This is a genomic window from Candidatus Binatia bacterium, assembly GCA_029243485.1.
In the GTDB taxonomy this organism is placed as follows: Bacteria; Desulfobacterota; Binatia; order UBA12015; family UBA12015; genus VGTG01.
Genome location: JAQWRY010000003.1, coordinates 115,343 through 172,216, shown reverse-complemented (window position 1 = coordinate 172,216; position 56,874 = coordinate 115,343). Strand labels below are relative to the sequence as shown.

Below are 56,874 nucleotides of genomic sequence, written 5' to 3'. Positions count from 1 at the left end.
GCCTGGAACTCGCGTCGGACCATGCTCGCGATGAATGTTCGGTAACGCCAAAGGCCGTCCAGCATGAGGTCCTTGGCGCGCTAGCAAATCCCCCGGCTCAGGGGAAACGAACCGGCTCAGCGAGTGAGCGCGTCCAGGTCCCGACGCGCCTGCGCGCCGTACGCCGACGCGGCGCTCCCGGCCGATGCGGTGGCCGCCTGGCCCGACAGCGCCTCTATCTTCCGATTCGTCTCGTCGACGCGCTCCCGAGTCTGGTCGACCGTCTTCGCCAGCCCGTGGATGGGGGCCGTGAGGCTTCCGGCGGACTCCCGACCCGACGCGAGGAGCTCGTTTACCCGGTCTCCGCCGAGCCACAACAGGCCCGCGATGACCGCCATTCCAATGATCCACTTCATGATGACCTCCCCGCTGGAGGGAGGATCGGCAGGACCGGGGGCCGGGCTTGAGCGGCGGCCGGGCCGGCACAGCAGACCCGACCGCGTCTGCCCAGGCGCTTCGGAAGTGGTCGCACAGGGATTTGAACCCCGGACCTCCCGCATGTGAAGCGGGCGCTCTAACCAACTGAGCTATGCGACCCCGAAGTGGAGACCTATGGCTAACAGGGGCCGACGCCCCACAAAAGGGGGCGGCTCAAGCCCCCCGCGCGCGGGCGAATTGCGCGGGAATCTCGACAGTGAAGTCGGACCCGCGCCCGGGCTCGCTCACGACCGCGACCGAGCCCCCCAAGCGCTCGACCAGTCGGTGAACGATGTGGAGGCCGAGACCGACCCCGCCAAACTCGCGCGAGTCGGTCGCATCGATCTGGTGGAATTCCTGGAAGATCGACTCCACGTCCTCCGGTGCGATGCCGATCCCCGAGTCACTGACTATCAGGACGAGCGAGGCCGCCGATTGCGCGATCTCGACCCGAACCTCTCCGCGCGGGGCGAACTTCACCGCGTTCCTCACGAGGTGGCGGAGAATCGTCTTCAAGCAACGCTCTTCCGTGAGGATACGTCGGCCGTCCAGAAGGTTCTGCCATTCTAGATGCACGGCCGCTTCCTCAGCCTCGGCAGCGAACTCTTCTTCGAGATCGGCGAGGAAGGAATCGAGCTCGACCCAATCGAGCTTCACGCGTTCGGCGCTCGACTCGAGCTTGCTCAGGTCGAGAATCGCGTCGACGAGTTCACCGAGCCGAAGGCCACTGCGGCGAATGCGCCGGACGATGTCGCGCTGCTCGCCCGAGAGTTCCCCCGCGTCGCCCTCCTCCAACACGCGCGCGAAGCCGAGCATAACGTTCACCGGCGTACGCAGCTCGTGCGACATCGTCGAAACGAAATCGCTCTTCACGCGGTTCGCGCGCGTCAGATCGTTAAAGAGACGTTGATTCTCGACCGCGATCGCCGTCGCCTGTGCGATCCCGGCCGTAATGCGTCGATGCCTGCGGCTGAAAGGCCCACGCTGCTCGGCGTAACCGTTCGTCACCACGCCTACGACCTCCCCGCCGAGCACGATCGGAGCCGCGAGTGCTGCGGACACGCGAAACTTCTCGAAGAAGGCGGCCGGCACCAGGCCGTTCGCCGAGGCGTCCTGAACCTCGACCATGCCGCCGTCTTCGAGCTTCCGGAGCAATGGGAAGCTCTCCTCAGGAAACTCCATCGATTCGGCCTGCTCCCGAATCTCTGCAGACACACCGTGCAAGCCGACGACCCGATACACCCGGCGTTCCGGATCCAGGGTCACGGTCCCACTCCAGTCACAACCGAGCAGCTCCGCGATGAGACGATTCACGCGGTCGAAGACATCGGGATTTCCGACGACGGCGGCGAGAGTGTGGCCGACCTCGACCAGGGCCGCCGCGATGTCCGCCTCCTCGCGATTGGCGCGGGAGACCCGCTCGAGACCCGCCGCACGCTGGAAAGCCGCAAAGCGGTAGCGGCCGACCAGCAGGGCACCCGCGACCGTCGCGGCGGCGACCGTCATCAGGCCCGCATATGCATGCGCTCCCACCGGCTCCACCAACCCCAGCACCTCGACGCCGACGAGCCCGAGCACGCAGACCCCACTGACCACGCATTGCGCCCGCCATCCCCACGGGAAGAGCGCCGCCGTGCACGACAGGATCGAAACCAGACCGATGGTGATCACTTCCGGCGACAACCCGAGGAGCACGTCCTCCACAAAAACCGTCCCCACGATTGCCGACGCGAGGAGCGCGCCGATCGCCGGAAGCCTCTCCCGCACGCGCTGCCATCTGGCAAGAGACAGCGCCGCGACGCAGATCAGGACCTGCCCCGCGAAAATCAGCCCGACCGACTCGGCCTGCTCCTGGTAGGCCGCCCACTCCTGGAACAGCAGTGCGAACCCGGTCAGCGAGAAGAGGGCCACGCCCATGTCGATCCGCTGGCGCAGCAGGTCGGCATTCGCCGCTCGGTAGGCCGCGCGGATCGCCCGCGGGCCGACGGGGTCGGCGGGCAACTGGGCGTTGTGTCCGGGATCTGGAGTGCTCATCGGAAGGGGGGGGGCCGTCCCACCGCCAGACTAGCCAGATCCGGTGGCCGCGTTCCAGTATCTCATGATACTTCCCGAGCCGGAGATGGATCCGACTCGGGAGACCGGATGAGCGCCGACGCCTGGCTGCTCGTCCTCTATGTGGGGACGGCGCTCACCGTGTCGTTCCTGGCCTCGCTGCTGGAAGCCACCCTGCTCTCGGTTCGGATCTCGGACATCGAGTCCCGGGCAAATTCGGGTAGCCAGGGGGCGATTCTGCTCCTGGACCTGAAGCGCCACCGAATCGACGACGCGATTTCGGCCGTTCTCACCATGAACACGATTGCGCAGACCCTCGGCGCGGCACTAGCGGGTGCGCAGGCCGCCCGGGTCTTCGGCAGCGCCCGGGTCGGGATCTTCTCGGGTGTCCTCACGATCCTCGTCCTGATCTGCACCGAGATCATCCCGAAGACCCTTGGGACCGTCTACGCCGCGCACCTTGTCAACTTCGTCGGCCGAACCATCGGGATTCTCACCTTTGCCCTCGCCCCCATCCTGTATCTGACCCGCTTCCTCACCCGGCTGATCGCTCCGGGCGGCACACCGCCGATCTCACGCAGCGAGCTCACCGCGCTGGTCGGGATGGCGGCGCGCGAGGGCGCGATCGAAATGCAGGAATCCCAGGTCTTCGAGAACGTACTCGAGCTCGAGCAGATCAAAGTCGAAGACGTGATGACTCCGCGCACCGTGGTCATCATGCTCCCGACCACGTCGACCCTCGGCGAACTCGTCGAGCACACTGAGACGAGCTCCGTCTCGCGTATTCCGTTGTTCGCAGAGGATCGCGACCGCGTGAAGGGGTACTGCGTTCAGCGAGAAGCTCTGCTGGCCGCGGCCCGCGGGGCGGCACCCGAGACACCGCTGACCGAGTTCATGCGCGACGTCACATTCATCCCGGACAGCGCGACACTCGCACGCGCCTTGCGGCACTTCCTGGACGAGGGTGAACACGTCGCCATGGCCGTCGACGAGTTCGGGGGCATGAGCGGGCTCGTCACCCTCGAGGACCTCGTGGAGACGATCCTCGGCGTCGAGATCGTAGACGAATCCGATCGCGTCGCCGACCTGCGACACCTCGCGACCGAGCTCCGGGACCGCCGCCTCGCGCGACGACAGGCGAGACGAGCGGGGCAACCTGTACCGAAACGAGCAACCTGACCGATGACCGTTTGACACTCAGCACGGGCCCGTCGATATTTTCGAATATCCGCCGAACCAATGCGGACCGGAGGCGAAGCAATGCTGGCAACCCAGGTCAGGCAAAAGGACAGTGTCTTGTACTTCGTCCACAAGAAACTCGCGCGAATCGCCGGGGTCGAAACGGGCAAGCCGAATACCCACGCAAAGGCGGCGTCCTGATCGCGCGCGCCGGAACTCGGCGAACAGAAGGGAACGGAACACGCACGGTCGCGCTGGCCGTTCTCTTCGTGTTCGCAACCCAGCTCCCACCGCCGGCGGACGCCGCGGACGATCCGAGGCCGGCAATCACTCGAGCGGCGGTCTTCAGGCAGGGCCGCATCGACATGGACGCCGGACGCACCACGGCCGCGCGCCGGGCCTTCGAGCGGACTGTCGTCGTGGTGCCCGAACTCGCGGACCACGGACTTTACTGGGCCGGCCATCTCGCGGCTCAGAACGGCGACACCGCCGGCGCGGTCCGCAACCTCGACACGCTCCTGCGCGACCACCACCGAAGCGTGTGGGTCAGTTCCGCGGCCACCGAGCGCGGCGAGATCGAGCTGAAACGACGGAACCCGAAGCAGGCTCTGCGCTATTTCGACACCGCCATACGCGCCTGGGAGAGCAAGAGCCGGAGTCGCGCGATGCTGGGTAAGGCCCGCGCCCTGGAAGCCCTCGGCCGCCCGCGCGAAGCGTACTCCCTCACCCTGGAACTCGCCGGCCGACCGGGCGACGTCGGCCGCGCCGCGACCGTCGTCCGCGAAGGCCTGGAGGCCAAGGGCCCGAAAGTGCTCGGCATGAGCTCCGCTCAGTTCTCGGAGAAGGTCGCGTCCGCTCGCCTGAAGGAGGGCCGTCCGGACGCGGCCCTCGCCGCGCTCGGCAAGGCCTCCTCCGGGAAGGCACTTCTCCTCAGGGCACGGATCCTGAAGAGCGCGGGCCGGTCGCGTGAAGCGACCGCCGCGTACGGGAAGGCCGCCGCCTCGGGCGATCCGGATGCCGCCGCTCAAGCGCTCGCCGAGCGGGCCCGGATCGAGTGGAACGCGGATCGGAACGAGGCCGCCGCGCGCGACTTCCGACGACTCGCCGAACGCTTCCCCAGGCACGCGCAAGCACCAGAGGCGCTCTATGCACTCGGTCGGATCGACGAGGCACGTGGGGCCGCGTCCGAGGCCGCGCGGCACTACGAGACGATTGCCGGCCGCTACCCGAACTCCAAGGTCGCCGAAGAAAGCGCCTGGCGCGCCGGCTTCGTTCGGTACCGAAACGGCGACGCCGCCGGCGCGGCCGCTGCCTGGCGGCGGATCAGCGGGCGCGACGATGCGCTGTATTGGTCGGGGCGCGCTCTCGCGGCCGCCGGACGGTCGGACGACGCAAAGGCTGCGTACGCGCGACTCGGAGCGCGATCACCGCGCAGCTACTACACCTGGTGGCTCGGCGTACCAGAGCGATTCGACAACGGGGCCGGGCCCTCTCCTCGCCCCGTCTCCGCAGCGACAGTGCCCACCGCGGCGCGCAACCATCTGGAGCGTGCCCGACTCCTACGCGACCTCGGATTTCGCGACGACGCGATGCGGGAGTTGGCAGGTGCGCGGAACGCGGCCGGACCTAGCGCGCTTCTCCTGCGCGAGTACGAGTCCCTCGGCGCACACCGGCAGGTGATCCGTCTCGCCGCCCGGCTGCGGAGCCAAGGCGTCTCCGGCCTCGACCAGAAGCTACGACCTCTCGCGCATTGGCCCGCCTTCCAGAAAGCCGGCCGAAAGTACGGCATCGACCCCCTGCTTCTCGCGTCGATCGCTCGCCAGGAGAGCATGTTCGACGAGCGCATCGCCTCACCGGCGGACGCTCAGGGTGTGATGCAGCTCCTCCCCAGCACCGCGAGTGCGATGACCGGGCGCACGATGAAGAGATGGGAGCTCTGGGATCCCGAGGTCAACATCGACTTGGGGGCCCGCTACTTCCGCAAAATGCTCGACCGTTTCGACGGACGCGCGATCCCGGCAATCGCGGCGTATAACGCCGGCCCGCGCCCCGCGAATCGCTGGCTCGACCAGAACGGCCGCTTGCGTGGAGACGAGTTCGTGGAGCTGATCTCGTACCGCGAAACCCGCGGCTACGTGAAGAAGGTCCTGGAGAACTACCGGATCTACCGAGGCCTCTACGGGAAGCCCGGCGTCACGCCGGTCCGGTTGTTCTGAGAACGAGCTGCGCCGTCAGGCGTGCGCGACCGACGGCACGACTTGAAGGGCCTCGGACGAATCTCGCGTCGTTCCTGCTTTAGGTACTCGCCGTCGTACTCCAGGAATCCGTCTTCCAGCCCACGGAGCAGCATCTCCGCGTACTCGACGAAGCGCGTGCGACTCGTGTTCATGTCGACACCGAACCCTTCGAACTCCACGCGACCCAGACCCCGACCCAGTCCGAGAATCAGCCTTCCGCCCGACATGTTGTCGAGCATGGCGTCCAACAGAGGCCCGAATCGGTCAACGCCCGGCCGGCGCGAGCGGAGTCGATCAGGCGCGGGCCGCGCACAGGAAGAACTCGATGCCCTCGGCGAGGCGCTCCTTGAGCGAGAAGGTGGCTTTCTCCTCCTCCTCGCCCCACTGAAGACAGGCGAGGCCCTGGATCGCCTCGAGGTTCTTGCGGAGGCTGTCGAACACGCGGCCTCGACCGGTCAGAGCGAACTGCCGACGGACCAGATCCTGATACTCGTGCTAGGTGCCCGTAGCCGCGTCCGTCCAGACACGGGCGATCGTGAACGCCTCCTCGGTGTCGAAATTCTCCTGCGACGTGCGCAGGCCGCAGAAGAACGAGGGTACATGAACCGCAGGTCGCCGGCCGCCGTCACGCGCCACCGCAGAGCCGGCTGCAACACGAAGCGCTCGTCGCCGCCGGCGTAAGCGACCGCGAGTGCGCTGCGCGCCTCTGCCGCGCGATCCGCATCCGTTCCCAGGAGAAGCCCGACCTCATCGAAGTACGCGCGCGCCAGAGCGAACTCTTCCAGCTGCCTCTCGGCGAGCCCCTCGGCGATGCTGGCGAGCCAGGTAACCTTCCCCTCGGATGAATCCTCCGCCAATCAGGGGTGGCCGTGTTTCTTTTCGAACGATTCGCACGGAGCGCCGGCCCCCAGAACGGCCAGGACCGGTGCGGAAGCGAGGATGCCCCGTGCTGCGACTGCCGCGGATCCGAAGAAATGCATGGTGGTCTCTCCTGTGAGCTATCTCCCAGGGCATTTTGTAGACCACTATTCTTTGTAATATAAATCTTTTTTGTTCTACAAAATCTATAGCGTCAAAACTTCTTCTCGAGGCCGGTCCGGATCTTCTCGAGAACCCCTCCGAACGCGCCGTTGGATAGAACCGCTACGACGTCGCCCGGGCGTGCGCCGGAAAGCACTCGCTGCGCAAGGTCGTCGTGGTCCACCGCGGCATCCGCGGTTCGACCTTTCCCCGCGATCCGAGCGCATGCTTCCGGCGGAGAGAACCGATCGTCCTCGTCGAGCAGTTCGGCGCGATGCACGGGTCCGAAGACCACGACGTCGGCTTGCGCCAACGCATCGGCGATCTGATCCTGGAAGATGCGGCGTCGCGTCGTATTCGAGCGAGGATCGAAGAGCGCCCACACGCGACGACCGGGGTAACGATCACGCACGGCGGTGAGCGTACCCTCGATCGCAGTCGGATGGTGCGCGAAGTCGTCGATCAACGTGACCTCGCCATCGAGAACGAGTTGTTGACGACGACGGACCCCGTGGAACGTCTTCGTCGCGCGCTGAATCGCCTCCACCGGCACGCCGAACTTCCGAGCGAGAACCGCCACGCCGAGGATGTTGCGCGCATTCATCCGACCGAGGAGCGGACTGGTGAGCGCGAACTCTTCATCCGGTCCGCGCGCGAGGAATTGCAGACCGCCGGGCCCATCGGAAAGATCGACCGCACTCCAGTCCGCCTCGCCTGGTGCGGCGAACGTGAGAAACTCTCGCCCCGAATCTCGAGCGACCGCGAGTGCGTGCGGAAACTCCGCGGACACGGCGAGCGGCGCGCCGTCGGGTAGGAGCGCCAACAGTCGCGCAAAGCTCGACTTCACATGGTCGAGATCGCGGTAGATGTCCGCGTGGTCGAACTCGACCGATGTCAGCACGACGCCCGCCGGTCGGTAGTGGAGGAATTTCGGCCCCTTGTCGAAGTAGGCCGAATCATACTCGTCCCCTTCGAGAACGAACGCCGCCCCCTCCCCGAGGCGATACCCCGCAGGGAGATCCAGCGGCGCGCCACCGATGAACCAACCGGGATTGCGGCCCGCGGTCTCGAGCACCCACGCAAGGAAGCTCGACGTCGTCGTCTTCCCATGAGTACCGGCGATGACGAGCGGTGTCCGCGACGGGAGCAGGAGGGTTTCCAGCGCCTCCGGCATCGAAAGCGTGGGGATGCCGCGCCGGCGCGCCTCGACCGCCTCGGGATTGTCGGCGCGAATCGCATTGCCCATCACGAGAAGATCCGGGCGCGGAGAGAGGTTTTTCGCCGCGTACCCCTTGGCAACCGGCACGCCGAGGGCCGCGAGTTGGTCGCTCGCCGGCGGGTAGACCTCCAAGTCGGAACCGCGCACGCGATGCCCGAGAGCGACCAGGAGACCCGCCAACGAAGTCATCCCGACACCCCCGATGGCCGTCATGTGGATCGATCGGCTGCTCATCCGAACGTTTCTAGCACCGCATCGTGGATTCGCGGACGGAACTCACGGATCCGATCGTTGTCGCGCGACGGGTGAACGCGATTGGTGAGCAACGTGATCGACAAGCGTCGAGGCCGATCGATCCACAGCGACGTCCCGGTGAACCCTAGATGTCCCACCGTCTGTTCCGAGACCTTCGTTCCCGCCGACGAGCCTTCCGGCGACGGCGTGTCCCAACCCAGAGTGCGCGTGGAACCCGGCACCGCCGTATCGATCTCCCACATCTGCCGCGCGAGCTCCTGCGGCAGGAAGTCGTTTTCGCCGAGCGATGCATCGAGCGTGAGACGTGCCAACGAATCCACGTCGCGCGCGGCGCCGAACAAACCGGCGTGCCCCGCGACGCCTCCCATCGCCCAGCAGTTCTCGTCGTCGACTTCGCCGCAGAGCACCCGCTTGCGCCACGGACACTTCTGCGTGGGCGCGATGAGCTCCGCCACGGGCGCCAGGCGTTGCCCCCGCACCTGCGACAGGTCGATGAACGACATCGCCCGAAGCCCGGCCGGACCGAAGAGATAACGCTGGCAGAATCGGTCGAGCGGCAGACCGCTGATCGTCTCGATCGCCTGCCCGAGCAACATGAAGCCGAGATCGCTGTACACCGCCTTCTCGCCGGGCGGCTGCTGAAGCTTGTCGCGGTGGATCTGTTCGAAGACCCACTCCTTGGCCTCGCGGCTGCCTATGAAGTTGAGGCGGGCCCGCGCGAGCTTCGACGCCTCTTTGTAGAACAGCCGATGCGCGACGAGGCCCGAGGAGTGCGTGAGCAGGTGGCGGAACGTGACGTGGGTCTTCTGGTGCACCCCGAAGTTGTGGAAGAAGCGCGTGAACCGGTCATCGAAGGACAACCGGCCCTGCTTCACGAGCACGAGGAAGGCGAGCGTCGTCGCGAGCGGCTTGGTCAGGGAGGCCAGGTCGAAGACGGTCTCGGCCTGAATCGGCTCGGAGCCCGCCTCGCCGGTCCGCGTCCCGACGGCCGTCTCCATCTCGACCCTGCCGGCCCGGCTCACCACCAGGACCGCCCCCGGATAGGCGCCCTGGTCCACGCCTTCCGCCAACACCTGCTCGACCCGGCCCACGCCTATCCCCTCCCCGCTCGGAGCCCGGGACCCGGACAGAAGCGTCCCACGAGGGCTCTGCGGGCCGGCAGGCCGGCGAAGAACAGGCGAAACTGTGCTCTGTGCGGCGCGCCGGCGGCGCCGCCCCACCAGGCCTCGGGCACTGCCGCGGCCCCAGCCGAGAACTCCTCCTCCATGACTCCCATCCCCTCTTGCGAATGTCCCGATTTCCCGACGCCTTGCAAACGGAACACCCGGTTTGGTAGCTCGCAGTTGGATTACCGAAGCTTCCGGTGGGGATCTCCCAATCACAGCTCCAGGCAGTGGCGAGAGCGGTCGTCGACGAGCTCGTTCGAGCCGACGCGATCGAACTCGGTACGAGTCACGAAGCGGCAGAGAAAGCTCTGGTCGTCGAGTTCGAGGCTTATTTCAAAGCCGCGGACGAACTCGAGCGGGACGCGGAGCGAACGGCAGATCAACACTTGAAGGCGGCAGGACGTGAAGGACTCGGCCTCGACCGACGAATGATCGTCCGGAAAATCAAGGAGAAGCTCGCCGAAGAACGCGGCTTCCCGGCCTGAATCAGCGATGACACTGAGCGAAGCAGCATCCTCCCATCTTGCCCACCGGGCCCTCGACGTCCTCAAAAAGGACGGGGGGAAGGTGCGCAACGAACGCATCGCACTCGCACAGGTCAAGAAGTCGCTGGCGAGGCACCTCGACCGGGGGGTCGAGCAGGACCAACGGCGCATGCGCTGACGGAACCGACGATTCCCGCGAGTTCCGCCTTGACAGTTCGGAACCCGTGATTAAATCGCTGGCCGATTCCATCGACGTGGTGGGTGTCCATCTCCACGTCGCCAAAACAAAGACAATTCGATCGAGTAGTTCAGGGATTCCCTAGGTTGGGGAGCGAAAGGAGAGGGACGTACAAATGAAAATCCGACCGTTGCAGGACCGCGTCATCGTGAAGCGCGTCGACGAAGAAACGACATCCGCTGGTGGCATCATCATCCCCGATACGGCGAAGGAAAAGCCGCAAGAGGGCAAAGTCGTCGCCGTCGGTAAGGGCAAAGTGGGCGATGACGGCAAGGTCAACCCGCTGGACGTGAAGAGCGGCGACAAGATCCTGTTCGGCAAGTACGCCGGAACCGAGATCAAGATCGAAGGCGAAGAGCACCTGATCCTGCGCGAGGACGACATCCTCGGCGTGATCGAGTAGCCGAGAAACCGAGCAGGGAGATATCAAGATGAGTGCAAAAATCGTCAAATTCGGAAGCGACGCCCGCGAGAAGGTCCTGAACGGGGTCAACACGCTGGCGGACGCTGTCACGGTCACCCTCGGCCCCAAGGGCCGCAACGTCGTTCTCGAGAAGTCTTTCGGCGCGCCGAACATCACCAAGGACGGCGTCACCGTCGCCAAGGAGATCGAGCTCGAGGACAAATTCGAGAACATGGGCGCTCAGATGGTGAAGGAAGTCGCTTCGAAGACTTCCGATCTCGCCGGTGACGGCACCACCACGGCGACCGTCCTCGCCCGCGCGATCTTCAACGAAGGCTCTAAGATGGTCGCCGCCGGCCACGACCCGATGTCCCTGAAGCGCGGCATCGACAAGGCTGTCGAAGCCATCATCAATGAGCTCCGCGTCCTTTCGAAGCCGACCAAGGACCAGAAGGAAATTGCTCAGGTCGGCACGATCTCGGCCAACAACGACCCCACCATCGGCGGCATCATCGCCGAGGCGATGGACAAGGTCGGTAAGGACGGCGTGATCACGGTCGAAGAGGCCAAGGGCCTCGAGACCACCCTCGAAGTCGTCGAGGGCATGCAGTTCGACCGCGGCTACCTCTCGCCGTACTTCGTCACCGATCCCGATCGGATGGAGTGCGTCGTGGAAGACGCCTACCTTCTCATCCACGAGAAGAAGATCAGCAACATGAAGGATATCCTTCCGATCCTCGAGCAGATTGCGAAGACCGGTAAGCCCTTCATCCTGCTGGCCGAGGACGTCGACGGCGAGGCTCTCGCCACGTTGGTCGTCAACAAGATCCGCGGCACGCTCAACTGCGCCGCGGTGAAGGCACCTGGCTTCGGCGATCGCCGCAAGGCCATGCTCGAAGACATCGCGACCCTCTCCGGCGGTAAGGTCATCGCCGAGGAGCTCGGCCTCAAGCTCGAGAACATGACTCTCAATGATCTCGGCAAGGCCAAGCGCGTCGTCATCGACAAGGACAACACGACGATCATCGATGGTGCCGGCAAGAAGGGCGACATCCAGGGTCGCGTGGGTCAGATTCGTAACCAGATCGAAGAGACCACGTCCGACTACGACCGCGAGAAGCTCCAAGAGCGCCTCGCCAAGCTGATCGGTGGCGTTGCCGTCGTTCAGGTCGGTGCTGCCACCGAGGTCGAGATGAAGGAGAAGAAGGCCCGCGTCGAGGATGCTCTGCACGCGACGCGCGCCGCGGTCGAAGAGGGTATCGTCCCTGGAGGCGGTGTTGCGCTGATTCGCAGCTCGCCCGTTCTCGACAAGATCAAGGCTGCCGCCGAAGAGAAGATCGGTGTGGACATCGTTCGCCGTGCGATCGAGGCTCCGCTTCGCTGGATCTCCTCGAACGCCGGACAGGAGCCGTCGATCGTCGTGGACCGAGTCCGTAACGCCAAGGGCTCCATTGGCTTCAACGCCGCCAAGGATGAGTACGAAGACCTCCTGAAGGCCGGCATCATCGACCCGACCAAGGTCGTGCGTACCGCGCTGCAGAATGCCGCGTCGGTCGCCGGTCTCCTCCTCACCACGGAGGCCATGGTCGCCGAGAAGCCTGAAGAAGCAGGCGCGGGCGGCGGTATGCCTGCGATGCCTCCGGGTGGCATGGGCGGCATGGGTGGCATGGGCGGCATGATGTAAGCCGTCCTTCACTTCGCAGTGAAGTACGAAGGGGCGCGAGGAAAAATCCTCGCGCCCCTTTTTCGTTCCGGGGCTCCAGGAGATCGAGCTCGCAGCCACGGGAATCTCGATGCTCGTGCTTCTCCCACCATCGACCGCACTCAGCGCGATACGTCCCGCGCATAAGCCCCCTCGTTTGGTCGAGATCCAAGCCAACGCGTTCGAACCGGGCGACGGCTCGGGCCAAGGCGAAGCCGCCGTCGCCTCGACGCTTTCTCAGTATCTCGTCGCCTGGCTGGATGCCCCCGGTTCGCCGAGCCGACTCCAGGTCGCGCGGGTCGGCATGGACGGCGAAGTCCTCGACCCAGGGGGCGTGGTTCTGTTGGACGAGCACGCAAACCGCGCGGATCTCGTCGTGGCCGCGAACGACGAGCAGTACCTGATCGCCTGGACGGACGATGCCGGAGACGGCACGCGCGACCTCCTCGGAATCGTTGTCGACACCCAGGCCGCCCCGAGCGACCCGGAACCCGTCACGTTCGCCAAGGACGTGACCGGCCCCTACCCCCTCGCCGAGGATCGCACCGACCCGACAGCGACTCCCCCGGCCCGGCCGAAATCAGCAGAAGCTCCTCCGCCCAGGGGAGATCAAGACGAACCAACGAAGATCCCCCGACAAAATCGCCACCGAAGTGACGATAAAAGAAACCCCCGAGATTAAGGAACGTCCCTAGCTCCGAGCCCCTCGGATTGGCTCGAACGCCCGTACGACGGATGTCGGGCAAGGCACAAGATGTTGAATTGACAACGTTTCGGGCCGCCAGTACCGTTTACTCGTCGCTGGAGGAGGTGCGGGTTGGGTGCGACCCTCGCTTCGACCTAAATGTTCGATTCCCTTTCCGACAAGCTCGAGGGCGTGTTCCGCAAGATTCGCGGAACAGGAAAACTCACCGAAGCGAATATCGAAGAGGCCCTTCGCGATGTCCGCATGGCGCTTCTCGAAGCGGACGTTCACTTCCAGGTCGCCAAATCCTTCCTCGACAAGGTGCGCGAGCGCGCCATCGGCCAGGAAGTTCTCCAGAGCCTCTCGCCCGATCAGCAACTCATCAAGATCGTGCACGAAGAGCTCATGGCGCTCATGGGCGGCGCCGCCGGCAAGCTCGATCTCTCAGGCGACGGCATCGCAACGATCATGCTCGTCGGCCTACAGGGCTCCGGTAAGACGACGACGTCGGCGAAGCTCGCAACGCACCTCATCAAGACCCGTCAGGCGCGGCCGTTCCTCGTGCCGCTCGACCTCTCGCGCCCCGCTGCGATCCAGCAGCTGAAGACCCTCGCCGGCCAGGTCGGCTCGCCCGCGGGCGTCTACGACACCCCCGAAGAAGGTGGCGTTCCAGCGAAAATCGCCGCCGCAGCGATCGAAGAGGCCAAGAAGGGCGGCTTCGACACCGTCATCTTCGACACCGCCGGCCGACTCGCCATCGACGAAGAACTCATGGGCGAGCTCCGGGCCGTCCGCGAGGCGGTGCGTCCCCGGCAGACCCTGCTGGTCGCCGACGCCATGACCGGTCAGGACGCGGTCGCCGTCGCCACCGGTTTCCGCGACGGCATCGGCCTCGACGGCGTCGTCCTCTCGAAGATGGAAGGCGATGCCCGCGGCGGCGCGGCGCTCTCGATCCACCACGTCACCGAGCGCCCCATCCTGTTCGTGGGTATGGGCGAAAAGCTCGATACCCTGGAGGTTTTTCACCCCGACCGGGTCGCCTCGCGCATCCTGGGCATGGGCGACGTCCTCTCGCTGATCGAGAAGGCCGAGGAAGCCTACGACGAGAAGCAGGCCCTCGAGCTCCAGCGCAAGCTCAAGAAAGACGAGTTCACGCTCGAAGATTTCCGCGATCAGCTGCGGGCCGTAAAAAAAATGGGCTCGATCGGGGATCTCCTCAAGATGATCCCCGGCATGAAGAAGCTCGCCAAGGGCGGCGAGCTTGACGGGGCCCAGGGCGAGCTCACCCGGATCGAAGCCATCATCGACTCGATGACCAACCAGGAGCGCAGAAACCACCTGATTCTCAACGGCAGCCGCCGTAAGCGGATCGCCAAGGGGTCGGGGACCAGCGTTTCCGAGGTCAACAAGTTCCTGAAGCAGTACCAGCAGACCCGAAAAATGATGAAAAAGCTGAGTTCCGGAGCCGGTCGAGGCCTCCTTGCTCAGCTCCAGGGCGGGCGCTAACAATTACGGATTCTACGAGAACCCCAAGCCCTGTAGGCACAGGAACAAATAGGCACGGAGAAAACTAGAGATGGCCGCAGTAATTCGACTTTCGAGACATGGGACCAAGAAGCGTCCCTTCTACCGCATCGTTGCGGCCTCCAAAGAGAAGCCCCGGGATGGGCGCTTCCTCGAGCAGCTCGGCTACTACGACCCGACCCGGACCCCCGCCGACATCAACATCAAGATGGAGCAGCTCGAGGCATGGATTCGGAAGGGCGCGAACCCTTCCCCCACCGTATTACGACTCATGAAACGAGCCGGATGGAAGGGTCTCCAGAAGGACACGGAACCTGCCCCGGCGTCCGCCGAGGGCTGAAAATATGAAGGAACTCGTCGAACTCCTCGCAAAGCACCTGGTCAACCACCCCGACAAGGTAGAGGTGAAAGAGACGGTGGGCGATACCGCATCGGTCATCGAGCTTCGCGTCGCGGTCGAAGACCTGGGCCGTATCATCGGCAAGCAGGGTCGTACCGCAAAGTCCATCCGCACGCTGGTGAACGCGGCCGCGTCGCGAATAAACCGCAAGGTCGTCCTCGAGATCATCGAGGACAAGTAAAAACGCATCACCGAGTCGGACCCCAGCGCGACGGCGTCGCCACCGGAGTTGCTTCTGGTTGGAACGCTAGTCGCCGGGCACGGTGTACGCGGGCTCGCCCGCGTGAAGCCGTACAACCCCGACTCGCCGGCGCTCGCCGGCTGTGTGGCCGTCTGGCTGAAGCCGCGCGCGGCGGATCATGCGACTCGCTTCGACGTCAAGCGGGTGCAGGCCTACAAGCAGCTCTTCCTCGTCGGCCTCGACGGGATCGACAGCTTGAACGATCTCGAGCCGTGGTTTCGAAGTGAGGTCTCGGTCGAGATGTCGACGGTACCCGAAGCCAAGGACGGCGAGGTCTACCACTTCGAGGTGATCGGGCTCACCGTGAGAACGGTGGACGGCGAAGCCGTCGGCAAGATCACGGAGGTCATGGCGCTCCCCAACAACGACCTGTGGGTGCTCGAGTCCCTCGGTGCCGGACCACTGCGCGAGATCCTCATCCCCGTCGTGGGTGAGATCGTGAAGGAGATCGATCTCACTGAAGGCTTCGCGGTAATTGACCCACCGCTCGGCCTGCTCGACGAAGACTGACGGCCATGCGCATCGATGTCCTCACCCTCTTCCCCGGGTTCTTTACCGGCTTTCTCGAATCGAGCCTCCTGGGCAAGGCGATCGAGAAGGGCCTCCTGGAGGTCGAGCTCCATCAGATCCGGGAATGGGCGACGAACAAGCATCACACCGTCGACGATACGCCCTACGGCGGTGGCCACGGGATGGTGATGAAGGTCGAACCCCTAGTGGCTGCGCTGGAAGCCGTCGCCAAGCCCGGCGCCCGACGACTCCTTCTCTCTGCTCGCGGACCGCGCCTCACCCACGCGCGCGCCCAGGAACTCGCCGCCCTCCCCCATCTCGTCCTGCTGTGCGGTCGGTACGAAGGCGTCGACGAGCGCGTCGACGACTACATCGACGAGGAAGTGTGCATCGGAGACTACGTCCTCTCCGGTGGCGAGGCCGGGGCGCTGGTCCTGATCGACGCCGTCTCCCGACTGATCCCCGGCGTCTTGGGCAACCCCGGGTCGCTCACGAGCGAGTCCTTCGCCGAAGACCTTCTCGAGTATCCACAATACACGCGGCCCGAGACCTTCCGCGGCCAGGCCGTCCCGGAAATCCTTCTCTCGGGCAACCACGCCGCAATCGAGAAGTGGCGGCGAGAACAGTCGATCGAGAGGACCGAGCGGATTCGACCGGACCTCACGAAGGATCCGGGCGGGAAGAAGACCTCGTGAGTGCGCCGCTCTACCTGGCGCTCCTCCACCACCCCGTCGTGAATCGCGATGACGCGATCGTGACGACGTCGGTGACGAACCTCGACATCCACGACATCGCCCGGTCCGCACGCACGTACGACATCGCCGGCTACTTCGTCGCACACCCCAGCACGGGACTTCGCGCACTCTGTGACCGCGTCGCCTGGCACTGGCAGGAGGGCTACGGCGCGAAGTCGAACGAGTCGCGCCGACTCGCAATGGAGCTCGTTCAAATCGTCCCGGACCTGGACCACATCATCGCCCACATCGAGGAGGCGACGACGCAGCGCCCGATCCTCGTGGCGACGTCGGCCCGCACGCACGACCGGGCCACGAACTCGTTCCCCGAAATACGCAGCCGCATCGAGACCGGCGACACGCCGGTCCTCCTCCTCCTCGGGACGGGCTACGGACTCTCCCCGGGGATCGTCGCTGACTGCGAGCTGCTTCTCGAGCCCCTGCGCGGACCCGGCAGCTACAACCACCTCGCGGTGCGGGCCGCCGCGGCAATCCTTCTGGACCGACTACGCGGCGTGCACGAAGCACCTACCTAGCTAGCGGCCTGACCCAAGCCCTCGCTCACGGACAGGAGGGCGGGATCGCACAATTACTGATGGCGCTCTCACCACGAAGCCTCCGCTGCGCCCAATCGATCATCTCCGTCGTGGCTGCCGTGACCACACCCGAGTGGGTCTGCCCCGGGTACGCCGTAAACTCCACCGTCTCGCCTGCCGGGCACAGGACGTCGTTGAAGTAGGTGAAGTTCGTCGAGATGGGGATGGTGGTGTCCTTACAACCCTGAACGATGAGCATGGGCGTATCGACCGACTCGGTTCCGAGCGAGTTGAGGTTGATCGCATCGAGCCAGGGCTGCGGGTAGTCATTGAAGTCGATGAAGAAATCCATCACGTTGAACGGCAGGCGGGGTGAATGACCGAGCGCATCCAGAAGCTGGTTCACGCCGATCGCCGCTCCGCCGGTCATCGCGCAGACGTTCTGAAAGACCGGGAGCCCTTCCGTCCCGTACGGTTCGGTGACAATGTCGTTGGCCTCGAGCTCGGCGTACGAGTCCTGGTACGAGAGCAGCGCAAGGTAGAGGAACACCACCGCCTCGGTGGGCAGGGTCGCGCCCGGACCGCCCCGATACGCAAGTTCGAGAAGATCGTAAAGGCTCGCTGCTGGTGCCCCGAGGATCACACCGCTGGATTTCAGCTCGGGAGCGTAGTCCGCAGCGATCTCCGCGGCCCAGCCGGCGGAGCTTCCACCCTGGGAGTGCCCGTAGAGGATCAGCTGATCGCTGATTAGACCCCCGCCGATCCGCTGTGCCGCACGCACCGAGTCCAACACATTCTGACCCTCGACCTGGCCGACAAGGAAGCTGTACGGCCCCGGAGCGCCCTGTCCCTGATAGTCGGCACCGACAACGGCAAAGCCCGCATCGACCCAGCTCTTGTAGAAGAAGTCGTAGAACGAGTCGCTCGAAGCGATCTTCACGGCCGAGAACGGACGGATCGACGGAGCGCAGATCCGAGCGATTCCGGTCGTGCCGTGTGCCGCCGCGACGAGCGGAAAGCCACCCGGCGGAGGATCGCCGCCGGGCATCACGAGCAATCCGGTCGTCGCGATGTCGACGCCCTCGTTCGTTCGCGAGTGGTACATGATCCGCTGCGCGCGAATGCCGGACGGAGCGTTCGGCACACCGCCGGTTCGGATCACCGATCCAGGCGCCGCCTCCGGCAACGGGCTCGGTGGGTCATAGAAATTCGGGACGGGCTTCCCCGCGTCGGGGTTCGAGCTGCCCCCACACGCCGCGAGGAAAAGAAGGGCCCCCGACAAGATCGAACGCAGGTTCATCGTGTGCTCTCCTCTCAAAACGGCAGATCCTGCCAAGGCAGGTTCTTCCAGTTGTAAGTGAACTGCGCGCCGAAGACGTCCGCGGACGTCTCTATTGTCGCGACGATCTGACTTTGGTCGACGGTCTGGTTCGTCTCGTCGATCGTTCCGTCGGACAGGAAGAAGTGACTCCAGCCGAAGTCGAAGAACATGTTGTCCAACAGCTCGTACCCGAAGCCGAACGACAGCAGGACGCGATTCCCGTCGGGCAAACGCAGGGTGCGGTTATTGTTGTTCACCGGAGAACCGTCGAATCCGCTCCCCATACGCACCGTCCACCCGTCGGCGGGTCGAATCTGCGCGCCGATCGTACCGCGGTACCCATCCCGGAAGCCCTCATAGACGGCATCGTTGATGGTCGACCCACCGACCAACTGCGAAAGGCTCGGGGGAAGATCGGGCACCTTGAGCTGCGTCGAGAGCTGCTGAAAGATCGACCACTGCGTCCACTGAAAATCCGCCATGACGTCGATCCACTCGAACGGCGTCCAGAAGCCGGACGCGATCAGGCTACCTGGCGCGCTGATTCCCATGCGTGACGTCCCGGAGATGGTCTCGCCCTGCGTCAGGCCCGGAGCCTCGGGAAGGTCGAGATCGACCGAGCCTGTCAGCGTGTGATGGATCGCCGATCGGTACGCGACGCCGACACGCGCCTCCTTCGTGATCTCGTAGAGTATTCCGACGTTCCAACCGAAGGCCCAGTCGTCGGCGAAAATGCGGGAATTGATGTCGTAAGCCTGCATGATGGGGAGCGTCGGCACGGCGAGCTTCTGATTGATCCGTGCGCGAACGACCTGCGCGTTGAACCCGGCCGCGACCGAGAGACCTTCGATGGGCTCCCAAGCGATGGCTGGGTTGATACTGATGCTGCGCAGAGCCGAAAGAGTGCCGACGTATCGGGTCACGCCGTCGTCCGGATAGTTCGTGTCGTTGCCGAACGGAACCGTCACCCCCAGATAGCCGACCCACTCGTCCGAGATCCGCTGCGCGAAGTGGAACTGCGGCACCGCGACGACCGACCCACCATCGACGACGTTGGATTCGCTCGGGATGTTCTGTCCCCAGGTGGTCGCCTTCGAGGCGGTGAGTTCGAGGTCCAGGTCGATGATGTAGCCCGATGCGACGAAGCTCCCGCCCTCCAGGAGCGTCAAGCCCGCGGGATTGAAGTACGCCATCGACGCATCCGCTCCCCACGCTGCGGTTCCGGAGTACGCGGTACCGGTGAGTCGCGGGCTCACCTCGAGCAACTGCAACCCAGCTCCGTTCGCCGGAGTAGCTCCGGCCAAGATCATAATCGTGAGCGCGCTACCGGCACCGACCCTTCTCCCAATCCACACGAACAACCTCGCCATGCCCCCCCCTTTCGGGCCATCCACATTCAACCCGGTCCCTTTGGCGGCTATCGCGTGCAGCACGCTACGTCAAACCCGGACGGGCGTAAGAACAAGCGTATCCCGCCGACTCGGGCGCGGCTCGTCCGTGCTCAGTCGCGCGACGTGCCGCGGGGCCTCCGCACCTGCCGGCAAAGCTCCGCAGGAAGGATGGACTTCGTCATGAGCGCGGCGTCCGACAGCTCGCTTGCAAGCGCCTCGGCCCGTTCGGGATGGCCCGGCAGGACCAGGTCAATGTGTCCCTCACGCGAAGGCGACGCACCGAGGCCGTCCACACCGGCCAAGGCGACGAATAGGCTATACCCCACGCCTTCCAGAGCTTCGCGAACGAGCTCTCGCGCGAGGGAAGATACGACGTACAGACCGAGACCCGCACCCTGCTGGCGGCTCCGTCTACCAGAGACACCATCGGACTGAACGGCGTGAGTTCCGAGGAGTCCATCACCATCGGAGCGACCACGAACGGCCAGATTCCCAACAATGGAATGAACATCGAGGTTCACGGTTGCGGTCCCGAGCAATGCGACGGCGGGGACCTGGGCGGCCAGACGTGCGCGGGCCTCGGCTTCAGCGGCGAGATCCTGAGATGCAGCCAACAATGCCAGTTCGATACGGGACTCTGCACCAACTCAGAGCCTGGCTGTCGAGACGGTTTCCTCACCGAGCGCGTGATCGCGGGCCAGAACACCTAAGGCGTGACGAACGTGGCGATCCCCCCGGGTACGACTCGGGGGCACTGCCTCCCGGTCGGCTCCCCGCTGATCCCAACCAGCCAGGACATCAACCGAATCTACCTGTCCTGGGATGACGCAACGGGCTACGTCTGCGGCGTCCTTGATGCCCGGACGGCGCAGTTGTTCCCATTTTTCAGAACGCCCGGACCATCGACCGGCACCAGCGGCAGCCTGCGCTTCAGTCGCAAGGTCTTCCGCCAGCCTGATAGCCCCTAGTGTGTCGCGCGCGGTCGCTACATCGTGGAAGTGAAGGGCGTGCGGCTCTACAACCCCGCCGATCCGGACTCCCAACGCTTCACGATCACGTGGGGCGTGAACTAGCCCGCATTTCTCGCCGGACGGGGGCGTCACCCCCGCTACCGCTGCTCGGCGATTCGCGCTCAGTAGTGCGCCGACCAGGTCGCGAACATCTCGGCGTAGCGTCCACCCTTCGCGACGAGTTCTTCGTGCGTTCCGACCTCGACGATCTCTCCGTCGTGGACGGTCGCGATCCGGTCCGCCCGTCGTGCCGTTGCGAGGCGATGGGCGATGATGAGCGCCGTCCTTCCCTCGAGCACGACGTCGAGCGCGTGCTCGATCAAGGCCTCGGACCGCAGGTCCAGGTTCGAGGTCGCCTCGTCGAGGACGAGAACCCGAGGCTCGGCCAGGAAGGCGCGGGCGAGCGCCAGGAGCTGCCGCTCGCCGGCGGATAAGGTGACGCCGCGTTCGTGCACCAGGGTGTGAATCCCGTGCGGTAGGCGAGCGACCAGATCCTGTATCCCAACCGCCTGGCAGGCGGAGACGACTTCCTCGTCGCTCGCGTCCGGCCGCGCGAACGCAACGTTGTCTCGCAGCGAGCCTGCGAAGAGGAAGGCCTCCTGGGGCACCACGCCCAGCTGCGTGCGAAGCGACTCGAACGTCACCTCGCGAAGGTCGCGCCCGTCGATCCGCACCGCGCCCGAGTCCGGGTCGTAGAAACGCGCAACCAGCTTGGCGATCGTCGACTTCCCGGAGCCCGTCGCACCCACGAGTGCGAACGTCTCGCCGGGATGGATGCGCAGATCGATCTCCCGAAGCACCGGCGTACCCGGCTGGTAGGAGAACCAAACGTTCTCGAGAGTGATCTCTCCTTGGATCGTCGGCAGAACCCCCGCACCCACGGTCTCGGCAACTGACGGCTCCTCCGCCAGAAGCTCGCGGAGCTTCACCACGGCCGCGGTCCCCTGCTGGTAGATCGTGTAGAGCTGGACGAGCTGCTGGATCGGCGCAAAAAACGCGGTGAGGTACAGGATGAACGCCGCCAAATCGCCGACGGTCAGCTGCCCCTGCAGCACCATGCGACCACCGATGAGGAAGAGCAGGGCCTGACCGAGGATGCCAACCATCTCGGTCCCCGGCCCGTAGATCGCGTTCACCTGTGCCGTCGCGTCGTTCGCCTCGCGGTACGCACCGACTACGTTTCGATGCTCGATCACGTTGTGCCGCCGGCGGTTGAACGCCGTCACGATGCGAACCCCGGCGAGGCTCTCTTGGAGATGCGCCAGGACGTCCGCGATGCGATCGCGAACGGTAAGATAGCGATGCCCTGACGCGCCCCGGAACCAGAGCGTCATTCCCAGCATCGCCGGCACGACCGCGAAAAGCATCACCATCGCCAGCCACGGGTTCAGGGCGATGAGAAGCGCCGTCACGATCGTGAGCGTCAGCGCCTGGACCGCCAGCTGCACGAGCCCCTCCTGGAAGAGCGCGGCAAGCGAAACCGGGTCGCTGGTCTGTCGGCTGAACAAAACGCCGCTCTTCTCTTCGGTGAAGAAACCGAGCGAGAGCCTCTGAAGATGCGCGAAGATCCGCACGCGAAGCCGGACCATGAGATCGGCGCCGACGCGCGCCGTGACCACGATCCGAACGCGGCTGACCACAATCGAAAGACCGATCGTCACGAGGTACAGGGCCGCCACGCCCAGAAGGACTCGCGTGCTCGCCCCCCTAATTCCCGAGTCGATTGCGACCTTGGTCAGCAGCGGGCCCGACTGGAGAGCCAGCGTCTCGAGCACGACCAGTCCCAGGGCACCGAGGAGGGCGATCCAGTGAGGAGCGAGGAATCTGCCCAACGTGAAGGGGCGTCGATCGTACTCTCCGTGACGGAACTCCACCTCCTCGTGCACGAGCTCCGGCTCGCCCGCGAGGATCTCGTCCACCCGCTCCTGAAGCTCGGTCGGAACGCCGGCGAACGGCAGGTTCTGTCCACCCTGCCCGCCGAGGCCCCCGAAGAGGGGCCCCGCGAACCCACCGCCGCCGAACGTCACGGCGCCACCTCTGCGTCTTCGCTCGCCGCCTCGGCATCACCGAAGTGCGCGAGGACCTCGGCGTACCGGGGTTCCGTCCGCATCAGATCCGCGTGCGTACCGTCGGCCACGATCCGGCCCTCCTCGAGAAGAACGACGCGATCGGCGAGCGCAATCGTCGAGAGGCGATGGGCGATCACGATCGTCGTTCGACCCTCGAGGAGCGCCTCGAGCGCATCGTGAATCGTCTGTTCGACATGCACGTCGACTGCGCTCGTCGCGTCGTCCAGGATCAAGACCCGCGGGTTCGCGAGTAGGGATCGCGCTATCGAGATGCGCTGTCGCTGGCCACCCGAAAGGTCGTAGCCTCGCTCGCCGATGACGGTCTCGTAGGCGTCAGGCAACTTCTCGATGAACTCGGCGGCGTCGGCCGCGACGGCCGCGGCGATGACGTCCTTTTCGGCGGCATCGGGCCGCGCGTACGCGATGTTGTCGCGGATCGAACTCGTAAAGAGAAAGGGCTCATCCGGAATGATGCCGACATGTGCCCGCACACTCGCGAGCCGCAGGTCGCGGACGTCGTGCCCGTCGATACGAACGGCGCCGCCGTCGACGTCGTAGTAGCGCGCGAGGAGCCGCGCGACCGTGGACTTCCCACACCCGGTTCGACCCACGACGGCGACGGTCTGTCCCGGCGGCACCGCGAGATCGAAGCCCGACAGCACCGAAGCGTTCTCTCCGTATCCGAACGTGACGTTCTGGAAGAGCACCTCGCCCTGCGGATCGACCAGATCTTCCGCGTCGGCCCGCTCCTCGATCTCCGGCTTCTCGTCGAGAACCTCGTAGATGCGCAGGGCCGAAGCGGCCGCTCGCTGCACCATCATCAGGAAGAAGCCGAACATGCGGAACGGCGCCTGCAACATGACGACGTAGGTCGTGAACGCGACTATCGCCCCGATTGTGAGGCGCCCCTCGATCGTGAGCCACCCGCCGACGAGCAAAACCATTGCCATGCCGACGCGTGGCATAGCTTCGATGACCGGCGCATGCGCCGCCTGAACCTCCGCCTGCCGCACGCTGATCCACTGAAGCTTCCGAGCGGCCGTCGAAATCGCTTCGATCTGCCCGCGTTCGCCGGAAAACGCCTTCACGACCCGGACACCCGAGAGGTTCTCTTCAACGGTGGTCGCGATGTCCGCCATTCGCGCCTGTACGATCCAGGAGATCGGAAAGGTGAGCCGTCCGAGACGCGCGCCGAGCAGGCCGACGAACGGGAGCGGAAGAATCGCAACGATCGTGAGAGGCAGGCTGATCGACGCCATCAGGCCGATCGCCGCGACGAAGGAGAAGATCGTCAGGCAGATGAGCGGCCCGAACGTCAGAAACATCTGAACCGTTCGGATGTCTGAGTTCGCGCGCGAGATGATCTGTCCCGACTGAACCCGATCGTAGAAGGAGAACGAGAGCCGGCTCAGGTGCTCGTACAGCGTCACCCGCAAATCGTTCTCGATCGCGTACGCGACGCGGAACAGCCAGAAGCGACTGATGAACCCCGCGCCCCCACGGGCGAGCCCGAGAAGCGCGATCGCGAGCACGAAGCCCTCGAGAGGCATCGTCCGTGACGTCAGGGCCTGATCGATCGCCGCCATCATCACGCGCGGGACCGCGACCCCGCACATCAGGCTCACGACCGACGATCCGAGAGCGATCAGGAAGATCCCGCGATGCCCGGCAACGACGGGCCAGAGGCGCCGCAACCAGCCGAGCTCGGAGTCGGGATGGATCGACGAACGAGGGGCCTCATAGAGGGACTCGATGCCGATGGGCTCGAGGGGATGGGGCGGGTCCGCGGGGAGGGATCCAAGGTCCTGCAAAGTTCGCTCGAGCCCGCTTCGCACCGCCTTGGTGAATAACGAACCCGGCCCCCGCGGACACCCGGAATAGTCTATAGGTTTAAGATAGCTGAACTAATAGTAGTTGTTTGAGAACCAACGGCGCCCCTTGGGTGGGGCCGCACCGCGGGCCCGAGACGCCTGCGCGAGGAAGGAAGCACTCATGGCCGCCTACCTGAGGAACGACGGGCGCCGCTCCCTTCGGATCGAGGGGGACGGCGCCCGTCGCCAAAGTCCGACCGAATCGATACGCTCGAATCGATGAGCGCCAGCACTCTAGCGAGCGATCCGCTATTCGGCCCCGTCACGCTCCTCGAGGGCCCCGCAAAGGGCCGCTACCCGGAAGGCAACAGCCTTCTCGTCGAGGGCAATCGCGAGACCGTAATCATCGATCCGAGCCTCGGCCTCCTCGGCCGTGAGGGGCCGCTTCCCCGCGTCGCTCGGGTCCTGAACAGCCACTGCCACGAAGACCACGTGGCCGGGAATCACCTCTTCCCCGACGTCCCGTGGCACTTCCACGAACTCGACGCGCCCGGCATCAAATCGCTCGACGCGATGCTCGCGATCTACGGGTTTCCCGCGTGGATCGAGGCGCCGTTTCGAGGAGTGCTCGTCGACCAGTTCCACTTCGTCACGCGCGACGACCCACAGACGTATGTCGAGGGAGACACCTTCGACCTCGGCGGCGTGACGATCCGCGTCCTGCATACCCCCGGTCACACCCGCGGCCACTGCTGCTTCGAGATCGAGTGGACCGACGCCGGCAGGCCGCGCCGACTGATCTATCTCGCCGACATCGAACTCACGAGCTTCGGCCCCTACTACGGTGATGCCTGGTCGAACCTCGTCGACTTCGAGAACTCCCTCGCGCGCGTTCGCGAGATCGAGGCCGATTGGTACGCGACGTTCCATCACATCGGCGTCCTCAAAGGCCGGGACGCGTTCCTGGCCCGACTCGACAAGTTCGAGGCGATGATCGCCGACCGCGAAGGCCGGCTCCTCGACTACCTCGCCGAGCCACACGACATGGACGACATCGTTAAGCACCGATTCGTGTACCGGCCGGTCGACGCCGTCTCATTCGCCGACTCGGTGGAGAAACGATCCGCCGAACAACACCTCGAGCGACTCGTCGCCTCGGGACGCGTTCGGGAGCTCCCCGAAGGGCGCTGGCAGCGGGCGTAGGGCGGGGAGCGACGTTCGCGTCTCTCGACGAGCCACGCCCGTCCGTGTCCGCGGACGACTCGCGCGTTCGTGCTTTCCTGCCCTCCAGCGCCGACGTTCGCCTGCCGGAGCTTTCCGTTGAGCTTCGCTTCCGACTGGCATAGTGGGCACTGCCAACTGGCGACACCCGCCGCGGTGGAACGCGGGGCGAGGAGCCTAGGAACCCATGCCACGATACTTCGACGACCTCGTTGCCGACCAGAGCATTCTGGTCGGCTGCTACACCCCGCCCCGCAGCGAGGCAGTCGGACTCGCGACGCGTTGGGAGCCGCAGGGCTATCACGTCGACGAGGGCGCGGCGGCCACGTCGCTCTACGGTCGACTCACCCTTTGCTCACTGCACCTCTTCGCGATCTGCACCCGGCTCTTCTTCGACATGACCGACCCCATTGCGGTCCTCGGCATGCTCGGGAAGGACGAGCTCCGGCTACCCGCTCCGGCCTACCCCGACGAGCCACTGCGCTACGTCACAACGTGCGTAGAGAAGCGCGCCTCCAAGACCAAACCGGATCGCGGCATCGTCGTCCTCGACGACCGACTCGAACGCGAAGACGGTACCGCGGTCCTCACCCAGAAGGTCACGCTCCTCGTCTCACGACGCACCTGAGCCGCCGCACGCCATCCCTCAAACCAACTGCGTATTCCGCCCCACCCCGTGCGCCAGCAACCGCTGGAAGTCGTCGAGGTCCACAGAGTGGAGTTGTACGTCCATCACGAAGTACTCGGCAGAGAAGAGCTCGCCGGCCGCTTCGGGGTCGTCACACTGCTGACCGCTCACGGGCAGCGGCGCGGCACTCCCCGTGCTCGACAGTCCGTTGACCGTATTGAGCACCATGAATGCGGCGGCGGTTCCGGCCGCGGTGCGCAGGAAGTCGCGGCGGGGCATCCCAGAGTGGGAACGGAAGCTCGCTCTTCTGTTCGTCCGACAGCAGCGAGGATGAAACGTTCTCGCGTGTGGTTCAGTCGCGCCCGAGAGCGGCGCGAATCGCCGCGGCAACCGGCCCGGCCTCATCCTCAGGAAGATCCGCCGGAAAACGCGCGAACAGCTCGCGCTCCTCCGTGCGGACGTGCGTCTCGAGGAGATCCCCGAAGGCCACCAGCGCCTCCTCGAGCTCGCCGGCTCCGCGCGCCGCCGCCTCGATCGCGTCGCGCAGCTCGCCGAGCCGCCGGTGCTCGCCGATCAGCCGCTCGACCAGAGAGCCCGACGCGTCATCGAGCTCGGCTCGCGCAACCAAAAACGGAAACAGCGCCTCCTCCTCCGCCCGGAAGTGGGTTTCGAGGTGACGGCTGAAGAACTCGATCGTCTCCGTGGCCCGACTGGCAGCGGTGCTCACCGGCGTCATCGCTGTCACCCGGCCGGGCGGGGCGGGGTTGTGCAGGCGAAAGACGAGCCCCAGCGCCTCACGGTGATCGTGGGAAAGCGGGATCAGACTCGGATGTCGGCGGGCCACGAGCGGTGAACCTACTGGACCGGAACCCAGGAGAAAACTCTAGAAGTACATTTTTCGAATCTCTCACTTTGATTTTAATATTTCCCAGCGTACGACCATTCGGTGGACTCGTTCCGATACGCCCAATTTTGCCCCCTCGCCCGGGCAACCGAGATCCTCGGACAACGGTGGACCCTGCTCGTCGTGCGGGAGCTGATCTGCGGTCCCCAGCGCTTCGCGGACCTCAAACGGCGCCTGCCCGGGGTGAGCCCGAGCGTCCTGACCGAGCGTCTCGACCGTCTGGAACAGCACGGTGTCGTCGAACGCTGCGAGCTCGGGCCTCCGACGCCCGCGAAGCTGTACGCACTCACCGAGCACGGCGAGGCCCTCCGCCCGATCCTCCTCGACCTCACGCGGTGGGGGCTACGCTGGCTGCTTCCTGCCATCGAGGGCGACCACATGGAGCCCGACTGGATCAAGATCGGCGTCGAAGCCCTCGCCTCGAAGGTAGAGTCGCCCAAGCGCCGCCTGGAACTCGTGTCGACCTCGGCGGCCGGCAACAGCGCGACGGTTCGACTCGAAGGCGGCGAGCGCGGCACACACATCGTGTCGGACGCATTGCCGGTCGACCTCACCATAGAAGCTCCGCCTCAAACGATGATGGGACTCATGAGCGGCCTACTCCCTGTCCCCACGGCAGAGGAGCAAGGCGCCAAGTTCTCGGGCGACATGTCTGCGCTCGAGGATCTACCCCGCCTCTTCCAGTTCAGTCTGGAAAGCGGCACATGATGCAAGGGCGAAACCGATGGCTCTCAAAGCAACCGGTGTTGACCTGTCCCCGTCCGTTCGCAAGGTCCGCGCGATCTGGATCGAAGAGTTCGCCGACACTGGGATCGTGAGCGGCACGGCCGCCGTCTTCCGGGAGCGCGTGCTCGGCCCGATCTTGTTCAAGCGTGAGAGCGACCAGGCCAAGATCACCGAAGCGCTGGCCGAAGCTCGCCACATACGTCAGGCGGATCCACGGCCGCCCCTCGTTCAAGAAGCTGATCGAGGAGGATCGCGGCGCCAAGGCAGCCGCGGCTGCCGGCTGAGTCGACTTCGGGGCCGGCCTCAGAGGGGACCCCCCTGGGGGACCGGCCCCAACGGGCCGCCGGGTCCAAATAATGTTGTTTTTACTACGAATTTTCCCAACCCCGAGCACTTCCTAGCCCGTCTGTGCGTTCGCGGACCGAAACCGTTAAAGGGACGGGACGACAACGGCTCCCCGGAGCCGGTACTGTCGGATTCACAGGGAGAGTACTCATGGCCGCCGGCGACATCATCAATGCAATCGAGACGGAACAGCTTCGTAGCGACATCCCCGACTTCAAGGCGGGTGACACGCTGCGCGTTCACGTCAAGGTCGTCGAGGGCGAGAAAGAGCGTATTCAGGTCTTCGAAGGCGTCTGCATCCGCCGCAAGCACGGCAGCATCCGCGAGACGTTCACCGTCCGCAAGGTGTCGTACTCCGTGGGCGTCGAGCGTACCTTCCCGGTGCACTCTCCGCGCATCGACAAGATCGAAGTCATGACGCGCGGCAAGGTGCGTCGCGCGAAGTTGTACTACCTCCGCGAACTTTCCGGCCGCGCGGCACGCATCAAGGAAATCGGCCAGAACTAAGGTCGATTCCGTGCCGGACCTGGAGCGCACCGCGGTCGCCGCGGCCCCCGGCAAACCAAATCGGGAACAGCGCTTCCGGCACCAGATCGAAGCCGGTGTTTCGATCTCCGGTCGCATCCACTTCCCCGGCGATGCGCGCATCGACGGGAAGTTGAAGGGCGAGGTCCGAGCCGAGAAGCTGCTGCTGATCGGCGAGAAAGCCGAGCTCCACGCGACCGTCAGTGCGCAACACATGGTGCTCGCAGGCACGATGCGCGGCGACGTGATCCGCAGCGGAACCGTGGAACTCGAAGCGACGGCCCGCCTGCTCGGCAACATCGAGGCAAAGAACCTCGTCGTGCACGCCGGCGCCTTCTTCGACGGACGCGCGGCGATCGGGAAACCAGCCCCCAGCGCGAAGTCCGCGACGCCTGGCCAGGCCGCACGGGAACGAACCACTCCCGCCCAGCGACGCGCCAACGGCTGAGACCTCGAGGAACTGTCGGGCGAACCAGTCCCCGTCTCCGCGCCTGGACTGAATTTCCCGGGCATAGCAATACTACCGCCATGGGCAAGCCGCGCATTCCCCTGCTGTCGATCGGGGAGTCCATCGAGGCCGGCGGGGCGGTCGGCGTCAGCGAGTACATGGCCAAGCTCTCGATCTTCCGGGTGCTGCTGCGCCACCCCAAGGTCGCCAAACAGGTGCACGACCTGCTGATCGCGTTGCTGCTCGATTCCAAGGTGGGCGCGCACCTCCGCGAGCTCCTCATCATGCGGGTCGGCGGGATGACCGGCTCGGTCTACGAGTGGACGCAGCACTGTAAGGTCGCACTCGACCTGGGAGTTCCGGCCGACGGGAAAGCCCCCTAAGACATGCGCCGCGGGCTGAAGCGACTCTCCCTCCTCGTTGCGCTCCTGGCGATCGTCGGCACGATGGCCGGTCGCGGCTGGTTCGGAACACCGCAGGAGGCGGGTGAGGTCGCCCGCTCGGCGCGTCCCGCCGACATCGTGCGTGCGCGCATCGAGACCGAGGGGCAGGCGGCTCGCGCGATCGGAACCGACGCACCGAAGCAGATCCTCTTCGGCGACCTCCACGTCCACACGACGTTCTCGTTCGACGCGTACTCGATCAGTCTACCGATGTACCAGGGCGAGGGCGCCCACCCACCGGCCGACGCCTGCGACTTCGCCCGCCACTGCGCCGCTCTCGACTTCTGGTCGATCAATGACCACGCCGAAGGTCTGACGCCGAAGCAGTGGCAGGAAACCAAGAGCGTCATCGAGCAGTGCAACGCCGTCTCCGGAGAGGAGACATCCCCGGACCTCGTGAGCTTCCTCGGCTGGGAGTGGACCCAGATCGGCCCTACCCCCGAGGAGCACTACGGGCACAAGAACGTCGTGCTGCGCGACACGGCGAGCGACGCCGTCCCCATGCGCCCGATCAGCTCACGGGAGACGCTGTTTCCGACCGAGTTCAATCCGTACACGCTCCCGCTGCGGCTTCTCCTGATCACCACCGCGCCCGGCGGCGAGCGACAGCGCTACCTGGACTTTGCGCGCTTCCTCCAGGACCGGGACAAGTTGGAGACCTGCCCCCGGGGCGTTCCGACCCGCGATCTCCCGCCGGACTGCCAGGAGAGCGCTCCGACGCCGGGCGAGTTGTTCGAGAAGCTCGACGACTGGGGATTCCCGTACGTCGTGATTCCACACGGCAACAGTTGGGGTTTCTACACGCCACCCCTGTCCAGTTGGGACAAGCAGCTCCGCGCGCACACCAACCCCGAGAAACACGAATACCTGGTCGAGGTGTTCTCCGGCCACGGCAACTCCGAGGAGTATCGGAACTGGCGCGCCCTCGAGATCGACGAGAACGGTGAGCTCCGCTGTCCCCCACCCTCGCGCGGCTACACTCCGGAATGCTGGCGCGCGGGCGAGATCATCCGCGAGCGCTGCTCGAGAGCGGGGGAGAGCGACGAGGAGTGCGAGACGCGTGCCGCCGAGGCGCGGGCGCTTCACGTCGAAGCCGGCGACGCCGGGCACCACGTCGTGCCGGGCAGCACGGTCGAAGATTGGCTCGACGCGGGACAGTGCACCGATTGCTACATGCCCGCCTACAACCATCGCCCCGGTGGCTCCACCCAGTACGCGCTCGCGATCAGCGACTTCTCCGGGCCGGGTCCGCCGAAGCGGTTTCGGTTCGGGTTGCTCGCGTCGAGCGACAACCACACCGCTCGACCCGGAACCGGCTACAAGGAGATCAATCGACGCGAGATGACCGACGCCGGCCTCGGGCAACTCGCGCCGCCGTGGCCCCCGCCGAATCCGGAACCGCGCGCGCGGAAGATCGAGAGCATCCCGGCGACGCCCTACTTTGAACGGTTCGCCTCCTACTTCGGTCTCGGCGGACTCGTCGCCGTGCACAGTGACGGTCGGAGCCGCGAAGCGATCTGGGACGCACTCGAGCGCAAGGAAGTCTACGGCACGAGCGGCGGACGTCAGCTTCTGTGGTTTGACCTCCTCCCCGCCGGAGAAGAACCGGGTGCCGTCATGGGCGCGTCGGTCGAGCGCACGTCGAGCCCGACCTTCGAGGTCCGCGCGGTCGGTGCGCCCGGGCAACAGTCGGGATGCCCGCCCGATGCCATCGCCGCGCTCGGACCGGAGCGGATCGAACATCTCTGCCGCGGCGAGTGCTACCGGCCCTCCGACGAGCGGCACCGCATCGACCGCATCGAAGTCGTACGAATCCGCCCCCAGATCCGGGAAGGCGAACCGCTCGAGAACCTGATCGAGGACCCCTGGCGCGTCTTCTCCTGCCCCGACGATCCGGACGGCTGCCGCGTGCGCTTCACCGACGAGGAGTTCGAGACCGTCGGTCGGGACACCACGTACTACGTCCGCGCGATCCAGGAGCCGACCCCCACCGTGAACGGTGCCCAACTCCGCTGCGAAGACAGGTCAGACGGCCCGTGCCGCGAGGTCCGCCCCTGCTTCGGCGGCCCTCCCACCGCGTACCAGGACGACTGCCTCGCCGACGCCGGCGAGCGTGCCTGGTCCTCTCCGATTTTCCTCGCCCGGCCGCCCATCAACTTCTGACGATCAGTCTCTCCCCCTCCGCTCTCGTTCGTTGTAAAGATTCGGGATGATCCTCCTGAACCCGAGAGACCTGAAGGACCGCTACCCCGACGCACGGTCAGCCGAAGTCATGCGGCAGACCGTCTCGTTCTTCGAGCACAAGGGCAAAGCCCGTCTCCTCGAGGACTACTACGACCGCGTCTGGTACGCCGACTTCCTTTCGTTCATCGCCGAGAACCGGATTTTCGCGACGATGTGCACCCCCGCCGGTGAAGGCGCCGAGGACGGCCGCTGGGACACGTGGCGGAACTGCGAGTTCGCCGAAATCCTCGGCTTCTACGGTCTCCAGTACTGGTACACCTGGCAGGTCTCGGTCCTCGGCCTCGGGCCCCTGTGGATGACACCGAACAAAGAGCTCCGTCAGCGCGCCGCGAAGGCCCTCGAAGAGGGCGGGATCTTCGCGTTCGGTCTCTCCGAGCGGACCCACGGCGCCGACATTTACTCGACCGACATGGTCCTCTCCGCCGATGGAGACGGCTGGCGGGCGAACGGGCGCAAGTACTACATCGGAAACGGCAACAAAGCCGCGATCGTCTCGACGTTCGGCCGCTTCGCGGACAAAGACGAATACGTCTTCTTCGCGTCGGACCCGAAGCACAAGAACTACGAACTCGTCCAGAACGTCGTCGCCAGCCAGAACTACGTCTCTGAGTTCGAACTAAAGGACTACCCGGTCACCGAGGCCGACATTCTCCACCGCGGGCGAGACGCCTGGAACGCCGCGCTCAACACGGTCAACATCGGCAAGTACAATCTCGGCTGGGCCTCGATCGGAATTTGCACGCACTCGCTGTACGAGGCGATCACGCATGCGAGCAACCGTGTCCTGTACGGGAACCCGGTCACCGACATGGCGCACGTCCGGCAGATGTTCGTCGATGGCTACAGCCGACTCGTCGCGATGAAGCTCTTCGCGCTTCGCGCCGCTGACTACTTGCGATCCGCCTCATCCGAGGACCGCCGCTACCTGCTGTACAACCCGATGGTGAAGATGAAGGTCACCACGCAGGGCGAGCAGGTGATCGACCTCCTGTGGGACGCCATCGCCGCCAAGGGCTTCGAGAAGAACACGTACTTCGGGCAGGCCACGATCGACATCCGCGCCCTACCGAAGCTCGAAGGCACGGTGCACGTGAACATCGCCCTCATCGTGAAGTTCATGCCAAACTTCTTTTTCGACCCGAAGGAGTATCCCGAGATCGAAACCCAGAACCACGAACGGAACGACGACTTCCTATTCAACCAGGGAAGCACGAAGGGCCTCTCGCAGATTCAGTTCAGCGATTACCGCAAGGCTTTCGAGGGGTGCTCGCTCCCGAACGTGAACCTGTTCTTCGAGCAGACGGAGGTCTTCCGCAGCATGCTCGAAGATGCACCTCCGGGCCCAGAGCAGATGCGGGACGTCGACTTCCTGCTGTCGATGGGCGAGATGTTCGCGCTCGTCGTCTACGCCCAGCTCCTCCTCGAGAACGCCCCGCGCTACGAGCTCGACGATGACCTGCTCGACCAGATCTTCGACTTCATGGTGCGCGACATGTCGAAATTCGCACTCCAGCTCTTCAGCAAACCGAGCAGCACCGACCGGCAGATGGACGGGTGCCGCGACATCATGCGCAAACCCGTCGTGGACTCCGCGCGGTACGATCGGGTCTGGCAGAATCACGTCGCGCCGCTCTCGGGCGCCTACGAGATGAACGGCTAGTCGAGGAGCGACCTCAGACGCTCGTTGTCGGACGCCACGACTCGTAAACGTCATGATCTGGATCAGCTTCCCGCGTATGGAGGGCGGCCGACGTCGGCGAGCCGCAACAGCCGGGGGAAGACCTTGAGGCCCGCTTCCTCCGCCAACGCGGGATTCACGGCGAAGCCGATGCCGTCGTCGCGCTCGACGAACTTCGTGAGGTGATAGATGTGGCGGGCTCGCCAAACCGGCTTCCGACCCGGCACATCGCCCCCTTCGGGGGCCTGGACGAGCATCGACAACAGGAGCGAGAGAACGGTCAGCACCGCGAATCGTCTCTTTTTTCGGGGACGGAGCCTTAGGCGCCCCGGTTTTCGGCCTCGCGGGGGAGTGGCGTGTCCCCGCCGCGGTCCGTATGCTGCCGTCTCGATTTGGGGGCCCCGTGCCCCTGGGAGGAGACCTACCCAAGATGGCGAACCTGACGATGGAAGAATTCGAGCAATGCCTCACGGTGCTCGCGGACGGGGCCCCAGCCGCAAAGCTGCGCGATCAGCTGTGCCGCCTCAATGCCTTCCATTCGCGCCGCGGTCTGAACACGGTCCAGGCCATCAGCTCGCGCCTCTACCAGCTCAGCTCCGGACTGCGCCGGGAAGTGCCCGCGACACACGCCTTCCAGGCCCTGTGGGCCGAGCACGTCGGCTCACGACTGAACGAGACCGTCGGTGAGAAGCTCGATGGCCTCGCCGACAAGATCAACGAGAACCTCGAGACTTCCGGCGAGATCAAGAACGGGGCGACCGAGCCCCTCAAGGTCGCGGTGAACGAGTACGAAGAACTCCTCGCCCGCAGGCTCGGTGGGCTGGCCGCCCGGCTCGACACCCTCCAAAAAGCATTCTCGAGCGTTGCAGAAATCCTCCGTGCGGCTCCGTTGCAGGACGTCCCCCTCGACCCGCCCGACGCAGAGGACGATCACGACCATCACGGGCACGATCACGACCACGACCACTAGGCCGACGACGACTTCATGAGTACCTTCAAACGTCCAATTCGGTTCGGCGTCTCGCTGGCGCAGGTCCGCAGTTCCTGGGACGACGTCGTCGAGTTCGCCCAAAACGCCGAGCGGCTGGGCTTCGACTCTCTCTGGGCGATCGACCACTTCGTCGGTATCCCGGACGCATCGGTCCCCATCTTCGAAGGCTGGACCGCGATGGCCGCCCTGGCGTCGGCCACGGAACGGATTCGTCTCGGTCACCAAGTGCTCTGCGTCGGTTTCCGCCACCCCCCGCTTCTCGCGAAGATGGCCGCCACGCTCGATCACGCCTCCCACGGGCGCTTCACGCTCGGGCTCGGCGCCGGCTGGAACGAAGAGGAGTTCAAGAGCTACGGCCTCTCGTTCCCGTCGATCGGCACGCGACTGCACCAGCTCGAGGAAGCGCTCGACGTCATCAAGAAGCTCTGGACCGAGGAGCCGGTGAGCTTCTTCGGCGAGCAGTTCCACGTCGAAGACGCGTACTGCCGGCCCCGCCCGGTCCAGGACCCACACCCGCCGATCCTCGTCGGAGGTTCCGGTGAGAAGGTGCTGCTCAAGATCGTCGCCGAGCACGCGGACATCTGGAACAACATGGGCTGGGCTCACAGCCTGCTGACCCGCAAGATCGGCGTCCTGCACAAGCACTGCGAGACCCTCAAGCGAGACCCGGGCGAGATCGAGATCTCACAGCAACTCCTCGCCGCGATCGGCGAAACCGAGACCGAAGCCCGCGTTGCTACCGAGCGCGTCTGCGCCGAGCTCCCCTTCCTGTCGGGCGGCGACGACCTCATCATCGCCGGTCGCCCCGCGCAGTGCATCGAACGCATTCAGAAAACGATCGACATGGGCGCGACCACGCTGATGCTCAGCTTCGGCCGCACGCCGAGCCTCGAAGCCCTCGAGTTGTTCGCCGCCGAAGTGATGCCGGCGTTCCGCTAGTACCCTAGTCCTTCGGGGTTCGCTCGAAAACGCGGCCTATCTCCAACGGCGAGCTGCCGGCGACCTCAACCTTCGTTTCGTTGGTCAGGGTGTCGCTGTGCACGTTCCAGTCGGAGCGGACCGTCGCCTGCTTCCCGCTGGGCAGTTTGGTCGTGCGATCGACGACGAAGTGGTGGTTCTTCTCCGACTGACTGCTCTGCTCCAACTTGCGATCGAGCTGGTAGGTTCCCGGGTAGTCCTTGCCGTCCGCGCGGAGGGTCTGGGTGCGCGAACCCAGCGGCGTATTGGTCGCCATTGCGAGCGACCGCATGTACCAAGGCGCTTCCATCGCCCCGAGAATCTCGTCGGGGGGGGGACTTCGCCTTGTCGAGACTCCAACCGCCCACCCAGGCGGAGCGATCGGCCTCCGGCTCTCCGACCGCATCCGCGGCGAACAACGAGAGACCCAAGACGAAGGCGAGGCCGAAAACACTTCTCATGCCCGCACTCCTGCCACGAGTGCAGACCAGACACGACCGACGCCCGCTCAGTCGTCGACGAGATTCACGTTCGCAACATCGCCGGCCTGGCGATCCTCCTCTGCGAGGAAGCTCGCCGCCAGCACGCCCTCTCCGTCCTCGTGACCCCAGGTCTCACACGCGAAGTTCGTACCGGTCGCGCCGATTGCGCCCGCGCCGATCTTCGGCGCAGCGTTCTCGAAATATGCCTGGGTGGTGCCGGTCGTGTACACGACCTCTCCCGCCTCCGGGTACTCCGCGGTCGTACAGTCATCGCCTTCGCCCGGCTGGATCTGCGCGAAGGCTTGAACACAGCGGAGTTGGACCGCACCCGACCCGCCATCCCCACCCAGCCCGGTCGTGATGCGCACGGGCTCACCCTGAAGGCCCGGCCCCTGGCTGTCCTGAATCACAGTGACGTCGACTGCGCTCCCGCCATCGCAATCAATCCATCCCGTGCAGGAGTCGACCCGGATGCAGTAGCGCCCGAAGCTTCCACCGAGAATCGGCGCCGAGTAGTGCGCCGGCCCTTCGAGGCCGATCGAAGCGCGACCCTCGGCATCCGGCGCCCCCGCGAAGAGATCGAATACACCGTCCAACTCGCCGAGAGCCGTCTCGATGCCAAGCGCGGACGTATGGAAGGTGCCACCAAACGTCAGGTGCCGGGTTCCGAGCGGCAATGAGGCGCCGACGGTGCAACTGAACGAGCAACCAGAGCCGGGCGGATCGCATTCCTCGCCGCAGACCGGATCGACGAGCCCGTCGCCACACACGCCACCCGGCTCGACCCGACACATCGCATTGCAACCGTCGCAGTCGAACGCGTTCCCATCGTCGCACTCTTCCGGCGCACACGGAGTCCCGTCGCCGCACCCGGTCTCGAGCATGCAGGCCTCCGAACAACCATCGCAGCTCCCAAGATTCGCGTCGTCGCACTCCTCACCGTCATCGAGGATTCCGTCACCGCAGCCTGGGCGAACACGGCAGTCACGCGTACAGAGCTCCCCGGCGGGGTCGCACTCTTCACCGCACGTGGCGTTCGTCACGCCGTCACCGCACCAAAAACCGGCTTCGACCTCACAGGTCGCGGAGCAGCCGTCGCAGCTCGCTAGATTGCCGTCGTCACACTGCTCGGCGCCGCAGAGGGATCCATCACCGCAACCGGTCTCGATCCGGCAGTCCGCGGCACAGCCGTCGCAACCGAACGCGTTGCCGTCGTCGCACTCCTCACCGAGTTGGATCGCACCGTCGCCGCACGAGCCGACCCGATCGAGCAGCTGGAGCTCCAGCAGCCTCCCCGTGCCGGGCCGATCATCGGAGATCTCTCCACTGGATGTGCAGGTCCAGATGTTCCCGTCGTCGTCGAACTCGATCTCGCGGGTGAAATCGACCGGCGTCGGTAGGTGAAACGACGTGAACTCCTCGGTCGCCGGCCGGAACCGGATGAGGGTGTCGGAGTTCGATCCCGTGATCCAGACATCACCCGTCTCGTGATTCACGGCGATCGCGTACGGGAGCTCGCCGCGCCCCGGTTGGGCCGGCAGCGGGAACACCCGCCACGACTCGTCCGCGGGATCAAAGCGCCCGAGCACGGACGCTCCGTATCCGGGCACCCAAACGATGTTGTCTGGACCCACGCGCAAGCGCCGCGGCCCGTCGAACGGCGGCCGCCAGAACTTCACGTCACCGGTGTCGGGATCGATCCGGCCGATCTGGTGCCCGAACAACTGCGAAAACCACACCGTCTGGTCCGGTGCGACGTCACAGCCGTACGCCACCGGGATCGGGACGCCGCTGACGGCGGGATCGGCGTCAGGCAGGCGGTAGTAGGCGAACTCCTCGTTCGCGGGATCGAACCGCGCGACGTGGTTCGAGCGCGTCAGCGAATACCAGATGCGCCCGGACGCATCGAAGCGCAGCGTGTGGGGATACGAACCCAAGTCCTCGCCGATCTTCGGTTGGTCGAAGTGCGTGGTCTCGCCGGTCTCCACATCGAACCGGATGAGCTGCTCGGGGCCGGGCGCGGTGATCCACATCGCACCGTCGGGAGCGCGTTCGACCGAGTGCCCACCTCCCTGGATCGGATGCCGTCCCCGTTCCCCGGTCGCGGGATCGAGCGAGTACATCCCACCGACGGTAAAGACCCGACCATCCTCCGCCAGCTCGAGGTCATGACACCCCGGCATGCCTTCCGGATCCAGTTCCCACTCGCGGACGACGACGCGAGTCGCATCCCCGGTGGGCGGCGGCGGCAGAGCGAACGTCGGCGCCGGCGCGTCGCGCCCAAAGGCTCTTAGAATCGTCGGAAGCAGGAGCGGGCGCGTCTCGTCGAAGAACGGCACGCCGCCGTAACCGATCATTCGATCGATGACTTCTTGCCACTCCTCTTCGCTCCAGTCTTTGCGCCACATCGAGTTGCCGATCTGGTGACAGTTGGCGCAGGCGCGCGAGAAGTCTCCGCGCACGCGCTCGTTCGGCCACTCGAGGAGATCGTAGAAGTACGAGGCAGGAAGCTGGTCACTAATGTCGGCGGTCGGCTCCAGAACGAAGTCTACGACGACCGAGCCGTCTACCGTCGACGCCGCCGCAGACGAAGAACGATGACCGATCCGACGCGCTTCGAGTCGGTAATCGGCGGCATCGATCTCCGGGAAGCGATACTGCCCGGTGCCGCTCGTGTAGACCGAAACACTCTGACTCCGGGCGTCGTCGTGCGCCGTGACCATCACGCCGGACATCGGTGTGCCCGACGCCTCGGTCACCTGCCCGGACAACTCGTGGCCGAACACGTCCTGGCCAACCCCGGCCGACCCCGGCCGCGCCGAATCGCCACAACTCGACACCGCTGCTGCCAAGAGGAGGACGGCTCCTAACCTCCCGAGTCGATCGATCATATCGCATCCTATGGGCAAGGCTCGGCGGGGAACAAGTGATCTCCTGATACGACTGTTCAGCCCCTTTCGGGCTCCTCCGGGTTGATCGCCAGAGGGTTATTCGCCACGGACCCTTCATGATTCGAACCTACAAGGACGCCGTCTGCCTGATCACCGGAGGCGCCTCGGGAATCGGCGAGGCTTTGGGACGAGAGCTCGCACGGCGCGGCGCCCTCGTGGTTCTGGCCGATCGGCAGGAAGACGCCGCCGCCCGAGTGACCGCCGACATCCAGACGTCCGGCGGAAAGGCCGAACCGACCTCCCTCGACGTCCGAGACGCGGACGCATTCGAGCGCATCGTGGCAAAGGTAGTGACGGATCACGGCCGGATCGACTACCTCTTTAACAACGCGGGGATCGGCGTGGGCGGAGCGTTCGAGGAGCACACGCTCGACGACTGGCGGTACATCATGGACGTCAACGTGATGGGCGTCGTTTACGGTTGTCACGCCGCGTATCCGCGCATGATCGAACAGGGCTTCGGGCACATCGTGAACACGGCGTCGATGGCCGGACAATGTGCGACCCCCGGACTCGCCGCGTACGGAACGACGAAGCACGCGGTCGTCGGACTGACGCGCAGCCTCCGCATCGAAGCCGCGGAGTATGGCGTCCGCGCCAGCGCCTTCTGTCCTGGCGTCATCAACACGAAGATCCTTCAGAAAGGCGGCGAGTTCGGGCGCGTGCGCGGCCCCGCCGCCCTTTTCGAGCCCGAGGCCGTCGACACGAAGCGCGCCATGGACGTCGATGCCTTCGCAACAAAGGCGCTCGATCAGGTCGCACGCAATCGCGAGATCATCGTCCTGCCGTTCGTGTGGACGATGATCCGTTGGCTAGACCGACTCTCCGAGGGTCTAATGAGCCGGTTCCAGACGTACGCGTACAAACGAATGAACAAGGAGATCGAGCGCCGGGCGCACAAGCACAAGAGCGCGAGCGTCGGCTCGTAACGCTCGGCCGCTAGACGGCGGCGGTGGCCGCCATGCGAGCCATCTGGACGCGCGGCGCTTGCTGTTCCGGGCACGGGCTGTCGAAGGGACGGCTCTTGCGATTCGCTCGCACCTCGAGTGCGGCGCGGAAGCCGCGTACGGCGCGCGCCATCGCGACCTCGGTCCGCAGCCGCAGCAGCGGCAGCATCAGGGCACCGAAGAAGCTGGGAACACCCACGACTTTCATTTCGAACACCGTCCCGCCGTCCTCCGGCGTGAGGGTCAAATCGACACGAGCCTCGATGAGGTTCGCCGCGGGGGTCTCCAGACGGATCTGCAGCCGACGCCGGGGATCGGCCTCGACGACTTCACCGGAGGTCCAGCCGAGCCCGAATTCCTCACCGGAGTGGACCAGGAACTCGTCTCCATCCATGACGACCGCGCTCACGCCGTCGAGCCAACACGGAATGGCCTCCTGGTCGACCAGGTGGGCCCACACCCGCCCCGGGGCGGCTGCAACGTGTCCGTTCAGGCTGAGTTCGAAATTCGCCATAGTGGGCTTCAGAGAAGCAAGTTCGAGACCGGGGGCCGGAGCCCTGATCTCACTGTGCTTTCGTCGAGACGCAAAGCAAGGTTGGCGGCTCGGTGTCGTAGAACGAGACCCCATTCCGCCCCGGAGTGATCGCCTGTGCACGTATCCGCGAGGGCGCGGACCTGCCGAAAACCTCAGGGAATCCCAAGGATTTTGTGGGTCTGGACGCTCAGCCGCCAGCTCGGGTTCTCGCGGCAGTAGGCGATCGCCCGCGCGGTGTTCTCATCGCGCTCGGGCCCGTCCAGCGGCTGGAGATAGAACAACGGGAAATCCAGGTGCTCGACGCTCTGCGGGGTGACGTCGTGGGGGTACACCAGCTTGAGTTCGTGCCCCCGGGTGACCCGCAGTTCCGAGCGGGGCTTGGGGCTCACGGTCAGCCAATCCACGCCTGGCGGCGGCTCCACGGTGCCATTGGTCTCGACCGCAACCTCGAAGCCACGCTCCTTACAGGCCGCCACCGTCGCGGCATCGAGCTGCAGGAGAGGCTCACCCCCGGTGAAAACCACGTAGGGCTGGCTACCGACGACATCGGGCCAGGTCCCAGCGATCGCAGCCGCCAGGTCGGACGCTGTGGCGAACTTCCCACCGCCCGGCCCGTCTGTGCCGACGAAGTCCGTATCACAGAAGTCGCAGGCGGCGTCCGCCCGGTCGGCCTCGCGGCCGGACCAGAGATTACACCCGGAAAAGCGGCAGAAAACGGCGGGGCGCCCGGTGCGCGCGCCTTCTCCCTGCAGGGTGTAGAGAATTTCCTTGACGCTATACACAGGCGGGCTCCCCCCGAGCGTAGCGAGCGGCGGGGGCTCTCGCATCCGCGCCTAGGCCCCGCTAAGGACCACCTCCTAGATGGGGAACCCGACGCCTACCCGGCCGGAGCACATCCCGGCCATCGACATGGTCAAGGGCTGGGCGATCATCGGCGTCACGCTGATCCATTCCTGGGCGCTCGAGGGCTCCTTGTGGATGAGCCTTCTGTTCTACCACGCCGTTCCCGTCTTCCTCGTTCTGTTCGGACTGAACTCCGAGACGTGGTTCCGACGCCATACGCGCACCGGCCGGACACGCGAGTGGTACTGGCGCGGCTTCAAACGAATCCTGGTTCCCGCATACGCGACCGTCGCCGTTTGGTGGGTGATGATCCTCGTGATGCGCCCGCCCGAGCCGATGGTGCGGCTCACGCTCGGGCTACCGTTCTGGCACGCGATCGGGTGGCTCAGTCAGATCGGTACGAGCTGGTTCGTGACGCTGATCATCCAGTTCGTGATTCTGTTCCCGGTCTTTCACTGGCTCTCGCGAAGGGTCGGCGGATACACCCTCCTGGGGATCTGCTGGGTCGCAACGATGCTGACGTTGATGTTCCCGCACTGGATTCGCGGCGAACTGGGCGTCGCGGGCTGGCTGTTCTTCCCGCCCAGATTCTTCCTCCACGTCGCCTTCGGTATGCTGCTCGCCGGGCGCGTCGGACGCATCGGCCCCAAGGCGGTGCTGATTTCGCTCGCCGTGATGGTGCCCTTCTACTTGTGGCAACAACGACTGTGGTGGCCGGGCATGTGGCGATTCGGCGACCGCTTCCTCGAACTCCCGCTCACCGTCGTGCTCTTGTGGACGATGAGCCGGATCGACTGGATCGAGCCGGTCGAGAAGACTCTCTCTTGGCTGGGCCGCCATTCGTTCGGCCTGTACCTAGGCCAGATACTGACCCACAACGCGTTCCTCTACCGCTACGGCGGCGCTTGCGATCTGTACGGCTGCCAGGGCGGCCTCTTCGACGAGTTCAACCTGTGGATCTACACCGTGATCTTGATGATCGGATCGATCGCGTTCGTGTTCCTCGGAAACCAGGCGCTCGTGTGGAACGAACAGCTGCGCGAGCGCGGCTGGCGCCTACCCGATCTCTCCGTCTGAGTCGGCAAACGCCTCGACGACAGCGGCATGAAACGCCGCCTGCGTAACATCGCGGAACGCGCCCGCGGGCTCGAGCAACCAGAGATAATCGACCAATCGCTTGCGCCCGGGACGCAGCAGGCGGAGTCGGCCTCTGCGTAAGTGCTCCGCCACCAGATCGGTCGGGAGGACGGCGGCTCCGGCGTTCTCGAGAACGAGATCGAGGACCAGGTCGGTCGTGGCCGCCCACATCTTCACGTCGAGCCGAGGAGCCGTGGCGCCGAGATGGCGCCGGCACCACCGTTCGATCAGCGGATCTCCCTGGTAGTAGTCCACGATTGGGACCTGCTCGAGCTCCGCGCGGTCGAAGCCCTTCGCGAAATACTTCTTGCCCGAGACGAGAATGAGCTCCCGCTCGAACAAGCGCGTCGCGTCGATCCCCGGCAAGACACCGGACGGCCGAAACGAGAACGCGAAGTCCAGCTTGTTGTTCGCAAGACGCGTCGCCAGGTCGTCCGCCGACCCGTAGAAGACGCGGATGCCGGCCGCGGGATGAGCACGGGTGAAGCTCGACACGAACGCTGCGAACCGCTTGCGGGGCGCGCCGAGAAACAGCCCGATACGAACGGTCCCCCGGACCTCGCCCTCCTCGTTTGCGATCTCGGCGACGACCCGCGCAAGCGCCCGCTGGTACACGCCGAAGCGCTCGTGCAGCACTTGCCCACCTCGGGTGAGGATCATCCGCTGGCCGGTTCGATCGAAGAGCTTCTGGCCGAGGAAGGCCTCGAGCGCGGAGATCGATTGGCTCACGGCGGACGGGGTGCGACCCAGCGCACGACCCGCCCCCGAGACGCCGCCTTCCTCCACTACGGAATAAAAGACCTGCAGCTTGTTGAGGTCCACTTGGTCGAGCCGCACACCGTTTTGTTCCGGATTCTCACTGTTTAGTCAAATTGCATACTTCTACCAATCCTTTTAAATTGATTGCCGACGAGCGAACGCCCAATCTGAGTCGCATGACGGACGACCTCCGCACGCAACTCGCCGCCTTCGACCCAGACATCCATGACGCCCTCGTGGGCGAGGAACGCCGACAGCGCGCCGGGGCCGAACTCATTCCGTCCGAAAACTACACCTACCCCGAAGTTCTCGCGGCTCTCGGGTCCGTCCTCACCAACAAGTACGCCGAGGGATATCCGGGCCGCCGCTACTACGGCGGGCAGGAGTTCACCGACGTCATCGAGAACCTGGCGCGGGACCGGGCGTGCGCCCTGTTCCGATGCGAGCACGCGAACGTCCAGCCGCTCTCCGGCTCCCCGATGAACCAGGCCGCATATCTCGGTCTCCTCGACCCGGGCGACACGATCCTCGCGATGGACCTCTCGCATGGCGGGCACCTCACGCACGGCGCACCCGTGTCCCACATGGGCCGAATCTTCCGGTTCGTCCGGTATAAGACCGACCCTACGAACGAGGGCGCAATCGACTTCGCGGAGCTCCGGCGGCTCGCGCGGGAAACACGTCCCAAGCTCGTCTTGTGCGGTTACACCTCGTACCCGCGCGACTACGACTACGCGGAGTTTCGCCGTGTCGCGGACGAGGTCGGCGCGCTCACGATGGCCGACGTCTCCCACGTGGGCGGTCTCATCGCCGGCGGTGCGATGCGCAATCCGTTCGATGCGGGCTTCGACCTCGTCACGACGACGACCCACAAGACCCTCCGCGGACCACGCGCGGGCCTCGTTCTGTGCAAGAAGGAGCTCGCGGGAACCATCGACAAGTCCGTCTTTCCCGGCTTGCAGGGAGGACCGCACATGAACGCGATCGCCGCGTCCGCGATTACGCTGAAGAAGGCGGCCGAGCCGGCGTTTCGGGAGTACGCGACGCAGGTTCTGACGAACGCCCGGGCGCTGGCGCGCGCGCTCCTCGAGGAGGGCATCGCGCTCGTCACCGGCGGCACCGACAACCACATGATCGTGGTCGACACGCACAGGAGCTTCGGCCTCGATGGGCAAGAAGCGGAGCGAGTGCTGGACGAGGTCGCGATCACGACGAACAAGCAGATCATCCCGGACGACCCCCGTCCGCCGCTGCGGCCGAGTGGGATCCGGATCGGCACCCCCGCGGTCACGACGCGGGGGATGCTGGAGGAAGACATGGTGCTTCTGGCGCGGTGGATGGTTCGTGCGCTCCGCGAGGAATCGGACCGGACGACCCTTTGTCGAATCCGTGCCGAGGTCGAGGCGCACTGCGAGACGTTTCCCGTGCCCGGACTCGAGACGGAACCCGAAGCGAACGCGGCGTAGGCATGGGTTTGTCGGGCATGATTCGATCGCGCTCCCGCCGCTGACGGACCCGTGCACCGAGGTTCTGGCGGTCCTCTAGACCGGGCTCAGAACCGAATCGGGACCGTGTCGTGCGCGCGAGCCCAGATCGACGGGAGCCAACCCGGGGCCCCGTCGAGCTCGAAGTCGGGGATGCGAGCGAGAAGCTCCTCGAACGCGACTCGCGCCTCCAGCCGCGCAAGGTTCGCGCCGAGGCAATAGTGCACACCGTGTCCGAAGGCGAGATGACGCTTCGGTTCGCGGTGGATGTCGAAACGCTCCGGTTTCTCAAACTCGCGATCGTCTCGGTTCGCCGATCCCCACAACAGCGAGACGACCGACCCCTCCGAGAGACGAGTGCCGTGGAGCTCGACGTCTCGCGTAAGCCGGCGCGGCAGAGCCTGCGTCGGCGTCTCGAAGCGGAGCATCTCGTCGATGGCGTTGGGAATTCGCTCGGGCTCGGCAACCAGCAACGCCCGTTGCTCCGGGTGGCGCGCCAGCAGCACCGAACCGCTCGCGATCAAGTTCGTCGTCGTGTCGTTGCCGGCGACGATCAACACGAAGCAGAAGCCGAGAAGCTCTTCCTGCGTGAGACCGCGGCCGTCGAGCTCGGCATCGAGGAGAGCACTCACAAGGTCGTCGCTTCGGGAGGCTCTTCGTTCCTCGAGGAGGCGTGCGAACTCCTCGTAGATCGCGATGGCCGGAGAGCGATCATGCTCCTCACTCCCCGACGTCGCGTTCCCGGGGGTGACGATCATCTTCTCGGTGAACTCCATGAACATCGCGATCCGATCCGCCGGCACGCCGATCATCTCGCCGATGACCCGGCTCGGAAGGTGCCGCGCGAACTCACGCAGAAGATCGACCCGCCCCGTGTCGCGCAACTCGTCGAGAAGCTCGATGGCGACGGCCCGCGCGCGCGGCTCGATCTCGGCGATGCGCCTCGGCGTGAACGCGCGCGACACCAATGCCCGCAGCCGGTCGTGTCGTGGCGAATCGAGCTGCTGGATCATCGGCAATAGCCCCTGCGAGATGCTGGTGTCCTCGGACGAGAACGTCGCCGGATCGTTCAACGCCGCCTGAACGTCCGCGAACCGCGAGAGCGCCCACTGGTCTCGCCGCGTGTCGTGGTAGACCGGATGCTCGTCGCGGAGCGTCCTGTAGATCTCGTAGAGATGGTCACCGAAATCCGGTGCGAGAGGGTCGTACAAGCGGGCGGGCTCGGATTGCGCGGGCGTCATCGGCACCGATACTAACGCCGAGCCGGGCTTGCTGTCGACGGGGGGGGGCTCGCCCCCGGTTGTGCCCCCCCGGGCGGCCGAGTAGACCGACGGCAGGAAACTGCGTCCCATGCGGTCACTCTTTCGAATTCTCCTGGGCCTTGCCGCCCTGACCGTGGTCGGCGTCATCGCCGCAGGCTGGTGGTTCCTGCGCCCGGAAATTATCGAGCGGTACGTGCTGGACTCCATCGAGGAACGAACCGGCATCGAGGTCGAGATCTCGGGCATGGGGCTCGCGCTCGAAGGAGTCGAGGTCCGAGGCGTGAAGGTGTTCGCGCCGAGCTCGTCCGGCGGGGCGAATCCTGCAGTCCTGCAGATCCGCGAATTGGCCGTGCGTCCCGTCTGGCGGAAATTGCTCGACGGGCGAATCGTCATATCCACGGTGTTCGTGGACGGAATCGACCTCTCGATCCATCGCGGACCGAACGGGGAGTCGAACCTGCAGCGACTCCTCGACGCGATCGCGGCCGGCGAAGAGACCCAGTCGGCATCGCCCGAGGCGGCCGACTCCGGCGATGACATGCTGGCGACACTCGAACTCGACCATATCGTGATTCACGACTCGGAGGTGCAACTTCACGACGAACACCAAAGACCGAGCCGACCCCTCCAACTCGAGATCGACCTGAAGCGACTGGAGCTCACGGGCCTCGCCCACCAAAATCCCCTGAAGTTCAACCTCGAAGGCGCGATCACGCTCGGGACCGACACCCACTCGACGATCGCTGGATCGGGTACGATGACGACAACCCCGGTCGCGATCGATGCCGATCTGACGCTGAGCGAAGTCGACGTAGACACTCTGGTGCCCAACGTCGCGAACCCCGACAACGACGACGTTCCTGGCCCCCTACCGCTCGAAGACTTGCGAGTGAACGCGCGACTCCGCGTGGATCGAGTCCGCTACGAGGGATTCGAGTTCACCGATGCAAAAGCGGTCGCCACACTCGAAGGCACTCAGTTGTCCTTGCCCGACGTACATGCCGACATCGCCGGAGGAACCGCCGACGTGACCGCCGACATCGACTTCGGCGTGAAGGGTTTCCGATACTCGGGCACGGCAAAGCTGCACGACGTGAAGCTCGCAGAGGCGCACGGCCTGCTCGACCCCATCGACTGGGGCCGCCATCCGGAAACGACAGCCTCCGCGGTGGTCCGGCTGAAGATGGCTGGGACCACCGACGAGCGGCTCCTCGACACGATCGCACTCGACGGCAACATCGACATCGACATCCTCGACCTCGATGCCGTCCTCGGCCGGTACGCACCGAGCAATCCCCGCGACCTGGGGCCCTACGATACCGGCGACGGCCGGATGACCGTCGACGTACGCGTGGCCACACTGCTCGCCGACCCTTGGATTCTGTCCACGGTCGCCGGCGCCGCAACGCTCGAAAAGAGTCGGATCCAGGTGCCGAAGCTCGACGGACTTCTCGCGAAAGGCGCGTTTTCAATCCTGGCCTCGGTTGATCTCTCGACGCCGGGGCTCTCATACTCCGGCACGATCTCTCTGCGAGACGCGCAGATCCCGGAACTGACCGCTAGCCTCAAAGACCAGGGCGGGTTCGGTACGAGAACGGGAATCTTCGCAACCGAGATGCAACTGACCGGGCACGGGACGGACCCGCGGGCGGTGCTCAACCAGGTCGAGATCGACGGCCAGATCTCCTGGACCAAGGGGCGCGTCACGGGTTCCGACTACTTGAAGAAGATTTCGAACATCACCGGGATCCCCGGCTTTCGCGATCTCGTCGTGATGAACTCCGGCGGGAAGTTCCGCGTGCGGAAGGGGATTCTCTCCTCCGATCGCCTCCGGCTTTGGGGTCCGGAAGCCGGCATCCAAGCTTCCGGGACGCTCAATACGAACCAAGACGTCGACCTCAAGCTCGCGCTGGGGATCGGGCCAAACTCGAACCGCGATCTCTTCTCGACCGGCATCGCCCTCCCCTATGTGACGGGCAAGGACGGGTGGCGTTTCATCCCCCTGAACATCTCGGGCAACGTGCGGGATCCTCAGATGAGGATCCCGCCGAAAGCCGTCTTCCAGTCCGCCCTCATGACGGTGCCCAGCGCCAGCATCGGACTGGTGTCGACCGGGCTCGATGCCGTCCGCGGAGGGACGCGGGCCGTCCTCGACGGTGCCCGCTCCGTGGTTCCCGGAAGCAGCGCCGCCGCGGACCAGACCGAATCCCTGGTCGGCGGCAGTACGCGACTCGTCGAAGACGCGGTGCGCGGCGGCGGCAACGCGATCGGCTCTGTGCTTGGCGGTTTTGGCAGCTTCTTCGGCCGCGACGACGAGGACGACGACCACCGCCCCGACGCAGAGAAGGCGGAGAAGGAACCGTGATCGCCATCTCGTTCGGCGCGCTCGCCATCGCTTCGGTCCTGGCCGGCTGCGAGCCGAGGCCGAGCGCGCCCTCCGAGGCGTTCGAGCAGGCGCGCTCGCGCGGGACCAGTGCCGACCGCGAGTGGCGGACCTACCTCGGTGACAAAGCCGTCTCCCACCACTCGAAGCTGACGGAGATCAATAAGGAGAACGTCTCCCAGCTAGAGATCGAATGGACCTACGACTCCGGCGACGCGCACCCGAGCGGCGGATCGCAGATCCAGTTCAACCCGCTCGTGGTGAAGGGGGTCCTCTACGGCGTCTCGCCGTCCCTCCGCCTGTTCGCGCTCGACGCAACCACCGGCGAAGAACTGTGGAGCTTCGAACCCGACACCTCGAACGAGTCGTGGACGCGAAGCCGCGGAGTCGCGTTCTGGGAAGACGGGGACGACGAGCGCATCCTGTTCGGCGCCGGCCCCCACCTCTACGCACTCGACGCGCGCACGGGCCAGAGGATCCCCGACTTCGGTGACGGCGGCCTCGTCGACCTCCAGGAAGGACTTGGGCGCGACGTCGGCGACGACATGATGGGCGTGGTCGCAACGACGCCCGGTACCATTTTCGAAGATCTCCTGATCCTCGGATCCCGGGTCAACGAGGCCGCGGGAGCCGCTCCCGGACACCTTCGCGCTTTCGACGTCCGCACGGGCAAGCAACGCTGGATCTTCCACACGATCCCCCGACTCGGCGAAGCCGGTCACGAGACGTGGCCGAAGGACGCGTGGAAGACCGCGGGGGGCGCCAACTCCTGGGCCGGGATCAGCGTCGACGAGGAACGCGGACTCGCGTTCGTCCCCACGGGATCGGCCTCACCGGACTTCTTCGGTGGCGACCGCGCGGGTGACAACCTCTTTGCCAACTCGCTAGTCGCTCTCGACGCGCGTACCGGCGAACGCCGATGGCACTACCAGTTCATCCGCCACGACATGTGGGATCGCGATCTTCCCTCACCACCGAACCTCGTCGAGATCGAGCACGAAGGTGCGACGGTGCCTGCCGTGGCCCAGGTCACGAAGACCGGCCACACGTTTCTATTCCATCGCGAGACCGGCGAGCCGCTCGTCCCGATGCGGGAGGTCCCGGTCGGGTCGGGCGCGGTGCCCGGGGAAGCACCAGCCAAGTCTCAACCACTACCCGAAGAACCGCCACCGTTCGTGCGTCAGGGCTTTGGCATGGCGGACGTGGGAGGGCGCACGCCGGCGGCGGCAGCCGCCCTCCGCGCTCGCGTAGAGAAGCTGCGGCTCGGGGGTGCCTTCGAACCACCGAGCCCGGAAGGCACGATCCTCGCGCCGGGGATGGATGGCGGCGCCGAGTGGGGTGGCGCCGCCTGGGACGCGAACGAGGGCCTGCTCTTTGTGAACGCCAACCAAATCGTGTCGATCATTCAGATGCTCGAGATCGACGCCGACACGGATCTCATGCAAACCCCGGCCGTGGGCTACATCTTCGCCTGCGCGAGTTGCCACGGTATGGACATGCGCGGAGACAGAGGGTCCATCCCTTCGCTGATCGACATCGGCGATCGGGTCGGACCGATCGATCTGTACGACATCATCATGGAAGGGCGCGGGCGCATGCCCGGTTTCGCGAGCATGCTCGAGCCGTGGCAGGCCGCGGTCATCGCGGGCTGGGTCTACTTCGCCGACCCCGAAGATGCTCCCTCCGAGTGGGCCGCCCAGATCGAAGGCGAAGCCACGTTCGTCAACGCCGGCTACCAGGACCTGCGGGACGACGATGGCGTACCCGGATCCAGGCCGCCGTGGGGAACCCTCACGGCGATCGACCTGAACGAGAAGTCGATCCGCTGGCAGGTTCCGCTCGGCGATTATCCGAAGGTGCTCGCCACGGGCGAGAGCGGTCACGGAGCCGAGAACTACGGAGGGCCGGTCCTCACCGACTCCGGCCTCCTATTCCTCGCCGCCACGCCGGACGCCAAGATGCGCGCGTTCGACGCATCGAGCGGCGACGTTCTCTGGGAAGCGGACCTCCCGGCACCGGGCTTCGCGACGCCCGCCACGTTTGAGGCGGACGGCCGACAATTCGTGGTGATCGCAGCGGGCGGCGGCAAGCTGCGGCAGCCCTCGTCTGGTCAGTATGTCGCCTTCGCCCTTCCTCAGGGACCGAGGGTTCGCGGCGATTGATCGGCCGTTCCTCGACGAGCACCGATCTCAGCTGCGCCTGGTCCGACCACGGCTCCGGCAGAAACGACGAAACTGCCAGAGCCCGCTCGCTTCCCGGCGAGACACCGCCGAGACGGGTGGGCCCAACCGCTCCGCTAGAGCAGCGCTCGATAGAAACGGGCCGGCGTCGAGAGCCGGTGGCAGCGGCGCTTCTTCGTAGACCGAGAGCAGCAACTCATCGACGACGACGGGCGCGTCGTACAACGAACCGGCGGTCGACGGGCCCGCCTCGACGCAAATGTCCGGCAGGCCCCGACGTGCGAGTTCGCGAAGAAGACCGCGAAGCGAGCTGTCGGCAAGACCCACCACGGCCACACCCCGGGGCCCGAGCCGCGCCTCGAGTTCCGGGGCGCTCTCGACGGAAGTTCCGATGAGCACGTTCGGGCGCTCGAACACCGGGTGCGCCTCCGGCAGACCGGTCCCGCGCGTCAGAATCGCCAGCATCGGCTGTTTGGTCTTTCCCAGGACCGAACCTCGCCACTCGGTGAGGGCGGGCCCGGGATCGTGCGAGACCGCCAACTCGGCGCGCAGAATGCTCCCCGTCGTGACGATGGCGTCGGACCGTGCCCGCGCGACGGAGAGCGCAAAGAAATCCGTCTCGCTCGCCGGCGATTCCGGACCGATCCGAATGACCGTCGCGCCTCCGTCTGTGGCCCGCCCGACGGCCGTGACGTGCAACACACCGCACCGGCCCGTGAGATCCGCGGACCAGAGCTCTTCGATGCGCCCAGAGACCGGAGCCGAGCTCAAGACGCCTCTCGAAGCCGCCCACCGACAGCGACCAATGCAGGCGAATCGACGAACCCGGCGGCCCGACGGCGGACGAGAAACCCGAGTACGAGAACGGCCCAGAACCCGCAGAGCGGCATCACCACGAGACCAATGGCGGCGATCCCGTGTCGAACGACGCGCCCGAGCAACACGAGCATCGGGCTCATCAGCAAGAACCAGAAGACCGCCTCGCGATCGCACGGCACGACTGGTCGGCCGGCGAACAACCCCTTGGCGAGGAAGAACCCCGCGCCGCCGAGTGTCGCGGCGATCACCGGCGACCGTACCAGGCGAAAAGGCCGGCGTGCGCGTAGCGAACCCCGACGCAGACCAAGATCGTGGACCCAATCATCCCCCACGGAAGCTCCCGGACCACGAGGCGCTGCCGTCGCGCGAGGATCGCAGCCAACGGAACCATCGACGTGTTGCGCATGAAGTCCTTATACCCGAGACCTTTGGCCACGAGGAGCTGGCGGTCCTGGTGACGGGCCCCGAGCAAGGACACGACGGCGAATCCGGCCATGAAGACCGCCCCACCCAGCTGCGGCGCGATGAACACGTGCCCGAATCCCAGTAGCGTCAAACCGGCGAAGAAGCGCGTCAGGATCGCGTTGCGCCGGCCATGATATGCATCGGCTGGAGTCACGTTGTCCGGCGACTCGTGGTAGCGCCGGTGGTTGTAGTGCTCGACGAAGCGACTGATCGCACGCTCCAGCTCCCACGGGCGGTAGTACTTCTCCAGCTTCACCACGTTCTTCATCGAGCGGTGGTAGCGCTCGATCTTTCCCGGCGTTTGGGAGAGAGCGATTCCAGCGTGAGGCGGCGGATAGGATCCGGAATCGGGCCGGTGCGCACACCGCATGTCCTCTCACCCCGTCCCCGGGTCCTTTGGTTGACCGGCTCCGCCCGGCGCGCGAGAACAAAGGGTGCGCAGGCCAAGGCCCTCCGGCTTTTTTCGGGGCCTGCCAAAAACCGGAGTCGGCCTTCATGAACGCCTCTCAAAACCATCGCATCCTCACCTCCGCACTGTGCCTGCTCGGAACCTCTTTTTGGGTCGGCTGCTCCGACGTCGACCTGGGAGACAGCGGCGGCGGGATCGAGCCCCCGAACGAAGAGGGCCCGGCAGAGTGGACGATGCTCGGCCGCGACTACGCATCTACGTACCACCAGAAGCTCGAAGACAAGATTTCGCGCGACAACGTGGGCGACTTGAAGCTCCACTGGTCCGTCGAGCCGGCCGCCCAGCCGAACGGCACGCCGGTCGTCGTCAACGGCGTCGTTTACGCGACTTCCAACGGCGGCTCGTACGCGATCGACGCCGACAGCGGGGAGGTCCTCTGGGAGAACCGCGACCTCCCGGCGACGTCCTCGGCCGCGTACCACGACGGCGTGCTCTACATTCACACGAAGATCGGGCTCATCAGCGCGGTGAACCCCGCCGACGGTGAGGTGATCTGGCAAACTCCCAGCGACACGAACCGAGTGACGTCGGGATACTCCTCGCCGATCGTCGTCGACGACTTCATCCTCGTCGGCGCCTCCTCAATCGAAGAAGGGGTCGTCGCAGAGGGCGCGACGTTCCGGGGCGGCGTCATCGCTCTCGACCGTGAAACGGGCGAACAACGGTGGCGTCACTACACCGCCATCCCGCCTTACAACGGCGCGACCGTGTGGTCGACCGTGACCGTCGACCTCGAGGCCCGCCACGTCTTCGGGACGACCGGAAACAACTACACCGGCGACGGCGGTCCGAATTCGGATTCAATCTTCGCCCTGGACCTCGACTCCGGCGAACTCGTCTGGACGACACAGCTCACCGAAGACGACATCTTCACGATCCTCAATCCGAAGAGCCCCGACAGCGACTTCGGGACCAACCCCACGCTCTTCGACGCCGACGTTGACGGCGTGACCCGCAAGATGCTCGCCGCCGGCCAGAAGTCCGGCGTCGTCTGGGGCCTCGATCGCGGAACCGGCGAGGTCCTTTGGGAGAAGCCGGTCAGCGGCGGCAGCGCTCTCATCGGTGGCATCCTGAATACCGGCGCGTACGACGGCGAGCGGCTCTTCTTCGTTTCCCACAACCAGCAGGACCGCTCGGACACGACCCTCGTCGCGCTCGACCCTGCAACGGGGGCGACTGTCTGGCAGAAGACCCTGGAGGATTGGGTCTGGGGGCCGGTGACCATCGCAAACGGTGTGCTCTACGTCCCCACCTGGACGACACTGCGCGGCTATAACACCGAGACCGGTGACGAACTCTTCGCCTTTGAGACCCCCGGCACGATCGCGTCGGGTACTGCCATCGTCGACGGTCGCGCCTACTTTGGCAGCGGAATGGCCTACATCGTGGGCGAGCGCGAAAGCACGATCTTCGCGCTTTCGCTTCCGGGCGACGACGGCCCGCCGACGCCTCCCACCGCGACACCCGCGCCGGCCAACACGACGTTCACCTCGATCTACTCCGACATCTTCGTCAGCGCCGGCTGCGCCGGCGGCAGCTGCCATGGGTCGGGAGCCGGCGAGCTCTCGTTCGCCTCGCAAGCAGTCGCCTACGACGAATTGGTCGGTGTCGATGCGGAAGGACCGGAGTGCATCGAGAACGGTGGCCTGCGCGTCGACCCGGGCAACCCCGACAACAGCCTGCTGATGAACAAGATCAACGGGGGCGACGTCGTGTGCGGCACCAACATGCCGATTACCGGGATGCTCGAGCCCGACCAGATCGATCGCATCCGCACCTGGATCGCCGACGGCGCCGCGAACGACTGATCGAACCGGCATGGCGAACGGAAGCGGCGGCCTGCGAGCCCGCATCTACGATGCGGCGATTCTCCCTCTCACCACATCGTGGTACGCCGCGGTTCTGGATCGCGTTCCGGACGGCGCCGCGATCCTCGACGTAGGCATCGGCACCGGTGGCGCACTCGCAGCGAACGCCGATCTGGTGCAACGCAAAGATCTGAGAGTCATCGGCATCGACATCGATCGAGACTACATCGCCCGGTGCAACGCGCTGCTCACCGAGAAGAACTTGAGCGAGCGCGTCGAGGCTCGGCTCGAGTCCGTCTACGATCACAAGGGCGGCCCGTACGAAGCCATCTACTTCAGCGCGAGCTTCATGCTGCTGCCCGATCCGCGCGCCGCGCTCGATCACGTCCGCCCGATGCTCGCACCCACCGGCCACTTCTACTTCACACAGACCTTCGAGAACGAGCGGTCGGCCTTGATGGAGCGCCTGAAGCCCATGCTACGCACTCTCACGACGATCGATTTCGGACGCGTTACGTACGAGGACGACTTCCGCACCGAGCTCCAGACCGCGAACGTCGACCTGGTGGAGATGGTCAAGCTCGGCGGAACACGCTCGCGCTCGTACCACATCGCAGTCGCACGACCGGGTTCGTAGACCGAGCGCGAACCCTGGTTACGCTGAAAGCGGGCTACTTCGCTCAGCATCTGCAGGGAAGACCACAGCCCGCCGGGGCGATAACGGCCGGGGAGCCGGCGTGGTAGCCAGAAGAGAAGCGACTCCCCGCTACCCGCCCGGTTCCCATTTAGACTATGGGGACTCGTCTCCGAAGGTTAGCGCCCCGGGAGGTCGGCCTGCGGGGAGAGTGGGGCCGAGAGCACGCCGTTCAGGCGGGCCAGCACCGACGCGGCCCGCAGATCCGATGGACGGACGCGAGATTCCTCGGGACTCACCAGCCCCAACGTCCGGGCGAGGAGGCCCACCAGCTCCTCCGAAGAGCGGCCGGCATCGCGGTGATCGCGCAGGGGCACCCCGCGCGCCCGTTTCGCGAGACGTGCGCCGTCCGTCGCCAGAATCAGGGGAGCATGGGCAAAGCCGGGAGCCTCGCCGCCCAGAAGCTCCGCCAACAAGACCTGCCGAGGGGCGGAGCCGAAGAGATCCGCTCCCCGGACGGCTTGCGTAATCTCCATCGCGAGATCATCGACGACGACCGCCAGTTGATAGGAGTAGACGCCGTCGCCCCGCTTCAGGACGAAGTCGCCGACCTCCTCCCGCACGTCCTGCGTAAGCCCACCCTGGAAGCGGTCGTGGACGGTGACCGGCTCGCGGTCCGGGGTCCGCAGTCGGATGGCGGGCGGCCGCTTCCACTCCCGCCGCTCGAGGCCCGTCTCGCGACACGTGCCGGGGTACGGCGGGCCTTCGTCTCCCACGTGCGGCGCGCTGGCGACTCGAGCGATCTCTGCGCGCGAGCAGTCGCAGTAATAGAGGAGGTCGCGCGCCGCGAGATCGTCCAGCGCGGCCTCGTAGCGATCGAAGCGCTGCGACTGCGCGTACGGCCCAAAGGCGCCGCCCTCCTCCGGGCCCTCGTCCCAATCGAGTCCCAACCAGCGCAGATCTTCCAGTTGACGGTCGATCGAGCCCCGAACGATCCGCGGGGTGTCGATGTCCTCGACCCGTAGGACGAGCCGGCCACCCGCCTGGCGCGCGGCGAGCCACGTCACCAGAGCCGTCGCGGCACACCCCAGATGCAGGTCGCCGGTCGGCGACGGGGCGAAGCGCCCGCGATAGGAGCTGACCTCCCCCATGCCTCCCGATTAGCGCGGCTGGCCATCCTTGACCACCTCGGAGGCGCATGGTCTCGTCCGCCTGTGACTATCGAAGCAACACGACGACTTCTGTGGATCGCGTTGCTCGTGGCGCTGCCGGTCCCCTACTGGGCGATGGAGGGCGGCTGGGTACCCACGATCTGGTTGTACGAGCTCTCCGGTTTCACCCTTGCGGTGCTCCTGACCGAGGGCGGCTCGATCATCGGACTCACCACCGGCTTGTTCGTCGCCGAAGCCCTTCTCGCGACCCTGGGCCTGTATCTACTGGCTCGAGTCGCAGCGCGGCTCCTGGTCGGCAGGCTGCCGGAGGCCTGGCGCACGGGTGGAGTCCTCGCAACCGTCGTCGTCTTGCTCGGTCTCTCCCTCTTGCGCGTCTACGCCACACCACTCGTCGCGAGTGGCGACCGCATCAATCTGCTCCAGCTGTTCGCATGAACCTCGCGTACCAGCTCCTCCTCACAGTGCTGTTCTGCGTGGCGAGCGCGTTGAGCGCGGGCGCGGCGGACCCTCGGCCGGCCTGCTCGAACCGGGATCCCCTTCGCCGACCATTCTTCGGCGACCTCCACGTGCACACGACGCTGTCTCTCGATGCGTCGACGCAGGGCACGAAGCTCCGCCCCCGAGATGCGTACGCGTTCGCGCAGGGGAGCGAGGTCGGAATCCAGCCGCACGACGAGAACGGGAATGCGCTGCGCACGCTGCGCCTGAAACGTCCGCTCGATTTCGCGGCGGTCACCGATCACGCCGAGCTCTTCGGTGAGTTGCGCATTTGCCGCACCCCGGGATTGCC

The 56,874-nt window shown here is 65.6% G+C and carries 58 protein-coding genes, 1 tRNA gene and 1 pseudogene (2 of these 60 only partly in view); 33 read left to right on the top strand and 27 right to left on the bottom strand.

Annotation, left to right across the window (positions count from 1 at the left end; translation table 11 throughout):
• From P8R42_02890 to P8R42_02875, 4 genes are all read right to left on the bottom strand, one after another.
• Positions 1-65: the 5' portion of an ABC transporter permease gene (locus tag P8R42_02890; protein MDG2303594.1), read on the bottom strand. Its footprint begins 721 nt before the window's first position; only the first 65 of its 786 coding nucleotides appear in the window; the start codon lies at positions 63-65; its stop codon lies off the left edge, out of view.
• 51 nt (positions 66-116) lie between these two features.
• The gene (locus P8R42_02885; GenBank protein ID MDG2303593.1) at positions 117-395 is read right to left on the bottom strand and encodes a hypothetical protein; all 279 of its coding nucleotides are present in this window, start codon (positions 393-395) and stop codon (positions 117-119) included.
• Between the two features lie 107 nt (positions 396-502).
• Positions 503-576 (bottom strand) — tRNA-Val (locus P8R42_02880).
• 54 nt (positions 577-630) lie between these two features.
• Entirely contained in the window at positions 631-2,490 is a 1,860-nt protein-coding gene (locus P8R42_02875; protein MDG2303592.1) for a HAMP domain-containing sensor histidine kinase, read from the bottom strand.
• 108 nt (positions 2,491-2,598) lie between these two features.
• Here P8R42_02875 and P8R42_02870 point away from each other — a divergent pair, with 108 nt between their 5' ends.
• Together P8R42_02870 and P8R42_02865 are read left to right on the top strand one after the other, a co-directional pair.
• Positions 2,599-3,687 (top strand): CNNM domain-containing protein, encoded by a 1,089-nt coding sequence (locus P8R42_02870; protein MDG2303591.1) that lies wholly within the window; start codon positions 2,599-2,601, stop codon positions 3,685-3,687.
• A gap of 365 nt (positions 3,688-4,052) precedes the next feature.
• Positions 4,053-5,903: a transglycosylase SLT domain-containing protein gene (locus P8R42_02865; GenBank protein MDG2303590.1), complete on the top strand. Its 1,851-nt coding sequence runs from the start codon at positions 4,053-4,055 to the stop codon at positions 5,901-5,903.
• Here P8R42_02865 and P8R42_02860 read toward each other — a convergent pair.
• The 5 genes from P8R42_02860 to P8R42_02840 all read right to left on the bottom strand — a co-directional run bounded on the left by P8R42_02860 (position 5,864) and on the right by P8R42_02840 (position 9,509).
• Positions 5,864-6,163: an LLM class flavin-dependent oxidoreductase gene (locus tag P8R42_02860; protein ID MDG2303589.1), complete on the bottom strand. Its 300-nt coding sequence runs from the start codon at positions 6,161-6,163 to the stop codon at positions 5,864-5,866. The genes P8R42_02865 and P8R42_02860 overlap by 40 nt on opposite strands.
• Before the next feature lie 55 nt (positions 6,164-6,218).
• Positions 6,219-6,365 carry a hypothetical protein gene (locus P8R42_02855; protein MDG2303588.1) on the bottom strand — a complete coding sequence of 49 codons (147 nt, stop codon included), beginning with the start codon at positions 6,363-6,365 and terminating at the stop codon, positions 6,219-6,221.
• 14 nt (positions 6,366-6,379) lie between these two features.
• Complete coding sequence (locus P8R42_02850; protein MDG2303587.1) at positions 6,380-6,781, bottom strand: hypothetical protein; 402 nt, start codon at positions 6,779-6,781, stop codon at positions 6,380-6,382.
• 215 nt (positions 6,782-6,996) lie between these two features.
• Positions 6,997-8,397 carry a Mur ligase domain-containing protein gene (locus tag P8R42_02845; GenBank protein ID MDG2303586.1) on the bottom strand — a complete coding sequence of 467 codons (1,401 nt, stop codon included), beginning with the start codon at positions 8,395-8,397 and terminating at the stop codon, positions 6,997-6,999.
• Positions 8,394-9,509 (bottom strand): serine hydrolase, encoded by a 1,116-nt coding sequence (locus P8R42_02840; protein MDG2303585.1) that lies wholly within the window; start codon positions 9,507-9,509, stop codon positions 8,394-8,396. The genes P8R42_02845 and P8R42_02840 overlap by 4 nt, the downstream gene beginning before the upstream one ends.
• A 272-nt stretch (positions 9,510-9,781) precedes the next feature.
• Between P8R42_02840 and P8R42_02835 the strand changes: the two genes are divergently transcribed.
• From P8R42_02835 to P8R42_02785, 11 genes are all read left to right on the top strand, one after another.
• Positions 9,782-10,069 (top strand): DUF507 family protein, encoded by a 288-nt coding sequence (locus tag P8R42_02835; protein ID MDG2303584.1) that lies wholly within the window; start codon positions 9,782-9,784, stop codon positions 10,067-10,069.
• A 7-nt stretch (positions 10,070-10,076) separates the two neighbouring features.
• The gene (locus P8R42_02830) at positions 10,077-10,247 is read left to right on the top strand and encodes a hypothetical protein (GenBank protein ID MDG2303583.1); all 171 of its coding nucleotides are present in this window, start codon (positions 10,077-10,079) and stop codon (positions 10,245-10,247) included.
• A gap of 175 nt (positions 10,248-10,422) precedes the next feature.
• A complete protein-coding gene (gene groES / locus P8R42_02825; protein ID MDG2303582.1) occupies positions 10,423-10,710 on the top strand; it encodes a co-chaperone GroES in 288 nt (95 codons plus the stop codon).
• A 28-nt stretch (positions 10,711-10,738) separates the two neighbouring features.
• Positions 10,739-12,394, top strand: coding sequence for a chaperonin GroEL (gene groL, locus P8R42_02820; GenBank protein ID MDG2303581.1), 1,656 nt, complete (start codon positions 10,739-10,741; stop codon positions 12,392-12,394).
• Between the two features lie 175 nt (positions 12,395-12,569).
• A complete protein-coding gene (locus P8R42_02815) occupies positions 12,570-13,094 on the top strand; it encodes a hypothetical protein (protein ID MDG2303580.1) in 525 nt (174 codons plus the stop codon).
• A gap of 162 nt (positions 13,095-13,256) precedes the next feature.
• On the top strand, positions 13,257-14,603 hold the full coding sequence (gene ffh, locus P8R42_02810; protein MDG2303579.1) for a signal recognition particle protein: 1,347 nt from the start codon (positions 13,257-13,259) through the stop codon (positions 14,601-14,603).
• Positions 14,604-14,673: 70 nt separating this feature from the next.
• Positions 14,674-14,961 (top strand): 30S ribosomal protein S16, encoded by a 288-nt coding sequence (rpsP, locus tag P8R42_02805; GenBank protein ID MDG2303578.1) that lies wholly within the window; start codon positions 14,674-14,676, stop codon positions 14,959-14,961.
• A 4-nt stretch (positions 14,962-14,965) separates the two neighbouring features.
• On the top strand, positions 14,966-15,202 hold the full coding sequence (locus P8R42_02800) for a KH domain-containing protein (GenBank protein ID MDG2303577.1): 237 nt from the start codon (positions 14,966-14,968) through the stop codon (positions 15,200-15,202).
• 48 nt (positions 15,203-15,250) lie between these two features.
• Complete coding sequence (gene rimM / locus P8R42_02795) at positions 15,251-15,772, top strand: ribosome maturation factor RimM (protein MDG2303576.1); 522 nt, start codon at positions 15,251-15,253, stop codon at positions 15,770-15,772.
• Positions 15,773-15,777: 5 nt separating this feature from the next.
• The gene (gene trmD, locus P8R42_02790) at positions 15,778-16,467 is read left to right on the top strand and encodes a tRNA (guanosine(37)-N1)-methyltransferase TrmD (protein MDG2303575.1); all 690 of its coding nucleotides are present in this window, start codon (positions 15,778-15,780) and stop codon (positions 16,465-16,467) included.
• Positions 16,464-17,042: an RNA methyltransferase gene (locus tag P8R42_02785; protein MDG2303574.1), complete on the top strand. Its 579-nt coding sequence runs from the start codon at positions 16,464-16,466 to the stop codon at positions 17,040-17,042. The genes trmD and P8R42_02785 overlap by 4 nt, the downstream gene beginning before the upstream one ends.
• Positions 17,043-17,067: 25 nt before the next feature.
• On the opposite strand, the gene P8R42_02780 is transcribed toward P8R42_02785, so the two are convergent.
• The 3 genes from P8R42_02780 to P8R42_02770 all read right to left on the bottom strand — a co-directional run bounded on the left by P8R42_02780 (position 17,068) and on the right by P8R42_02770 (position 20,080).
• Positions 17,068-18,342 carry a lipase family protein gene (locus P8R42_02780; protein ID MDG2303573.1) on the bottom strand — a complete coding sequence of 425 codons (1,275 nt, stop codon included), beginning with the start codon at positions 18,340-18,342 and terminating at the stop codon, positions 17,068-17,070.
• 14 nt (positions 18,343-18,356) lie between these two features.
• A complete protein-coding gene (locus tag P8R42_02775; protein MDG2303572.1) occupies positions 18,357-19,733 on the bottom strand; it encodes an outer membrane protein transport protein in 1,377 nt (458 codons plus the stop codon).
• Positions 19,734-19,864: 131 nt separating this feature from the next.
• Positions 19,865-20,080: a hypothetical protein gene (locus P8R42_02770; GenBank protein MDG2303571.1), complete on the bottom strand. Its 216-nt coding sequence runs from the start codon at positions 20,078-20,080 to the stop codon at positions 19,865-19,867.
• Between the two features lie 114 nt (positions 20,081-20,194).
• Between P8R42_02770 and P8R42_02765 the strand changes: the two genes are divergently transcribed.
• Positions 20,195-20,464: a hypothetical protein gene (locus P8R42_02765; GenBank protein MDG2303570.1), complete on the top strand. Its 270-nt coding sequence runs from the start codon at positions 20,195-20,197 to the stop codon at positions 20,462-20,464.
• Between the two features lie 422 nt (positions 20,465-20,886).
• On the opposite strand, the gene P8R42_02760 is transcribed toward P8R42_02765, so the two are convergent.
• Together P8R42_02760 and P8R42_02755 are read right to left on the bottom strand one after the other, a co-directional pair.
• Positions 20,887-22,791, bottom strand: a complete 1,905-nt coding sequence (locus P8R42_02760; protein MDG2303569.1) for an ABC transporter ATP-binding protein — start codon at positions 22,789-22,791, stop codon at positions 20,887-20,889.
• Positions 22,788-24,668, bottom strand: a complete 1,881-nt coding sequence (locus tag P8R42_02755) for an ABC transporter ATP-binding protein (protein ID MDG2303568.1) — start codon at positions 24,666-24,668, stop codon at positions 22,788-22,790. Before P8R42_02755 ends, P8R42_02760 begins: the two co-directional genes overlap by 4 nt.
• Before the next feature lie 255 nt (positions 24,669-24,923).
• On the opposite strand from P8R42_02755, the gene P8R42_02750 reads away from it, so the two are divergent.
• Entirely contained in the window at positions 24,924-25,847 is a 924-nt protein-coding gene (locus P8R42_02750; protein ID MDG2303567.1) for an MBL fold metallo-hydrolase, read from the top strand.
• 205 nt (positions 25,848-26,052) lie between these two features.
• The gene (locus P8R42_02745; GenBank protein MDG2303566.1) at positions 26,053-26,493 is read left to right on the top strand and encodes a hypothetical protein; all 441 of its coding nucleotides are present in this window, start codon (positions 26,053-26,055) and stop codon (positions 26,491-26,493) included.
• A gap of 18 nt (positions 26,494-26,511) precedes the next feature.
• Here P8R42_02745 and P8R42_02740 read toward each other — a convergent pair whose 3' ends face one another.
• Complete coding sequence (locus tag P8R42_02740) at positions 26,512-26,772, bottom strand: hypothetical protein (protein MDG2303565.1); 261 nt, start codon at positions 26,770-26,772, stop codon at positions 26,512-26,514.
• 73 nt (positions 26,773-26,845) lie between these two features.
• A complete protein-coding gene (locus tag P8R42_02735; protein ID MDG2303564.1) occupies positions 26,846-27,337 on the bottom strand; it encodes a hemerythrin domain-containing protein in 492 nt (163 codons plus the stop codon).
• Between the two features lie 102 nt (positions 27,338-27,439).
• Here P8R42_02735 and P8R42_02730 point away from each other — a divergent pair, with 102 nt between their 5' ends.
• The 6 genes from P8R42_02730 to P8R42_02705 all read left to right on the top strand — a co-directional run bounded on the left by P8R42_02730 (position 27,440) and on the right by P8R42_02705 (position 33,788).
• Positions 27,440-28,105 carry a helix-turn-helix domain-containing protein gene (locus tag P8R42_02730; GenBank protein MDG2303563.1) on the top strand — a complete coding sequence of 222 codons (666 nt, stop codon included), beginning with the start codon at positions 27,440-27,442 and terminating at the stop codon, positions 28,103-28,105.
• Between the two features lie 513 nt (positions 28,106-28,618).
• A complete protein-coding gene (rplS, locus tag P8R42_02725; protein ID MDG2303562.1) occupies positions 28,619-28,975 on the top strand; it encodes a 50S ribosomal protein L19 in 357 nt (118 codons plus the stop codon).
• Between the two features lie 10 nt (positions 28,976-28,985).
• Complete coding sequence (locus tag P8R42_02720; protein MDG2303561.1) at positions 28,986-29,441, top strand: polymer-forming cytoskeletal protein; 456 nt, start codon at positions 28,986-28,988, stop codon at positions 29,439-29,441.
• Between the two features lie 80 nt (positions 29,442-29,521).
• On the top strand, positions 29,522-29,824 hold the full coding sequence (locus P8R42_02715) for a carboxymuconolactone decarboxylase family protein (GenBank protein MDG2303560.1): 303 nt from the start codon (positions 29,522-29,524) through the stop codon (positions 29,822-29,824).
• A 3-nt stretch (positions 29,825-29,827) separates the two neighbouring features.
• Entirely contained in the window at positions 29,828-32,047 is a 2,220-nt protein-coding gene (locus tag P8R42_02710) for a DUF3604 domain-containing protein (GenBank protein MDG2303559.1), read from the top strand.
• A gap of 46 nt (positions 32,048-32,093) precedes the next feature.
• The gene (locus tag P8R42_02705; GenBank protein MDG2303558.1) at positions 32,094-33,788 is read left to right on the top strand and encodes an acyl-CoA dehydrogenase; all 1,695 of its coding nucleotides are present in this window, start codon (positions 32,094-32,096) and stop codon (positions 33,786-33,788) included.
• A gap of 62 nt (positions 33,789-33,850) precedes the next feature.
• On the opposite strand, the gene P8R42_02700 is transcribed toward P8R42_02705, so the two are convergent.
• Positions 33,851-34,093 carry a hypothetical protein gene (locus P8R42_02700; protein MDG2303557.1) on the bottom strand — a complete coding sequence of 81 codons (243 nt, stop codon included), beginning with the start codon at positions 34,091-34,093 and terminating at the stop codon, positions 33,851-33,853.
• A gap of 143 nt (positions 34,094-34,236) precedes the next feature.
• On the opposite strand from P8R42_02700, the gene P8R42_02695 reads away from it, so the two are divergent.
• Both P8R42_02695 and P8R42_02690 read left to right on the top strand, forming a co-directional pair.
• Entirely contained in the window at positions 34,237-34,776 is a 540-nt protein-coding gene (locus tag P8R42_02695; protein MDG2303556.1) for a hypothetical protein, read from the top strand.
• A gap of 15 nt (positions 34,777-34,791) precedes the next feature.
• Positions 34,792-35,736, top strand: coding sequence for a TIGR03560 family F420-dependent LLM class oxidoreductase (locus tag P8R42_02690; GenBank protein ID MDG2303555.1), 945 nt, complete (start codon positions 34,792-34,794; stop codon positions 35,734-35,736).
• 4 nt (positions 35,737-35,740) lie between these two features.
• Here the strand turns inward: P8R42_02690 and P8R42_02685 are convergent, their stop codons facing one another.
• Together P8R42_02685 and P8R42_02680 are read right to left on the bottom strand one after the other, a co-directional pair.
• Positions 35,741-36,064: a hypothetical protein gene (locus tag P8R42_02685; GenBank protein MDG2303554.1), complete on the bottom strand. Its 324-nt coding sequence runs from the start codon at positions 36,062-36,064 to the stop codon at positions 35,741-35,743.
• Between the two features lie 198 nt (positions 36,065-36,262).
• A complete protein-coding gene (locus tag P8R42_02680) occupies positions 36,263-39,127 on the bottom strand; it encodes a carboxypeptidase regulatory-like domain-containing protein (GenBank protein ID MDG2303553.1) in 2,865 nt (954 codons plus the stop codon).
• Positions 39,128-39,243: 116 nt separating this feature from the next.
• Here P8R42_02680 and P8R42_02675 point away from each other — a divergent pair, with 116 nt between their 5' ends.
• A complete protein-coding gene (locus P8R42_02675) occupies positions 39,244-40,116 on the top strand; it encodes an SDR family NAD(P)-dependent oxidoreductase (GenBank protein ID MDG2303552.1) in 873 nt (290 codons plus the stop codon).
• A 10-nt stretch (positions 40,117-40,126) separates the two neighbouring features.
• Here the strand turns inward: P8R42_02675 and P8R42_02670 are convergent, their stop codons facing one another.
• Together P8R42_02670 and queE are read right to left on the bottom strand one after the other, a co-directional pair.
• On the bottom strand, positions 40,127-40,648 hold the full coding sequence (locus P8R42_02670; protein MDG2303551.1) for an SRPBCC domain-containing protein: 522 nt from the start codon (positions 40,646-40,648) through the stop codon (positions 40,127-40,129).
• Positions 40,649-40,821: 173 nt separating this feature from the next.
• Positions 40,822-41,496: a 7-carboxy-7-deazaguanine synthase gene (gene queE, locus P8R42_02665; GenBank protein ID MDG2303550.1), complete on the bottom strand. Its 675-nt coding sequence runs from the start codon at positions 41,494-41,496 to the stop codon at positions 40,822-40,824.
• A 34-nt stretch (positions 41,497-41,530) separates the two neighbouring features.
• Here queE and P8R42_02660 point away from each other — a divergent pair, with 34 nt between their 5' ends.
• A complete protein-coding gene (locus P8R42_02660) occupies positions 41,531-42,589 on the top strand; it encodes an acyltransferase (GenBank protein MDG2303549.1) in 1,059 nt (352 codons plus the stop codon).
• Here the strand turns inward: P8R42_02660 and P8R42_02655 are convergent.
• On the bottom strand, positions 42,569-43,486 hold the full coding sequence (locus P8R42_02655) for a LysR family transcriptional regulator (GenBank protein MDG2303548.1): 918 nt from the start codon (positions 43,484-43,486) through the stop codon (positions 42,569-42,571). The two genes, P8R42_02660 and P8R42_02655, sit on opposite strands and share 21 nt — an antisense overlap.
• Before the next feature lie 98 nt (positions 43,487-43,584).
• Here P8R42_02655 and glyA point away from each other — a divergent pair, with 98 nt between their 5' ends.
• Positions 43,585-44,874: a serine hydroxymethyltransferase gene (glyA, locus tag P8R42_02650; protein ID MDG2303547.1), complete on the top strand. Its 1,290-nt coding sequence runs from the start codon at positions 43,585-43,587 to the stop codon at positions 44,872-44,874.
• An 86-nt stretch (positions 44,875-44,960) separates the two neighbouring features.
• Here the strand turns inward: glyA and P8R42_02645 are convergent, their stop codons facing one another.
• Entirely contained in the window at positions 44,961-46,244 is a 1,284-nt protein-coding gene (locus P8R42_02645; GenBank protein MDG2303546.1) for a cytochrome P450, read from the bottom strand.
• Here P8R42_02645 and P8R42_02640 point away from each other — a divergent pair.
• On the top strand, positions 46,243-48,519 hold the full coding sequence (locus P8R42_02640) for an AsmA-like C-terminal region-containing protein (protein MDG2303545.1): 2,277 nt from the start codon (positions 46,243-46,245) through the stop codon (positions 48,517-48,519). The genes P8R42_02645 and P8R42_02640 overlap by 2 nt on opposite strands.
• Complete coding sequence (locus P8R42_02635; protein MDG2303544.1) at positions 48,516-50,699, top strand: PQQ-binding-like beta-propeller repeat protein; 2,184 nt, start codon at positions 48,516-48,518, stop codon at positions 50,697-50,699. The genes P8R42_02640 and P8R42_02635 overlap by 4 nt, the downstream gene beginning before the upstream one ends.
• A gap of 27 nt (positions 50,700-50,726) precedes the next feature.
• Here P8R42_02635 and P8R42_02630 read toward each other — a convergent pair whose 3' ends face one another.
• The 3 genes and pseudogenes from P8R42_02630 to P8R42_02620 form a co-directional block, all read right to left on the bottom strand.
• A complete protein-coding gene (locus P8R42_02630; protein ID MDG2303543.1) occupies positions 50,727-51,488 on the bottom strand; it encodes a dihydrofolate reductase family protein in 762 nt (253 codons plus the stop codon).
• Positions 51,485-51,784, bottom strand: coding sequence for a hypothetical protein (locus P8R42_02625; GenBank protein MDG2303542.1), 300 nt, complete (start codon positions 51,782-51,784; stop codon positions 51,485-51,487). The genes P8R42_02630 and P8R42_02625 overlap by 4 nt, the downstream gene beginning before the upstream one ends.
• 341 nt (positions 51,785-52,125) lie before the next feature.
• Positions 52,126-52,305 (bottom strand): annotated as a pseudogene (locus P8R42_02620) (integrase core domain-containing protein).
• 191 nt (positions 52,306-52,496) lie between these two features.
• Here P8R42_02620 and P8R42_02615 point away from each other — a divergent pair.
• Together P8R42_02615 and P8R42_02610 are read left to right on the top strand one after the other, a co-directional pair.
• On the top strand, positions 52,497-54,278 hold the full coding sequence (locus P8R42_02615; GenBank protein MDG2303541.1) for a PQQ-binding-like beta-propeller repeat protein: 1,782 nt from the start codon (positions 52,497-52,499) through the stop codon (positions 54,276-54,278).
• Positions 54,279-54,309: 31 nt separating this feature from the next.
• Complete coding sequence (locus P8R42_02610) at positions 54,310-54,915, top strand: class I SAM-dependent methyltransferase (GenBank protein ID MDG2303540.1); 606 nt, start codon at positions 54,310-54,312, stop codon at positions 54,913-54,915.
• 176 nt (positions 54,916-55,091) lie between these two features.
• On the opposite strand, the gene gluQRS is transcribed toward P8R42_02610, so the two are convergent.
• Entirely contained in the window at positions 55,092-56,063 is a 972-nt protein-coding gene (gene gluQRS / locus P8R42_02605) for a tRNA glutamyl-Q(34) synthetase GluQRS (protein MDG2303539.1), read from the bottom strand.
• A 63-nt stretch (positions 56,064-56,126) separates the two neighbouring features.
• On the opposite strand from gluQRS, the gene P8R42_02600 reads away from it, so the two are divergent.
• On the top strand, positions 56,127-56,519 hold the full coding sequence (locus P8R42_02600) for a hypothetical protein (GenBank protein ID MDG2303538.1): 393 nt from the start codon (positions 56,127-56,129) through the stop codon (positions 56,517-56,519).
• Positions 56,516-56,874, top strand: partial view of a DUF3604 domain-containing protein gene (locus P8R42_02595; protein MDG2303537.1) — the 5' portion only. Its footprint extends 1,543 nt past the window's final position; 359 of the gene's 1,902 nt are visible here — the first part of the coding sequence; the start codon lies at positions 56,516-56,518; its stop codon lies beyond the right edge, outside the window. Before P8R42_02600 ends, P8R42_02595 begins: the two co-directional genes overlap by 4 nt.

Excerpts from the sequence above, each read along its gene's own strand:
- rpsP (MDG2303578.1), top strand. The coding sequence starts at position 14,674 with ATGGCCGCAGTAATTCGACTTTCGAGACATGGGACCAAGAAGCGTCCC.
- P8R42_02680 (MDG2303553.1), bottom strand. The coding sequence starts at position 39,127 with ATGATCGATCGACTCGGGAGGTTAGGAGCCGTCCTCCTCTTGGCAGCA.
- P8R42_02845 (MDG2303586.1), bottom strand. The coding sequence starts at position 8,397 with ATGAGCAGCCGATCGATCCACATGACGGCCATCGGGGGTGTCGGGATG.
- P8R42_02695 (MDG2303556.1), top strand. The coding sequence starts at position 34,237 with ATGGCGAACCTGACGATGGAAGAATTCGAGCAATGCCTCACGGTGCTC.
- P8R42_02685 (MDG2303554.1), bottom strand. The coding sequence starts at position 36,064 with ATGGAAGCGCCTTGGTACATGCGGTCGCTCGCAATGGCGACCAATACG.
- trmD (MDG2303575.1), top strand. The coding sequence starts at position 15,778 with ATGCGCATCGATGTCCTCACCCTCTTCCCCGGGTTCTTTACCGGCTTT.
- rplS (MDG2303562.1), top strand. The coding sequence starts at position 28,619 with ATGGCCGCCGGCGACATCATCAATGCAATCGAGACGGAACAGCTTCGT.
- glyA (MDG2303547.1), top strand. The coding sequence starts at position 43,585 with ATGACGGACGACCTCCGCACGCAACTCGCCGCCTTCGACCCAGACATC.
- P8R42_02830 (MDG2303583.1), top strand. The coding sequence starts at position 10,077 with ATGACACTGAGCGAAGCAGCATCCTCCCATCTTGCCCACCGGGCCCTC.
- P8R42_02870 (MDG2303591.1), top strand. The coding sequence starts at position 2,599 with ATGAGCGCCGACGCCTGGCTGCTCGTCCTCTATGTGGGGACGGCGCTC.
- P8R42_02775 (MDG2303572.1), bottom strand. The coding sequence starts at position 19,733 with ATGGCGAGGTTGTTCGTGTGGATTGGGAGAAGGGTCGGTGCCGGTAGC.
- P8R42_02660 (MDG2303549.1), top strand. The coding sequence starts at position 41,531 with ATGGGGAACCCGACGCCTACCCGGCCGGAGCACATCCCGGCCATCGAC.
- P8R42_02885 (MDG2303593.1), bottom strand. The coding sequence starts at position 395 with ATGAAGTGGATCATTGGAATGGCGGTCATCGCGGGCCTGTTGTGGCTC.
- groES (MDG2303582.1), top strand. The coding sequence starts at position 10,423 with ATGAAAATCCGACCGTTGCAGGACCGCGTCATCGTGAAGCGCGTCGAC.
- P8R42_02675 (MDG2303552.1), top strand. The coding sequence starts at position 39,244 with ATGATTCGAACCTACAAGGACGCCGTCTGCCTGATCACCGGAGGCGCC.
- P8R42_02800 (MDG2303577.1), top strand. The coding sequence starts at position 14,966 with ATGAAGGAACTCGTCGAACTCCTCGCAAAGCACCTGGTCAACCACCCC.
- P8R42_02875 (MDG2303592.1), bottom strand. The coding sequence starts at position 2,490 with ATGAGCACTCCAGATCCCGGACACAACGCCCAGTTGCCCGCCGACCCC.
- P8R42_02670 (MDG2303551.1), bottom strand. The coding sequence starts at position 40,648 with ATGGCGAATTTCGAACTCAGCCTGAACGGACACGTTGCAGCCGCCCCG.
- groL (MDG2303581.1), top strand. The coding sequence starts at position 10,739 with ATGAGTGCAAAAATCGTCAAATTCGGAAGCGACGCCCGCGAGAAGGTC.
- P8R42_02860 (MDG2303589.1), bottom strand. The coding sequence starts at position 6,163 with ATGCTCGACAACATGTCGGGCGGAAGGCTGATTCTCGGACTGGGTCGG.
- P8R42_02615 (MDG2303541.1), top strand. The coding sequence starts at position 52,497 with ATGAACGCCTCTCAAAACCATCGCATCCTCACCTCCGCACTGTGCCTG.
- P8R42_02645 (MDG2303546.1), bottom strand. The coding sequence starts at position 46,244 with ATGGGACGCAGTTTCCTGCCGTCGGTCTACTCGGCCGCCCGGGGGGGC.
- P8R42_02640 (MDG2303545.1), top strand. The coding sequence starts at position 46,243 with ATGCGGTCACTCTTTCGAATTCTCCTGGGCCTTGCCGCCCTGACCGTG.
- P8R42_02865 (MDG2303590.1), top strand. The coding sequence starts at position 4,053 with ATGGACGCCGGACGCACCACGGCCGCGCGCCGGGCCTTCGAGCGGACT.
- P8R42_02750 (MDG2303567.1), top strand. The coding sequence starts at position 24,924 with ATGAGCGCCAGCACTCTAGCGAGCGATCCGCTATTCGGCCCCGTCACG.
- P8R42_02740 (MDG2303565.1), bottom strand. The coding sequence starts at position 26,772 with ATGCCCCGCCGCGACTTCCTGCGCACCGCGGCCGGAACCGCCGCCGCA.
- P8R42_02690 (MDG2303555.1), top strand. The coding sequence starts at position 34,792 with ATGAGTACCTTCAAACGTCCAATTCGGTTCGGCGTCTCGCTGGCGCAG.
- P8R42_02715 (MDG2303560.1), top strand. The coding sequence starts at position 29,522 with ATGGGCAAGCCGCGCATTCCCCTGCTGTCGATCGGGGAGTCCATCGAG.
- P8R42_02780 (MDG2303573.1), bottom strand. The coding sequence starts at position 18,342 with ATGAACCTGCGTTCGATCTTGTCGGGGGCCCTTCTTTTCCTCGCGGCG.
- queE (MDG2303550.1), bottom strand. The coding sequence starts at position 41,496 with ATGCGAGAGCCCCCGCCGCTCGCTACGCTCGGGGGGAGCCCGCCTGTG.
- P8R42_02705 (MDG2303558.1), top strand. The coding sequence starts at position 32,094 with ATGATCCTCCTGAACCCGAGAGACCTGAAGGACCGCTACCCCGACGCA.
- P8R42_02710 (MDG2303559.1), top strand. The coding sequence starts at position 29,828 with ATGCGCCGCGGGCTGAAGCGACTCTCCCTCCTCGTTGCGCTCCTGGCG.
- P8R42_02745 (MDG2303566.1), top strand. The coding sequence starts at position 26,053 with ATGCCACGATACTTCGACGACCTCGTTGCCGACCAGAGCATTCTGGTC.
- gluQRS (MDG2303539.1), bottom strand. The coding sequence starts at position 56,063 with ATGGGGGAGGTCAGCTCCTATCGCGGGCGCTTCGCCCCGTCGCCGACC.
- ffh (MDG2303579.1), top strand. The coding sequence starts at position 13,257 with ATGTTCGATTCCCTTTCCGACAAGCTCGAGGGCGTGTTCCGCAAGATT.